Annotated in this window: 51 protein-coding genes and 1 tRNA gene; 24 read left to right on the forward strand and 28 right to left on the reverse strand. The window is 48.6% G+C overall.

All coding sequences use genetic code 11. The annotated features are described in order from the left end of the window. Positions 1 to 186 precede the first annotated feature (186 nt). Complete coding sequence (locus tag RNAN_RS11565) at positions 187 to 1,317, reverse strand: peptidase C39 family protein (protein WP_008221955.1); 1,131 nt, start codon at positions 1,315 to 1,317, stop codon at positions 187 to 189. A gap of 115 nt (positions 1,318 to 1,432) precedes the next feature. Here RNAN_RS11565 and RNAN_RS11570 point away from each other — a divergent pair, with 115 nt between their 5' ends. Next, positions 1,433 to 2,899, forward strand: a complete 1,467-nt coding sequence (locus RNAN_RS11570; protein ID WP_008221957.1) for a RimK family alpha-L-glutamate ligase — start codon at positions 1,433 to 1,435, stop codon at positions 2,897 to 2,899. Between the two features lie 112 nt (positions 2,900 to 3,011). Here RNAN_RS11570 and RNAN_RS11575 read toward each other — a convergent pair. The 4 genes from RNAN_RS11575 to udk all read right to left on the reverse strand — a co-directional run bounded on the left by RNAN_RS11575 (position 3,012) and on the right by udk (position 6,048). Beyond that, a tRNA-Leu gene (locus tag RNAN_RS11575) sits at positions 3,012 to 3,097 on the reverse strand. Between the two features lie 123 nt (positions 3,098 to 3,220). Beyond that, entirely contained in the window at positions 3,221 to 4,171 is a 951-nt protein-coding gene (locus RNAN_RS11580; RefSeq protein ID WP_008221959.1) for an isopenicillin N synthase family dioxygenase, read from the reverse strand. A gap of 15 nt (positions 4,172 to 4,186) precedes the next feature. Further along, positions 4,187 to 5,395 carry a NupC/NupG family nucleoside CNT transporter gene (locus RNAN_RS11585; protein WP_008221961.1) on the reverse strand — a complete coding sequence of 403 codons (1,209 nt, stop codon included), beginning with the start codon at positions 5,393 to 5,395 and terminating at the stop codon, positions 4,187 to 4,189. 20 nt (positions 5,396 to 5,415) lie between these two features. Beyond that, complete coding sequence (gene udk / locus RNAN_RS11590; protein WP_008221963.1) at positions 5,416 to 6,048, reverse strand: uridine kinase; 633 nt, start codon at positions 6,046 to 6,048, stop codon at positions 5,416 to 5,418. A 306-nt stretch (positions 6,049 to 6,354) separates the two neighbouring features. Between udk and RNAN_RS11595 the strand changes: the two genes are divergently transcribed. Together RNAN_RS11595 and RNAN_RS11600 are read left to right on the forward strand one after the other, a co-directional pair. Further along, entirely contained in the window at positions 6,355 to 9,543 is a 3,189-nt protein-coding gene (locus tag RNAN_RS11595) for a TonB-dependent receptor (protein WP_040552055.1), read from the forward strand. Between the two features lie 125 nt (positions 9,544 to 9,668). Continuing rightward, positions 9,669 to 10,811: an endonuclease/exonuclease/phosphatase family protein gene (locus RNAN_RS11600; protein WP_237739915.1), complete on the forward strand. Its 1,143-nt coding sequence runs from the start codon at positions 9,669 to 9,671 to the stop codon at positions 10,809 to 10,811. A 29-nt stretch (positions 10,812 to 10,840) separates the two neighbouring features. On the opposite strand, the gene rlmM is transcribed toward RNAN_RS11600, so the two are convergent. The 6 genes from rlmM to mutY form a co-directional block, all read right to left on the reverse strand. Beyond that, complete coding sequence (gene rlmM, locus RNAN_RS11605) at positions 10,841 to 11,923, reverse strand: 23S rRNA (cytidine(2498)-2'-O)-methyltransferase RlmM (RefSeq protein ID WP_008221969.1); 1,083 nt, start codon at positions 11,921 to 11,923, stop codon at positions 10,841 to 10,843. A 1-nt stretch (position 11,924) separates the two neighbouring features. Further along, positions 11,925 to 12,299: a hypothetical protein gene (locus tag RNAN_RS11610; protein WP_008221971.1), complete on the reverse strand. Its 375-nt coding sequence runs from the start codon at positions 12,297 to 12,299 to the stop codon at positions 11,925 to 11,927. Next, a complete protein-coding gene (locus tag RNAN_RS11615; RefSeq protein ID WP_008221973.1) occupies positions 12,274 to 12,900 on the reverse strand; it encodes an alpha/beta family hydrolase in 627 nt (208 codons plus the stop codon). The genes RNAN_RS11610 and RNAN_RS11615 overlap by 26 nt, the downstream gene beginning before the upstream one ends. Beyond that, positions 12,893 to 13,828, reverse strand: coding sequence for a transcriptional regulator GcvA (locus tag RNAN_RS11620; RefSeq protein WP_008221974.1), 936 nt, complete (start codon positions 13,826 to 13,828; stop codon positions 12,893 to 12,895). The genes RNAN_RS11615 and RNAN_RS11620 overlap by 8 nt, the downstream gene beginning before the upstream one ends. Before the next feature lie 92 nt (positions 13,829 to 13,920). Further along, on the reverse strand, positions 13,921 to 14,193 hold the full coding sequence (locus RNAN_RS11625) for an oxidative damage protection protein (RefSeq protein ID WP_008221976.1): 273 nt from the start codon (positions 14,191 to 14,193) through the stop codon (positions 13,921 to 13,923). Further along, complete coding sequence (mutY, locus tag RNAN_RS11630) at positions 14,190 to 15,275, reverse strand: A/G-specific adenine glycosylase (RefSeq protein ID WP_008221978.1); 1,086 nt, start codon at positions 15,273 to 15,275, stop codon at positions 14,190 to 14,192. Before mutY ends, RNAN_RS11625 begins: the two co-directional genes overlap by 4 nt. 127 nt (positions 15,276 to 15,402) lie before the next feature. On the opposite strand from mutY, the gene trmB reads away from it, so the two are divergent. From trmB to RNAN_RS11645, 3 genes are read left to right on the forward strand one after another with little or no spacing between them, the layout of a single operon-like run. Further along, positions 15,403 to 16,122 carry a tRNA (guanosine(46)-N7)-methyltransferase TrmB gene (trmB, locus tag RNAN_RS11635; protein ID WP_008221980.1) on the forward strand — a complete coding sequence of 240 codons (720 nt, stop codon included), beginning with the start codon at positions 15,403 to 15,405 and terminating at the stop codon, positions 16,120 to 16,122. Continuing rightward, entirely contained in the window at positions 16,123 to 17,136 is a 1,014-nt protein-coding gene (locus RNAN_RS11640) for a methyltransferase (RefSeq protein ID WP_008221982.1), read from the forward strand. A gap of 17 nt (positions 17,137 to 17,153) precedes the next feature. Beyond that, on the forward strand, positions 17,154 to 17,465 hold the full coding sequence (locus RNAN_RS11645; RefSeq protein WP_052027287.1) for a hypothetical protein: 312 nt from the start codon (positions 17,154 to 17,156) through the stop codon (positions 17,463 to 17,465). Here the strand turns inward: RNAN_RS11645 and RNAN_RS11650 are convergent. After that, a complete protein-coding gene (locus RNAN_RS11650) occupies positions 17,462 to 17,860 on the reverse strand; it encodes a DUF3293 domain-containing protein (protein WP_040552056.1) in 399 nt (132 codons plus the stop codon). The genes RNAN_RS11645 and RNAN_RS11650 overlap by 4 nt on opposite strands. 196 nt (positions 17,861 to 18,056) lie before the next feature. Between RNAN_RS11650 and RNAN_RS11655 the strand changes: the two genes are divergently transcribed. Beyond that, positions 18,057 to 19,625, forward strand: a complete 1,569-nt coding sequence (locus tag RNAN_RS11655) for a sensor histidine kinase (RefSeq protein ID WP_237739916.1) — start codon at positions 18,057 to 18,059, stop codon at positions 19,623 to 19,625. Positions 19,626 to 19,824: 199 nt separating this feature from the next. Then, positions 19,825 to 20,532, forward strand: coding sequence for a two-component system response regulator ArcA (gene arcA, locus RNAN_RS11660; protein ID WP_008221990.1), 708 nt, complete (start codon positions 19,825 to 19,827; stop codon positions 20,530 to 20,532). Positions 20,533 to 20,535: 3 nt separating this feature from the next. Here the strand turns inward: arcA and RNAN_RS11665 are convergent, their stop codons facing one another. Both RNAN_RS11665 and RNAN_RS11670 read right to left on the reverse strand, forming a co-directional pair. Beyond that, positions 20,536 to 22,824, reverse strand: coding sequence for an ATP-binding protein (locus RNAN_RS11665; protein ID WP_008221992.1), 2,289 nt, complete (start codon positions 22,822 to 22,824; stop codon positions 20,536 to 20,538). Positions 22,825 to 22,849: 25 nt separating this feature from the next. Beyond that, entirely contained in the window at positions 22,850 to 24,694 is a 1,845-nt protein-coding gene (locus RNAN_RS11670; RefSeq protein WP_040552057.1) for a cyanophycinase, read from the reverse strand. A gap of 365 nt (positions 24,695 to 25,059) precedes the next feature. On the opposite strand from RNAN_RS11670, the gene RNAN_RS11675 reads away from it, so the two are divergent. From RNAN_RS11675 to RNAN_RS11715, 9 genes are all read left to right on the forward strand, one after another. Further along, positions 25,060 to 27,993, forward strand: coding sequence for a TonB-dependent receptor domain-containing protein (locus RNAN_RS11675; protein ID WP_008221995.1), 2,934 nt, complete (start codon positions 25,060 to 25,062; stop codon positions 27,991 to 27,993). 73 nt (positions 27,994 to 28,066) lie between these two features. Continuing rightward, a complete protein-coding gene (gene yfcC, locus RNAN_RS11680; protein WP_008221997.1) occupies positions 28,067 to 29,551 on the forward strand; it encodes a putative basic amino acid antiporter YfcC in 1,485 nt (494 codons plus the stop codon). A gap of 27 nt (positions 29,552 to 29,578) precedes the next feature. Continuing rightward, positions 29,579 to 30,760, forward strand: coding sequence for a beta-aspartyl-peptidase (iadA, locus tag RNAN_RS11685; protein WP_008221999.1), 1,182 nt, complete (start codon positions 29,579 to 29,581; stop codon positions 30,758 to 30,760). Positions 30,761 to 31,188: 428 nt separating this feature from the next. After that, a complete protein-coding gene (gene gltB, locus RNAN_RS11690; RefSeq protein ID WP_008222000.1) occupies positions 31,189 to 35,649 on the forward strand; it encodes a glutamate synthase large subunit in 4,461 nt (1,486 codons plus the stop codon). A gap of 9 nt (positions 35,650 to 35,658) precedes the next feature. Beyond that, positions 35,659 to 37,071: an FAD-dependent oxidoreductase gene (locus RNAN_RS11695; RefSeq protein WP_008222001.1), complete on the forward strand. Its 1,413-nt coding sequence runs from the start codon at positions 35,659 to 35,661 to the stop codon at positions 37,069 to 37,071. Positions 37,072 to 37,255: 184 nt separating this feature from the next. Further along, a complete protein-coding gene (gene rraA, locus RNAN_RS11700) occupies positions 37,256 to 37,741 on the forward strand; it encodes a ribonuclease E activity regulator RraA (protein ID WP_008222002.1) in 486 nt (161 codons plus the stop codon). A gap of 77 nt (positions 37,742 to 37,818) precedes the next feature. Next, positions 37,819 to 39,552, forward strand: coding sequence for a hypothetical protein (locus RNAN_RS11705; protein ID WP_008222003.1), 1,734 nt, complete (start codon positions 37,819 to 37,821; stop codon positions 39,550 to 39,552). Positions 39,553 to 39,794: 242 nt separating this feature from the next. Next, a complete protein-coding gene (locus RNAN_RS11710) occupies positions 39,795 to 40,796 on the forward strand; it encodes a tetratricopeptide repeat protein (protein ID WP_008222004.1) in 1,002 nt (333 codons plus the stop codon). Between the two features lie 178 nt (positions 40,797 to 40,974). Beyond that, positions 40,975 to 41,865, forward strand: a complete 891-nt coding sequence (locus tag RNAN_RS11715; RefSeq protein WP_008222005.1) for a sugar phosphate isomerase/epimerase family protein — start codon at positions 40,975 to 40,977, stop codon at positions 41,863 to 41,865. Between the two features lie 78 nt (positions 41,866 to 41,943). Here the strand turns inward: RNAN_RS11715 and RNAN_RS11720 are convergent, their stop codons facing one another. Then, positions 41,944 to 42,318, reverse strand: coding sequence for a nuclear transport factor 2 family protein (locus tag RNAN_RS11720; protein ID WP_008222006.1), 375 nt, complete (start codon positions 42,316 to 42,318; stop codon positions 41,944 to 41,946). A 184-nt stretch (positions 42,319 to 42,502) separates the two neighbouring features. Here RNAN_RS11720 and RNAN_RS11725 point away from each other — a divergent pair, with 184 nt between their 5' ends. Next, positions 42,503 to 42,724 carry an addiction module protein gene (locus tag RNAN_RS11725; RefSeq protein ID WP_008222007.1) on the forward strand — a complete coding sequence of 74 codons (222 nt, stop codon included), beginning with the start codon at positions 42,503 to 42,505 and terminating at the stop codon, positions 42,722 to 42,724. A 128-nt stretch (positions 42,725 to 42,852) separates the two neighbouring features. Here the strand turns inward: RNAN_RS11725 and RNAN_RS11730 are convergent, their stop codons facing one another. The 6 genes from RNAN_RS11730 to RNAN_RS11755 form a co-directional block, all read right to left on the reverse strand. Next, on the reverse strand, positions 42,853 to 43,272 hold the full coding sequence (locus RNAN_RS11730) for a hypothetical protein (RefSeq protein WP_040552058.1): 420 nt from the start codon (positions 43,270 to 43,272) through the stop codon (positions 42,853 to 42,855). After that, on the reverse strand, positions 43,265 to 44,146 hold the full coding sequence (locus RNAN_RS11735) for a hypothetical protein (protein WP_008222008.1): 882 nt from the start codon (positions 44,144 to 44,146) through the stop codon (positions 43,265 to 43,267). The genes RNAN_RS11730 and RNAN_RS11735 overlap by 8 nt, the downstream gene beginning before the upstream one ends. Positions 44,147 to 44,217: 71 nt before the next feature. Next, positions 44,218 to 45,105, reverse strand: a complete 888-nt coding sequence (locus RNAN_RS11740; protein WP_008222010.1) for a Kiwa anti-phage protein KwaB-like domain-containing protein — start codon at positions 45,103 to 45,105, stop codon at positions 44,218 to 44,220. 1 nt (position 45,106) lies between these two features. Continuing rightward, positions 45,107 to 45,625: a KwaA family protein gene (locus tag RNAN_RS11745; protein WP_040552059.1), complete on the reverse strand. Its 519-nt coding sequence runs from the start codon at positions 45,623 to 45,625 to the stop codon at positions 45,107 to 45,109. A gap of 110 nt (positions 45,626 to 45,735) precedes the next feature. Continuing rightward, on the reverse strand, positions 45,736 to 46,290 hold the full coding sequence (locus RNAN_RS11750) for a hypothetical protein (protein WP_040552060.1): 555 nt from the start codon (positions 46,288 to 46,290) through the stop codon (positions 45,736 to 45,738). Further along, the gene (locus tag RNAN_RS11755) at positions 46,290 to 46,871 is read right to left on the reverse strand and encodes a ComF family protein (RefSeq protein ID WP_040552061.1); all 582 of its coding nucleotides are present in this window, start codon (positions 46,869 to 46,871) and stop codon (positions 46,290 to 46,292) included. Before RNAN_RS11755 ends, RNAN_RS11750 begins: the two co-directional genes overlap by 1 nt. Before the next feature lie 421 nt (positions 46,872 to 47,292). Here RNAN_RS11755 and RNAN_RS19140 point away from each other — a divergent pair, with 421 nt between their 5' ends. Together RNAN_RS19140 and RNAN_RS11760 are read left to right on the forward strand one after the other, a co-directional pair. After that, on the forward strand, positions 47,293 to 47,823 hold the full coding sequence (locus RNAN_RS19140) for a hypothetical protein (protein WP_148275722.1): 531 nt from the start codon (positions 47,293 to 47,295) through the stop codon (positions 47,821 to 47,823). After that, positions 47,820 to 48,071 (forward strand): hypothetical protein, encoded by a 252-nt coding sequence (locus RNAN_RS11760; RefSeq protein WP_008222018.1) that lies wholly within the window; start codon positions 47,820 to 47,822, stop codon positions 48,069 to 48,071. The genes RNAN_RS19140 and RNAN_RS11760 overlap by 4 nt, the downstream gene beginning before the upstream one ends. A gap of 113 nt (positions 48,072 to 48,184) precedes the next feature. Here RNAN_RS11760 and RNAN_RS11765 read toward each other — a convergent pair whose 3' ends face one another. After that, entirely contained in the window at positions 48,185 to 48,499 is a 315-nt protein-coding gene (locus RNAN_RS11765; protein ID WP_008222020.1) for a helix-turn-helix transcriptional regulator, read from the reverse strand. 209 nt (positions 48,500 to 48,708) lie between these two features. Here RNAN_RS11765 and RNAN_RS11770 point away from each other — a divergent pair, with 209 nt between their 5' ends. Next, a complete protein-coding gene (locus RNAN_RS11770) occupies positions 48,709 to 49,467 on the forward strand; it encodes an alpha/beta hydrolase (RefSeq protein WP_008222022.1) in 759 nt (252 codons plus the stop codon). An 88-nt stretch (positions 49,468 to 49,555) separates the two neighbouring features. Here RNAN_RS11770 and RNAN_RS11775 read toward each other — a convergent pair whose 3' ends face one another. The 6 genes from RNAN_RS11775 to RNAN_RS11800 all read right to left on the reverse strand — a co-directional run bounded on the left by RNAN_RS11775 (position 49,556) and on the right by RNAN_RS11800 (position 55,265). After that, positions 49,556 to 51,004 carry a serine hydrolase domain-containing protein gene (locus RNAN_RS11775; protein WP_008222024.1) on the reverse strand — a complete coding sequence of 483 codons (1,449 nt, stop codon included), beginning with the start codon at positions 51,002 to 51,004 and terminating at the stop codon, positions 49,556 to 49,558. A gap of 92 nt (positions 51,005 to 51,096) precedes the next feature. Then, positions 51,097 to 52,014, reverse strand: coding sequence for a winged helix-turn-helix domain-containing protein (locus RNAN_RS11780; protein ID WP_008222027.1), 918 nt, complete (start codon positions 52,012 to 52,014; stop codon positions 51,097 to 51,099). Positions 52,015 to 52,063: 49 nt separating this feature from the next. Beyond that, the gene (locus tag RNAN_RS11785; RefSeq protein ID WP_008222029.1) at positions 52,064 to 52,636 is read right to left on the reverse strand and encodes a dienelactone hydrolase family protein; all 573 of its coding nucleotides are present in this window, start codon (positions 52,634 to 52,636) and stop codon (positions 52,064 to 52,066) included. 51 nt (positions 52,637 to 52,687) lie between these two features. After that, positions 52,688 to 53,218, reverse strand: coding sequence for a hypothetical protein (locus tag RNAN_RS11790; protein ID WP_008222031.1), 531 nt, complete (start codon positions 53,216 to 53,218; stop codon positions 52,688 to 52,690). 161 nt (positions 53,219 to 53,379) lie between these two features. Beyond that, on the reverse strand, positions 53,380 to 54,219 hold the full coding sequence (locus RNAN_RS18730; protein ID WP_008222033.1) for a substrate-binding periplasmic protein: 840 nt from the start codon (positions 54,217 to 54,219) through the stop codon (positions 53,380 to 53,382). Positions 54,220 to 54,293: 74 nt separating this feature from the next. Beyond that, positions 54,294 to 55,265 carry a LysR family transcriptional regulator gene (locus RNAN_RS11800; protein WP_008222035.1) on the reverse strand — a complete coding sequence of 324 codons (972 nt, stop codon included), beginning with the start codon at positions 55,263 to 55,265 and terminating at the stop codon, positions 54,294 to 54,296. A gap of 157 nt (positions 55,266 to 55,422) precedes the next feature. On the opposite strand from RNAN_RS11800, the gene RNAN_RS11805 reads away from it, so the two are divergent. From RNAN_RS11805 to RNAN_RS11815, 3 genes are read left to right on the forward strand one after another with little or no spacing between them, the layout of a single operon-like run. Further along, positions 55,423 to 56,652 (forward strand): MFS transporter, encoded by a 1,230-nt coding sequence (locus tag RNAN_RS11805; RefSeq protein ID WP_008222037.1) that lies wholly within the window; start codon positions 55,423 to 55,425, stop codon positions 56,650 to 56,652. A gap of 5 nt (positions 56,653 to 56,657) precedes the next feature. Next, on the forward strand, positions 56,658 to 57,206 hold the full coding sequence (locus RNAN_RS11810) for a hypothetical protein (protein WP_008222039.1): 549 nt from the start codon (positions 56,658 to 56,660) through the stop codon (positions 57,204 to 57,206). A gap of 1 nt (position 57,207) precedes the next feature. Next, positions 57,208 to 57,633 carry a hypothetical protein gene (locus RNAN_RS11815; RefSeq protein WP_008222042.1) on the forward strand — a complete coding sequence of 142 codons (426 nt, stop codon included), beginning with the start codon at positions 57,208 to 57,210 and terminating at the stop codon, positions 57,631 to 57,633. Positions 57,634 to 57,671: the final 38 nt, after the last annotated feature.

Below are 57,671 nucleotides of genomic sequence, written 5' to 3' on the forward strand. Positions count from 1 at the left end.
GTCTTTTTAAAAGATTTTTGCAACCTAACTTAACTCACCCGAAGCCTGCTAAGTGCAGCACCCCGTGGCATGGCGCGCATTATAGGGCGTTTTAAAACACGTGCAAGCGGTTAAGTGAGAAAACCTGTGTTTTTGTGATCGTTCGCAGAAAAATTGCACAAAATGGCTTAAAAGCCTACAAATACATTAGGGTTTTACGTTTCTAATCGCTATTGCTGCCTTTAAACGATTTTTGCCGTAGCTGAAAGCTTTGTTAAATACTGAGTGCTCTACCGGTATATATTGTCGTTCAGCAGGAGATAACCAAGGAATATCCTCGGTATCGGGATCATTTAAATACACGAAATGCTCGTCAACTGCACACACCACCACCCAATGCGGTGCTTTGCTTTTATCAAACTGCCAGGTACTGATTAATGCCAACAGCAAAGCACCTTGGTGTAATAGCTGCTTTATATCATCGATGGTTAACTCTTTAAGCTGAACCGGAATCGCCTTTTGCTGCACTTTTTGCCGGAACGACTCATGTACCCGCTGCAAAATCTGTTTTTTTACTTCGCTGCGTACCGTATCAGTAAAAAGGGGGCCATCTTTGTTGAGATAGATTTCCGCTGCAAAGCCACGCTTAACCGCAGCGAGAGCTAAGCCTCGCGGGCCACAGCCACCGTGACCAGATGTCATAAATATAGTTGTGGCCTCGCGCCAGATGTCTATTTCAAGCGCATAGGGGACAAACTGACCAGGCTTGAAGTAGTTAAACACCATCAATAAACAAGCTGGGCCACAGGTAAAAGGAGTAGTCTGCTGAATATAAGGCACCTGTCGTCTGACCGAACTGCTGTCAAACTGAATGATCTGTTTTTGCATGCAGATGGCATCGGAGTGATCTTCGTAGAAGTCATGTTTAACAGCGAACTCGTGATAGTGCAATTTTTGATATAAGCGGATAGCAGCAACATTATCCTGCCGAACTTCCAACCTAAGTAACACACAATTACGTGTTGCAGCGGTTTGTTCTGCCTGTTGCAATAAAAATTCGGCGATGCCCTGTTTACGATAATCCGGTGATACCGCCAGTGAATAAAGCCGTGCTAGGCTGGTGCCTCTTCTGTAAAGCAGTAAAAAGTACCCAACCAGCACGCCGCCAAGCTCTGCCACATATAAGTCGCTGCGTTTTTCGCGTAAAAAGCGCTTGAAACTGCGTACACTAAGACGGTCTGAATTAAAACAAGCCAACTCCAATGCCACCAAAGCAGACACATCACTGGCTGTCGCTAATCTGCTGACTAATGACGCCTCACTTTTATTTACTGCCATTACTGCACTCTTGGTTGCCTTAAGCTAAATTTTTACTAAGTTTAGGATAAAGCGCGCTAAGCAAATGAAAATTCGATAAGAAATTTCATTGTTTGCCAACATTACAGGAGCAGAGATGGCCAAACTGATCATTGTCGTCGATAAAACACAAGATTGGGCACCCTATTATCAGTATGACGGCGTGATGACTTTACCTGCCTATTTAAAGTGGTCAGCCAAGAATAAGCAACGTACCCGGGTGATTAACCTATGCCGCCAGGCACAGTATTTAGGTACCGGCTATTACTGCTCTTTACTGGCTGAAGCGCGTGGCCACAACGTTATGCCCTCGGTGCGAGCATTTAATAAGTTTAACCGCCACGAAATAGCCGATATTGCCGAGGAGATCCCTGGCAGTATTCTAAGCCAGCTGAATAAAGCGCTGGCGGGTGAGACAGAAACACCGCTGGTTTTTAATATTTACTTCGGTGAAACCGCAATTAAAGCCTTAAAGAAGGTGGCAGCCTATTTATTTGAAGCTTTCCCGGTACCTATTCTGCGTGTAGAGCTGCAAAAAAAGACCAGCTGGCAAGTAAAAACCCTGAAGATTGGCAGCGTTAACAAGCTGGACGAACAAGAGCAAAACTTTTTTGGTAATACGCTGGAAAAATACAGCCACAAGATCTGGCGTTTAGAACCAACGAATAAAAAGTACAAATATGATTTAGCCGTACTGGTAGATGCAAAAGAAAAATTTCCGCCCTGCACGCCAAAATCGCTGGAGCTGTTTACCAAAGCCGCGCGCAAAGCAGCGATGGATACCGAACAAATCGGAGCTAAGGATATTCATCGCCTGGCAGAGTTTGATGGCTTGTTTATTCGTGAGACCACATCAGTAAACCATCACACCTTTCATATGGCATTAAAAGCAGAACGCGAAGGCCTGGCGGTTATTGATGACCCTAATTCAATACTGCGATGCGGTAATAAGGTGTACCTGCAAACACTGTTTGAACAACATAAGGTGCCGATGCCAGATGGCGTTTTGCTGTTTAAACAGGATGAAGATAATCTGGAACGCGCGGCAGACACCTTAGGCTTACCGCTGGTGCTGAAAATTCCTGATGGCAGTTTTTCCCGCGGCGTGGTTAAAGTAAAAACCCTGACTGAACTTAGAGCACAACTTACAGCCTTGTTTGAGCAAAGCGCTATCATTTTAGCACAGCGTTACACCTTTACCGAGTACGACTGGCGTATCGGCGTATTAAATGGCATGGCCCTTTTTGCCTGTAAATACTTTATGGCGCGCAACCACTGGCAAATTTACAAGCATGGCAGCGCCAAGACACAAAGCGGCGGTTTTACCACTTGCGCCATCAGTGAAGTACCAAGCCATGTTATCGATGCGGCGCTTAAAGCCTGCGCCCCAATAGGTGATAGCTTATACGGTGTAGACATTAAGCAAGACGGTGAAAAGGTTTATGTGATTGAAGTGAACGACAACCCTAACATCGACGATGGCGTAGAGGATTTGTACCTGGGCAATAAACTGTACGATCTACTGGTAGAAGACTTTATTCGTCGTATCGAACTAAAACGGTAAATTGCAGGTACATAAAACTGACAGGATCAGTTTTAGACAGCTTAGCTGGCCTGCGCAGCAGGTTTTTACCAAGGATGGTAAAAACAAAAAAACCGGCAATAGCCGGTTAATTTGGTGCAGATGGAGAGACTCGAACTCTCACGCCTTGTGGGCACAAACACCTGAAGCTTGCGTGTCTACCAATTCCACCACATCTGCATTATGTTTTGCGCTCAGCGCTTAACATGGCGTGCAGTATAGCTACTTTAAAACAGCAGTCAACTGTGAAACTGCACATTTTCTGCTGTTTTACACTGTTCGGACAAATACTAGGCAAAGCGCCTAGTATTTCGCCTTTTTCAGCAAACCAATCTCCTCTAAACGCTGCATTAAGTAGTCGTTTGAATTAATTGGTTCAGGGTAACGATTAGGATTATCGGCACTGATACAAGTTGATAGTGTTTCAATGACATAATCCGGGTTTGGGTGCATAAAAAACGGTATTGAGTAACGCGGCTCACCCGCTGCAGCACCTGCAGGGTTAACAACCCGGTGCGTAGTAGATGGCAACACATGATTGGTCAGCCTCTGCAGCATATCACCAATATTTACCACTATGGTGCCTTCGATTGTGGTTACCGGCAGCCAGCTACCATCACGACGCAATATCTCAAGACCCGCTTCGTTAGAACCCACTAACAAGGTAATAAGGTTAATATCTTCATGCTGACCGGCGCGGATAGACTGCGTGCTGGTATCTTTAATCGGCGGATAATGAATCGGCCGCAAAATGGAATTACCATAGTTTACCTTGTCGGCAAAGTAAGTTTGCTCCTGTCCGAGGAACAGCGCTAAGGCCTCCAATATCCGGTTACCTAACTTTTCCAGCTCAGTGTACAAGGTGTAAGTGGCCTGTTTAAACTCTGCTACCTCAGTTGGCCACACATTCGGATATAAACTTGGATGCGGCGCAGGGCCTTGCAGCTCACGGCCAACGTGCCAGAACTCTTTTAAATCCGGGTGGTTTGAGTCTTTCGCTTTTTCGACACCAAAGCCGGTGTAACCACGCGCTCCACCCTGCCTTGGTTTATGGTATTTTGCTTTCACCTCAGTCGGTAAAGCAAAAAATTGCTTAATTGCTTTATATGTATTCTCTACCACTTCGTCTGGAATACCGTGGCCACTAATGCCGCAGAACCCAAACTCCGTGTAGGCCTTGCCAATTTCGGCAACAAAGTTATCTTTGTCGGTGGCAAACCGTCTTATATCTAACGTTGGAACTTGCTGTGTCATATAAAAGACCTGTTTTTAGCCTAAAGTAAAAAAGAACCCTGCAATAGCAGCGCTCATCAAGTTAGCCAATGTTGCTGCCAACAGAGCTTTTAAACCCAGCTCAGCAATATCAGCCCGGCGACCTGGCGCCATACCACCCAAGCCACCTAATAAAATAGCAATTGACGAAAAGTTAGCAAAACCACACAAAGCAATAGTCACTATCACCTGTGTATGGGCACTTAACTGCTCTTTCACCTGCACAAAGTCGAGGTATGCGACAAACTCATTTATTACCAGCTTCTGACCAATAAAGCTGCCAGCCATACGCGCCTCATCCCAGGACACGCCTAAAATAAATGCCAGTGGCTGAAACACATAACCGAAAATCAGCTGTAGTGTTAAATCGTCTTTACCAAACCAGCCACCCACGCCGCCAACAATACCATTAACCAGCGCAATTAAACCGACAAACGCCAACAGCATAGCGCCGACATTCAGCGCCAGTTGCATACCACTGGACGCACCGGCAGCAGCGGCATCTATTACGTTGGTATGCGGCTTCTCGGTATTTATTTCCGTCAGTTCGTTTTTGGGTTGCTCAGTTTCCGGCAAAATCATTTTTGCCATTAAAAAACCACCGGGCGCGGCCATAAAGCTGGCGGCTATCAGGTACTTTAACTCCACGCCCAAGCCAGCGTAACCGGCCAGTACTGAACCTGCAACAGACGCTAAACCACCTACCATTACAGCAAACAACTCTGATCGGGTCATAGTGGGAATAAAAGGCCGCACAATTAACGGCGCTTCGGTTTGACCGACGAAAATATTAGCGGCGGCCGACATCGACTCTGGCCGGCTGGTACCCAGCACTTTTTGCAAACCACCACCGATAATGCGGATCACCCAAGTCATAATGCCTATGTGATACAACACTGCTATTAATGATGAGAAAAAGATAATAATCGTCAGCACATGAATGGCAAAAATAAACCCCTGGGAAAACTTACCCAAATCACCAAACAGAAACTGAATACCGGCATTGGCATACCCAATTACGTTAGCCACCACCTGAGAGATGTTATACAACATGTCCTGGCCAAAGGGCACGTAAAGCACAAAAGCGCCAATTGCCAGTTGAATAGCAAAGGCGCCGCCTACTGTGCGCCAGTTAATACGGCTGCGATTGGCTGAGGCCAGATACGCTACAAGTAACAGGGCAACAATGCCCACTAATCCCATCATCGGTTATTCCCTGATTATTGTTATTCTGCCAGTAACTGGCGGATTTTTGCTTTTATGATGTCAATGGCAATTTGGTTTTTACCACCACGGGTAACCACTAAATCGGCATATTGTTTGGAGGGGGCGATAAACTCAAAAAATGCCGGCCGCACTGAGTTCTCATACTGCTCGGTGACCGAGCTTAAACTACGACCACGCTCTTCTAAATCACGCTTTATCCGGCGCAGTAAACAAATATCCAGTGGCGTATCCATAAATACGGTGATATCAAACTGCTCACGTAACTGCTCATCTGTTAGCAGTAAAATGCCTTCTACCAGAATCACTTTAGCCGGTTGTACAGTAATGGTTTCTTCAGTGCGGGTATGTGTTTTATAGCTGTATTGCGGCATCTGTATTGCTTTACCAGCGCGCAGTGCGCGTAAATGCGCCGCCAGTAATTCATGCTCAAACGCGGCTGGGTGGTCGTAATTGGTCAGCGTGCGCTGCTCGAACGACAAATGGCTCTGGTCACGGTAGTAAGCATCTTCGGACAAAATGGCAATACGCTCGCCACCCAACTCAGCCACCAGCTCCTGATAGACTGTTGATGCAAAAAGACTTTTGCCAGATGCCGAAGCGCCGGCAATGGCGATGATGGTGTTTTTTCCCACAATTGAGCTCTGCTACAAACATAAAACCAACGGATTATCCTCAATCTTGACTCAATAATCATCTTTTTCGTGCATTATTTGCTTCTACATAAACATTTAGACGTTCAGAAGTCTAAATAACGAAAGTTGGTCAACTACAAACACGAAAAACCGTACAAGTTCGCTGAACGTCCAGGGAAACAAAAAAAGTTCCCCGATTATTTAGTCATTTAAATGTAATATTTTGTCATTAGAGTATAATACCAAGTTGTGGGGGACCTACCCGCTTTGTGGCCAAAATAACAACGGAAATCAGGACACTTTCGAATGAAAAATAGAACTCAACTGAAAAGGCTGTCTGTCGCGATTGCATTATCGTTAGGCATCGCTGGACCAGCCCTGGCGCAGGAAACAACTTCAAGTTTACGCGGCGTTGTCGCTACTGTAGACGGTAAGGTCATTTCTGGTGCTCAAATTACTCTTACAGACACGCGTACAGGTTCAGTCAGATCCTTCAGTTCAAATGACACTGGTACCTTTTCTGTGCGTGGCTTACCTGTCGGCGGCCCCTACATTGTTACTGTGCAAGATAGCGTAAACGGCTCGAAAACAGTAAATGATGTTTATCTGAAACTGGGTGAAACCTTAAATCTGCCTTTAATGCTGGAACAAGCGCAGATTGAAAAGATTGCCGTAACAGGTAGCCGCATTCTGAATCCTAACTATGGTGGTAAGGGGCCAGCGTCAAATTTTAATCTGGCTGATTTACAAGACGCACCGGCTATTAACCGTGACATCAAAGACGTTATTAAAATTGACCCACGCATTTATCTGGATGCTGGCAACAATGACGGCATTCAGTGTGCTGGTGCCAACCCGCGTTTTAACAGCCTGACCGTTGATGGTGTTCGTATGAACGACAACTTCGGTTTGAACAGTAATGGTTACCCCACCGAACGTATTCCATTTTCGTTTGACGCCATTTCTCAGGTAGCCGTTGAATTAGCACCGTTCGACGTAAAATATGGTGGCTTTACTGCTTGTAATATCAATGCGGTAACAAAATCAGGTTCCAATGAATTTAGCGGTTCAGTCTTCTTCGATTACACCAACGATTCGTTACAAGGTGACAAAATTGAAGGCCAAAGCATCAATATCGGTGACTTTTCAGAGAAACGTTACGGTATCAACATGGGTGGTGCGTTAGTTAAAGACAAACTGTTCTTCTTCGCTGCCTATGAAAAGCTTGAAGGAGCAGATACCTTTGAACGTGGTGCTGAAGATTCAAATGCAGCGGTAAGAGTGCGTGGCGTTACACAAGCACAATTAGATGAAATCGCTCGCATTGCCCGCGATGTGTATGGCTTTGAGCCCGGCAGCTTCCCAGCTTCTATTCCAGTAGAAGACGAAAAATTGCTGTTAAAGCTAGATTGGCAAATCAACGACACTCACCGTGCTGCCCTAACTTATAACTATAATGATGGTTATTCAATTGCTGAGTCAGACTCTGGCTCTACCCGTATCGAATTCTCTAACCACTACTATGAACGCGGTGCAGAGTTTACTTCTTTCGTTGGTCAGTTATTTTCTGACTGGAGTGATAACTTCTCAACCGAAGTGCGTTTAGGCTGGTCTGAGTTAGACGCACGCGTAAATCCACTGGGCGGCACTGAAGTTGGTGAAATCCAGATCACCATACCAAACGACGGCTCATTCACTGCTCCAGTGGTATTCTTAGGTGCCGATGACTCTCGCCATGCGAACAAACTGAAGTACGATACAACCTTTATGCGTATCGCTGGTACTTATGTACTGGGAGACCACATTATTACTGCTGGCTTCGAGCGCGAGCAGTATGATGTCTATAACTTGTTTATTCAGGAAGCTGAAGGTGAGTTTTACTTCGGCTCAATCAGTGACTTCGAACAGGGCCTGGCAAACCGTATTATTTATGAAAATGCGGGCATCACCAATAACCCGCAAGATGCCGCGGCAACGTTCAAATACGCCGTTAATACTCTGTACCTGCAAGACGAATATTTCTTCTATGATTACGACCTGACACTGACCTATGGTCTGCGTTATGACTGGTACACCAGTAATGACCAACCTGTGCTGAACCCCGGTTTTGAAGGTTTGTATGGTTTCAGTAACCAACAGAACCTTGATGGGGAAGGCCTGTTACAACCACGGTTTGGTTTTAACTGGGGTGCAAGTGATCAACTGGAAGTTCGTGGTGGTATAGGTTATTACTCAGGTGGTAACCCTAACGTTTGGCTGTCTAACAACTACGCCAACAACGGTGTAACACAGATTGAGTCTCAGTTAGGTGCAACCAACCTGTTTGAAATTCCGCACACAGGCTCTGGCCGTCCACTAATTGATATCCCGCAAAGCTTGTTTGACGATGTCGCGTCTGGCGTAGGCCGGGTGGGTGGTCTGAACGTATTAGATCCCAACTTCAAACTTCCGTCTGAGTGGAAATATGCGCTGGGTGCTACTTACACATTCGATAGTGAGTATGTATTACTTGCCGACTTGCTATACACCAAGAAAAAGGATGCCGCAACTATCGTTGACCTGAGTCGCGTACAAACAGGTACGGCTGTAGATGGTCGTCCAATTTATGGTTCAAGTAATGGCCGTCGTCAGGACTTTATGCTAACTAACGTTGATGGTGATTCGGGTAAAACTGTGTCATTCTCAACATCGGTACTGAAGTCGTACGATTTCGGTCTTGATTGGGCATTAGCTTATGCTTATAACAAAGCAGAAGATGTAAACCCAATGACCAGCTCAGTTGCGTTTTCTAACTACGCCAACGTGGCAGTAAGCAGCACTGAAGCGCCTGATGTAGCACGCTCTAACTACGACATTCCACATCGGTTTACGTTAAAAGTGGGTTACAAACATGAGTTTATTGACGGTTACGCTACTAAGTTTATGTTATTTGGCACGCACAACAAGGGCCGTCCTTTCAGTTATGTATTTGACAATACAGACGACTCGCGCAGACCAGATCAGAACTTCCTAAACAGCGCCTTTGGTGACACGGTTAATACTGACCGCCATCTGGTGTATGTACCAACCGGCGTAAATGATCCTAATGTCACCTTTGACGGGGCGTTGGCTGACCCAGCAAGACAGGCAGCGTTTTTTGCTATGTTAGACGAAACAGGTCTGAGCAAATATGCAGGTCAAATTGCACCACGTAACGAGTTTGACAGTGATTGGTTCACCAAATTCGACTTACGCATTGAGCAGGAAGTACCGGGTTTCTATGATAATCACAAAGGTAGTGTCTACTTTATGATTGAAAACCTGGGTAACCTGTTAAATGATGATTGGGGTGTAATGAAAGAAGCGTCATTCCCACGTATGCAGGCAGTTGTTGATGCAACACTGAATAACGATGGCACTTACACCTACAGAAACTTCCGAACTCCAGCTGGTCAATCACTGGTTGCTGATGCATCATTATGGACTATGCGTCTGGGTGTGAAGTACAAGTTCTGATAACTTGTGCTGTGAGATAACTAATTCATAAAACCCCGCCTGGCGGGGTTTTATTTTTTGTCCGAGGTTGTTAAAAATAGCCAATGAAAACCCATTTATTAAACTTTTTACTATGTGGCAGTCTTATGATGAGCAATAGCAGCATCAACGCCAAAGAAATTACCTTCGCCACCTTTAATGTCAGTATGGAAGCACAAAACTATCTGCCGCGCGGTGAGCCGGGCGATGGTGAGGTATTAGCTAAGCTGCTGCAAACTGGCGACCAACCGCAGATCCGCAATATTGCACAGATTATTCAGCACGTGAGACCTGATGTGCTGCTACTAAACGAATTTGATTATATCGCCGCCCCCGAGCGTGGTGTAAAAGCCTTTATCCGTAATTACTTAAATAAGCCGCAGGGTAACGCCAAAGCGATAGACTACCCCTATTTTTACTACAGCACGGTCAACACCGGCCAGCCTAGTCCGTTTGACTTAGACAACGATGGTAAAGCTACCGGCGTTGGCGCCGATGCCTGGGCCTTTGGCTTTTACCCGGGCCAGTATGGCATGCTGCTGTTATCAAAATATCCAATAGATACCAGCAAAGTGCGCACTTTCCAGCACTTTAAATGGAAGGATATGCCGGGTTTTATGCCTACCAAAAAAGCAGATGGCAGCCCCTGGTACAGTACCGAAGCCTGGCAGCAATTTCCTCTGTCATCAAAAAGCCACTGGGATATTCCAGTACACATCGACGGCCAGACGGTGCATATACTGGCCAGTCACCCGACACCACCGGTATTTGATGGCCCGGAAAACCGCAACGGCATTCGTAACCATGATGAACTGCGCTTCTGGGTGGATTATTTAACACCGGGGCAAAACCAATATATTTATGATGATAACGGCAACAAAGGCGGTTTTAGCCATGGCGGGCGTTTTGTGTTGCTGGGCGATTTAAACGCCTCTGCCGAAGGTGAAGGCGATGCCATTAACAGCGCCATCCGTACGCTATATCAGCACCCGGCCATTAACAACAGCCAGCCACCACTAAGCCTGGGCGGTAAAGAGCACAGCCCTGATAACCCTCATGGTGCTGTGCACACTGCCGGCTGGCGTATGCGGGCCGATTATGTGCTACCGTCAAAGCAAGGCTTTACGCTGATAGATAGCGGGGTGTTCTGGCCAGAAAAAGCCGACCCACTGTATCCGCTGGTCGGCTCACGCGGCGCCAGCTCTGATCACCGCCTGGTCTGGGTAAAGTTAACATTAAGCGCTGACTGAATCAGCGCTTAGCAAGACAGGGCTTGTACTTAAAAGCGCCGCACCAGGTTTTGCACATGCACTGTCACTTCCTCACGGTCATGATATAAGTGCTTTGCCTGCAACCGGTATTTAATGCTGGCTGCAGTAAGGCGCTGCTCAAACTGTTGCAGAATATCGCACAGCGTTTCATAGCGCTTTTTCATCGGCAGCTTCAGGTTAAAGATAGTTTCCTGGCACCAGCCGTTAATCAGCCAATCGGCAATGCGCTCGGCCACCCGCTGCGGCTGCTCTATCATATCGCACACCAGCCAGTAGTTATTTTTGCGCTGTGGCTCAAACTTAAAGCCATCGACCATTAAATGCTGCACCTGGCCGGTCTGCATTAAAGACTCCGCCATAGGGCCGTTATCAATGGCGGTAACCATCATACTGCGCTTCACCAGCTGATAGGTCCAGCCACCGGGGCAAGCGCCCAAATCTACTGCATGCAAGCCACCCGACAGCCGCGTATCCCACTCACGTTTAGGGATAAACTGTAAAAACGCTTCTTCCAGTTTTAATGTACTGCGACTTGGCGCCTCAGCGGGAAACTTAAGCCGCATAATGCCGTTTTCCAGCGGGCTATTATTCTCCGGGTACGACACCCCCACATAGCCCTGCTGGCCGCTTAATAAAAACAGATGCAGCACCGCCGCCCGTTTTTGCTCTTTTTGCGTCAGCACGCCGGCCTGTCGCAGCGCCTGACGCAGCGGCACAGTAAGCTTGCGCGCCAGCGTAGATAAGGTTTTGCCATCATTGGTATCCGGGTACTCTACCCGCAGCTCGCCACAACCGGTAAGCTCTGCTGAAAGCAGTGCCTCCAGCACCGGCGCAATACGATCCGCTGGTGGTAAATCAAGCAAACCGGCTTGCAGCAAGCTCCACTGGCGGATAAAGATAAACTGTTCAAACGGATAGTCGCGGTAAAACGCTGCCAGACTGTCGCTGTCATAGGCTTCAAAGATAACAAAGCCGCTGTTGTTTTGCAGCTTGCAAAAACCGCCGGTGTTATTAAGCGCAGCTTTATGCTGAATTTCTGCCGCACACTCTTTTTCAAAACCAGCCCGGCAATACAGTAATAGTTGTCTCATATCAGCTCCGCCGCCACGCCGTTATTGCCAGCAATAACCAGGCAGCAATTAGTAACTGCCCGCCTACCGGGGCCAGTTGTGAATAATACCATGGCAGTGCAAACACACCCGCCAATAAGGTCCAGACAAAACAGCCAAGGCCCAGATGCCACAGCAGCGCCACCAGCCGTGTTAACCGGCCGCTACTGTGTGCCAAACCCAGCGCCAGCAGAGCCAGAGTATGAAAGGCTAAAATGCCAAGCGCACTTAACACCCTGGACAGCTGCTCAGCCGTTAGATCGCCCTGCCACAGGTGCATTAATAAGGCGCTCAGTGCCACCACCGCAGCGCCGTAAAAGGCGCTAATACTGTTACTTAGCTGCCAGAAGTACTTCATCAATTTTCCTGCTACAAAAAGCCGCTGCTGCGCTAATTAGCTGCAGCTGGGTAAAGCCACTTTTAACCCGGGGCACAAAATCATGGTTCGCATCAGTCAGCCAGTAAAGCTCAACTTTTGGCCAATGTTTAGCACTCAGCTCGTCTTTGCTGCCAAAAGCATCGCGCTCGCCCTGGGCGATATACAAAGGTGCAGTTAAATCTGCAAAATGCTCAGTACGCCATTGTGGCTTGTTCGGCGCATGAAACGGATAACCAAAGGCGAATACCGCTTGCACTGCGCTTTGGCCGCTTAGCAGTGACGCGACCCGCCCGCCCATAGACTTACCGCCTATAAACAACGGCAAGTCCGACGGGCACTGCGCTATTTGCTGGTTAAACTCAGCGGCCAACAACGGCATTTTCGCCGGCAAGCGCCGCCTGCCCTCATCAAGGGCCTGCTGCATATAACCAAAATTAAAACGCCACACCTCTATGCCACAGCTGGCCAGCGCTAACGCCAACTGCTGCATCACATCGCTGTTGGCGCCGGCACCGGCGCCATGCGCCAGCAACAAGCGCGCTTTGGCATTATCTGCGTTGTTAATCAGTATCTTAGTCAATTGCCACCGCGTTGGTAAATTGCTGCTCAGCAAAGTCGGCTTGCTCGGCCTCGACCATTTGTGTCATCCACTGGCGAAAGGCGGTAATTTTCCCCAGCTCGGTCTGGCTTTCACGGCACACCAGATAGTAAGCATCTTTTGAGATCAACACATGGTTAAACGGTACTATTAACCGGCCAGAGTTAATATCGGGCCGCGCCAGCACATTATGCGCCAGCGCCACACCTTGACCATGAATAGCCGCCTGTAGCACCATCGACGAGTGGCTGAATATTGGCCCCTGGTTAACATTAAAGTGCTTAAAGCCCTGAGTGGTAAACCAGGCTTTCCAGGCGCGGCGCGAGCCGTCATGTAACAGGTTATGGTATTGCAGATCGGTAGGCTCCTGCAGGGGTTTGCTACTGTTTAACAGCAGCGGCGAACATACCGGCAGTAAATATTCAGTATGCAGCTTATCGGCATGTAAGTTACGCCAGGTGCCACGGCCATAATAAATGGCCACATCAACATCATCGGTCAGCGAGCCCTCGTCCAGGTCAACCGCTTTAATACGCACATCGATATCAGGGTGCTGCTCGCTAAATTGGTTTAGTCTGGGTACCAGCCACTGGATAGCAAAACTGGGCTGCAGGCTTACCGTTAACGAGCCCTTAGCGCCGCGCGCCAGCAGTTTTTCTGTCGACTCGTGCAGCTGCAAAAAAATTTCTTTAATATCCAGAAAATAGCTTTGCCCTTCTTCAGTCAGCAGCAAAGAGCGGTTTTTGCGCATAAACAACTTCAGGCCAAGATGGTCTTCCAGCGCCTTTATCTGATGGCTAATGGCGGCCTGCGTAACGTACATCTCTTCCGCCGCCTTGGTAAAACTTAAATGACGTGCTGCCGTTTCAAAGGCTTTCAGTGCATTAAGAGGGGGTAAACGCCGCGCCATAAGCTCTCGCAAAAGTAAGTTAATGATAAAAATTTCTAATGCGAATTATAGCGCTGCCACTGCCGCTGCGCCAGCGGCAGTGTGAGATGTGCTTATTTATCGACTGGCTTGTAACCTTCAATTTCAACATCTTCGCCTTTAAATAAGAAGGCTTCCATCTGTGCTTCCAGCAGCTTTCTGTGCTCCGGATTCATCATATTCAGCTTTTTCTCATTAATCAGCATTATTTGCTTGGCCTGCCACAGCGCAAAAGCTTCTTTACTGATCGAGTTAAAGATTTTTTTGCCCAAATCGCCCGGATACAACTGAAAATCCAGCCCCGGCGCTTCTTTTTTCAGATATTCACAAAATACGGTACGGCTCATGCCTGTGTTTCCTTCTTCTCTGACGCTGCAGCGACGACCTGCGCAAACAGCTGCTTGGCCGGTGCCGACAGCCCCACCGGCGGAATGGCGTCTATTGTAAACCAAGTTGCCGCAGATTGCTCCTGCACCTGCAGTGGCGCTTGCGCGAGCACAGCTAACTGCGGCTGCACCCATAAGTGAAAATGGCTAAAGGTATGCCGAAAACCCGCCAACTCAGTTTGCGCGCTGAGCTTTAGCGCATTAAGGGCAATAAATTGCGCACGCTCCGCTGCCGAGGCAAACTCAAAAAAACCATACAAGCCGCCCCACAGCCCCGACGCCGGCCGCTGGGTTAACAACAGTTGCTTATTGTACTGCAGCAGCAACCAGAAACTTTGCCGCTCGGGCAGGGCTTTCTTCGGCTTTTTGCCGGGATAACGCGCCTGCTCAGCGCTAAGCGCTGCTTTACATTTTAGCTTCAGCGGACAATCAGCACAGCGCGGCTTGCTGCGGCTACATAAACTGGCGCCTAAATCCATCATGGCCTGGTTAAACTCTGCTACTGTCTCAGCGGGCGTAACTTGCTCTGCCAGTTGCCACAGCTGCTGCTCTACCGCTTTCTCGCCCGGCCAGCCGTCCACCGCGGCAAAGCGTGCCAACACCCGCTTACAGTTACCGTCTAAAATCGGATAATGCTGCCCAAGTGCCAGCGACAATACAGCGCCGGCGGTCGAGCGGCCAACGCCGGGCAGGGCCAGCACCTGGTCAAATTGCTGCGGAAACTGGCCATCATACTGTGCGGCTATCTGCTGCGCTGCTTTGTGTAAATTGCGCGCCCGGGCGTAATAACCCAGTCCGGTCCATAAATGCAATACATCATCTAATGGCGCTTCAGCTAACGCTTTTACATCGGGAAAACGGCTGATAAAGCGCTGAAAATAAGGTATCACGGTGGCAACCTGCGTTTGCTGCAACATCACTTCACTAAGCCAGGTGTTATAAGGGCTTTTAGTTAACTGCCACGGCAGGCTTTTACGGCCATGCTGGCGATACCAGTTAACCAGCTGATTTGAAAACCAAATTGCGTCTTGTTGTTGCAGCATTTTTACCTCAGGTTTAGCCCCCGCGCAGTATAAGCAGCAAGGCTTTGCTTGCCAACCTGAATCGGCGGTTGAGCAATAGCACCAATACAAGGATAATACGCGCCAATTACGCATTATGGAGCAGACAATGACAGACACTCACGACCAGCCAGCACCACAACAGGGCGAAACCTATATGCGCAGGATCCGCTCTTTTGTGCTGCGTGAAGGCCGCTTAACCAAAGGGCAGCAGCACGCACTGGACACTTACTGGACCGACTATGGTGTCGACTACCAACCACAGCTTATTGATTTACCGGCGCTGTTTGGTCGTGACAACCACAAGGTGCTGGAAATTGGCTTTGGTATGGGTAAATCACTGGTGCAAATGGCCAAGGCAGCACCAGAGCAAGACTTTATTGGGATTGAAGTGCACAAGCCCGGTGTCGGTGCCTGTTTAGCCGATGCGGTGGCCCAGCAGGTTAACAACCTGAAAGTGTTTGAACATGATGCCGTTGAAGTCTTAGAGCAGATGATCGCCGACAACAGCCTGGATACGGTGCAGCTGTTTTTCCCCGATCCCTGGCATAAAAAGCGCCATCATAAACGCCGCATCGTGCAAGCGGAATTTGTACAACTGCTGCGTCGTAAACTTAAGCCCGGCGGCGTGTTTCATATGGCGACCGACTGGGAAAACTATGCCGAGCATATGCTGGAGGTAATGTCGCAGGCCGAGGGCTTTGTTAATCTGGCCCCTGATAGCCGTTATGTCGAGCGCCCCGAGCACAGGCCCCTGACCAAATTTGAACAACGCGGTCAGCGTCTGGGCCACGGTGTCTGGGATCTGATGTTTAAAAAGGAAAGCTAAATGCTCGCCACCACCAGTCAACTGGTTTTACGTAACATTGCAGATTTAACCGGTCGTGTACTGTTAGTTGAGCCTCAAGCCGACAACTTAGCAAACGAGCTGTTGCATTTTGCGCCACAGCTTAACTTAAGCTGCTACACCACAGATGCCGCAGTAGCAGCCTGCTGGGCGCACAACTCGGTAACACTTTATACCGGCGTAAAAGCGCAGTTTACTCAGGCATTCGATACGCTGGTGCTGTTTTACCCCAAGAGTAAAGAGCAGCTTGGTTTTACCCTGGCTCAGCTAACAAACGCGATAGGCCCGGCTACACAGGTATTTGTCGTGGGGGATAACAAAGGCGGTATTAAAAGCCTGCCCAGCCATGCGCAAAAACTGGGGCTTAATGCCAATAAATTAGATAACGCTAAGCATTGCCTGTGGTTTTCGCTGTTTGGCGACTTTACTGCTTTACCCCAAATATCAGCCAGCCAGTTCAGTATTGAAAACGACGGCAAAATACTAAAGCTATGCTCATTACCCGGTGTGTTTAACCATGGCAAGCTGGATATCGGTACCGCGTTGTTGCTAGACAACTTACCGCCGATAAGTGGCGGTAAAGTGCTTGATTTCGCCTGTGGCTGCGGTGTAATTGGTGCCGTATTAAAACGCCGCTACCCAGCGATTGAGCTGTACAGCTCGGATATTAGCGCTTTGGCTGTGGCGTCAACGGAACTTACATTAGCAGCTAATCAGCTAAAAGGCTCAGTTCTATTGGCAGATGGCTTACCTGCTCAACCCAAGCAATTTGACTATATTGTTACTAACCCGCCGTTTCACACTGGCATTAAAACCGACTACAGTATTGTGGAAAGCTTTATTCAGGGCAGTGCCAAACGTTTAAACCCGCAAGGCAACCTGACGCTGGTGGCAAACAGCCATCTGGCTTATCTGGATCTGTTACAGCAGGCCTTTAAACGGGTTGAAATTATTGCCAAAGCAAATGGTTTTGTCGTATACCGCGCCTTTCCGTAAGGCGATCACGGAGACACATGATGCGAATACACCTGGTGCTAGTCCTGCTTATTAGTGCGCTTTCAGTGCCGGTACAGGCTAGCACTGGCTGCATACAGGATCCGAAGCGGCAAAACGCCTGTCCGCACCTGCTATACCGGGCAGTGCAGCTGCCGGGCGCCACCAGCAACAGCGTGCTGTGTGTTTGTGTTACAGACTTTGCCCCGCTATTAACGCCGGCAAAGAATGAGGCTGAGCAAATTAGTCAGAATATGACAAAGCGCCAGCTTGAAGCACAGCATGGCGATAAACTTCAAACCGTATTAGACATGCTGCAACAACGGCGTTAGTCGCTAAGCAGCACCAGACGCTCAGCAAAACTGCCCAAATACTCCTCCTTTGCCGTGAGTAACACCGGGACCAAAAACAACTGCCCCTGCTCTACCCAATAAATAGCATTTTGCTCAAACTGCTGTGCCAGAGCCACTGCCTGTGGTTTATCACACAACACTATCCAGCTTTTTTCCTGAAAACTCCTGTCAGGTGCGCTCCCTATCACTGAGCGATAAGGTAAACGCTGCTTGTTCAGGCAGGCTTGAAATTCGTTATCGCGGCGCAGGTTAAGGTAAGGATGCTCAGTGTGCCCGGCAGGATTCTGCGCACTGATAATGGCAAAATCGACATCACAATTAAGTGCCTGATGGCACAGGAAGATACTCGTTTTATAACTTTCCCACAGGTTCATAACCAAACCCAAAAGTAACAAGTGCCTCTACTATAAACGGCTTTGCTAAATTTGCCAGTGCGGTTTGCTAAATTGCGCTAATGTGCATAACATCAATGCAGACGTACACTGCTAAATCCTGCATCGGCATAGAGATAACTGAATGATTGCCATAGATAAAACAACATCGATTAAGAGTGCATTAATTTGGGTAATCATGCTTATTTGCAGTCTGACACTGTGCCTGGCAATGGTGGTATCGGCCACGCAAGATGTGAAGCTACAGCGAAAAAAGCTCGTTGCACAGCTCGAAGGCTATGTCAGCATTATCGCTTTTAACGCCAAAAGTAGTATTTTGCAGGACGATGCCGACATCGAAGACAACCGGCTTAACTCTTTTAATGCCGTTGATATGCTGCATAACATTCATATCTACAAGAAGCTGACGCCCGGCGATGAACTCAGCTTTTTTGCCAGCTATAACCGCGATGGTGTTGGCCCCTACCCGGTGCAATTTGAACGGGTGCAGCAGCTGCTAAAGCCTTATATCAGCGCCAATTATATTGAACTGACCAAAGCCATTACCCACGACAAAGAGGTTCTGGGTTATGTCTATCTGAGGGCCAGTCAGGAAGAACTCAGTGCGTATATTCAAACCCGTATTTTGCTGGATATTATTATCGCGCTGGTCGCACTTGGCAGTGCGTTTTTTATAAGTGTCCGCTTGCAGCAGCGTTTTACCAGCCCGATCGACACCCTGCTTAATGTCGTGCAAAAAGTGGCCAAGGAGAAAAACTATCAGGTCCGTGCGCCGATAGCGCCAATAAAAGAATACAACATGCTAAGCCGTGCCTTTAATACCATGCTGGATCGCATCGAACAGCAAATTAGTAAACTACAGCAGGCCGAGCAGGAAAACCGCCAGCTAACGCTAAGTCTGGAGCAAAAAATTGAGCAGCGCACCGAAGCGTTAAAAGCCTCGAATCAGGAGCTGTTAAACACCCTGTCGACACTGCATCAATACCAAAACCAAATTGTTGAAACCGAAAAAATGGCCAGCCTGGGCCAGATGGTCGCAGGTGTGGCTCATGAGGTTAATACGCCGATTGGCTTGGGTGTTACCGCTTCAACCTTACTGCAGGATAAGCTGGCTGATATTCAAAAAGCCTTTGATGAAAAAAAACTCACCTCGTCACAACTGGCGAAATTTTTGTCAGAAAGCAAAGAAAACCTGGGCATTATCTATCGCAATATGGAACGGGCCGCCAGCCTGATCTCCAGTTTTAAACGGGTGGCAGTAGATCAGTCTAACGAGAATCGCCGTCAATTTAATATGCTGCAGCTTATCAATGAGGTGCTGTTATCACTTAGACCGAATTTAAAGAAAACTCAACATCAGGTGCTCATTAACTGTCCGGCAGAACTGGAGCTGGACAGTAAACCCGGCCCGATTAACCAAATCCTGATTAATCTAATCATGAACAGCCTGATCCATGCCTTTGAACATATCGAGCAAGGTGAAATTACGATTGACGTTAGCGTTAGCGATAACCACTGCCAGCTGGTGTACCGGGATAACGGCGCCGGCGTACCAGAAACGATTAAAAAGCGTATCTTCGACCCCTTTGTTACCACCAAAAGAGGTGAAGGCGGCAGTGGTCTGGGTTTACATCTGGTCTATAACCTGGTGACTCAGGCTTTAAATGGCAAAATAGTCCTCGATAGCACGCTGGGCCAGGGCGTGCGTTTTCAGATCGATTTTCCGGTTATCGTGATTAAAAATTAATTCAATTTAATCAATAGCATAGACGGATATTGCCGACTGAGAGAGCAGATTCAAATATTAGTAAAGACTAATTGTTAACAAAAAACTTGTTAACATTTGGGCGGATGGTTATAATTGCGTATTATTTGACAATTGCATGTCATCTATAAAACGTTAAAATCTCACAACATTAACAAAATTCACATAAGGTTTAACTCCAATGCAAACACCTGTGATTCTGATCGTTGAAGACGAAGAAGTAACCCGCCTTAATCTGGTCAGCCTGTTTCAGGGCGAAGGCTATGATGTAATTGAAGCGGTAAATGGCGAGGAAATGAATCAGAAGCTGACCGAGAATAAAGTTAGCCTGGTTGTCATGGATATTAATCTGCCGGGTAAAAACGGCCTGATTTTGGCGAGGGAGTTACGTCAGAAAGAGAATATCGGTTTAATCTTTTTAACCGGCCGCGACAGTGAAGTAGACCGTATTTTAGGTCTGGAAATTGGTGCTGACGATTACCTAACCAAACCGTTTAACCCGCGTGAACTGACAATCCGTGCCCGTAACCTGTTAAACCGCACTGTAGCGCAACCTGTGGTTGAAGAGCACAAAAGTGTTGTGAAGTTTAATGGCTGGACACTGGATGAAAACAGCCGCAATTTAACCTCACCAAAAGGTGTGGCGCGTCGTCTGCCAAAAGGCGAATACCGCGCTTTGCGGTTAATGTTAGATACACCCGGTAAAATTTTTACCCGCGAGCAGTTGATCCGTCATATGACCGGCCGTGATTTACGCCCGAATGACCGCACTGTAGATGTGACTATTCGCCGCATCCGTAAACACTTTGAATCGGATATCGACAGCCCGGAGTTAATCAGCACTATTCACGGTGAAGGTTACCGTTTTGTCGGCAAGCTGGAAAAGTAAGTTTTACGCTTGATCAATAAACTCAGACAGAGCAGCCAGGTGCTGCTCTGTTTTTAAGTGAAAGTCGACCAGTTGCCGCTCTAACCCCTGCCAGTTTACCGGCTCTTGCTCAAACCGCTTAGCCTGCTGCTGCACCCATAGCAAGCCTACCGATGCCGCTGCGCCTTTAAGTTTATGCGCCGCCTCCTGAAACTCCTTTGCCTGTTTCTGTAGCGCTGTTTCCATCATCCGATTGATATAACCTGGCAATAACTGAGCAAATAATTGTGCACTGCGCTTCATTGCATCTTTACCAAGCGACTGCAGATAATCATTCAGGGTGGCACTATCTAACACCTCGGTGTCACTCTGGTTGCTGCTGGGCATCTGGTGTTGCACTTTTACCGCACTGGGTGAGAACAACTGCGCCAGCAGTTGGTCAAGCCTAGTAGTGTTAATGGGTTTAGCCAGAGCGCCCTCTATCTGTATGCCCTCTAATTGCTGCTCCGCTTTACGCACATTAGCGCTAAGTACCACTATAGGTAAGGTTGCCAGGTGCGGCTCCTGACGGATATACTGCGCAATTTGCTCGCCGCCCATATCGGGTAGCTGCATATCCAGCAGCACTAAATCAATATCATCTTCGGTTTCCAGCAGCGCTATTGCATCTTCACCGGTTTCTGCCAGCACGACGGTATGGCCACGCTGTTCCAGCAAGCCGGTGGCGATTTCAGCGTTCAGCGGCACATCTTCTACCAGCAAAATGGTCAATTCCGGACAACTAATCGCGGGCTGCAGCTCTTGCTGTGCTGCTGCTGTTGGCAGCACCACATTAAAACGGCTGCCCTCGCCACTAATGCTGTTTACGCTAATTTGGCCCTGCATAGCCTCAACCAGGGCACGTGACACCGACAAGCCAATGCCCGAGCCCATAATGCTTAAGCGGCGCCCGTCGTTAGACTTGTAATACATATCAAAAATGCGCTCTTGCTCTTGCGCCGCTATACCTATACCGGTATCACTGACTTCAAAGCTAAGCTGATCGCACTGCGCACTTAGCTGACAGCTTAAACTGACGCTGCCCCTGCTGGTGAACTTAACGGCGTTATTTAGCAGGTTCCACAACACCTGGCGCAAACGGGTTGGGTCAAGCCGCAGATAGACATCATCTGAAGCATCTACCTGCAAGTTAAATTGCAGGCCCTTTTGCTGACACAACAGCTCGGCAAAGTTAGCAATGTCATTAATAAAGGGTTTAAAGGCGACGCTTTGATAAACAATATCCAGATCCTGCCGATCGATTTTATCCAGATCGATAATGTCATTAAAAATATTACCCAGGGTTTCTGCACTGCTAAAAATAGTATTCGCCCAACTGTGCTGCTGCTTGGTGAGCTTGCTTTCCAGCAAGCGCCGGCTTAACCCCACTATACCGTTTAGCGGTGTGCGTAGCTCATGGCTTAACGTTGCAATAAACTTGCCTTTGTCCTGATAGGCTTTTTCCAACGCCTGCTCGGCCAGCTTACGCGAAGTAATATCACGACCAAAGCCAAGCAAACCAATGTAACGGCCGTGGCGATCGTAAAATGGTACCTTGCGCATCTCAAACCACAATACCTGGCCATCCTCTTTAACAAACTCGACATCCAGTGTCAGCTCAGAGGGCTGCATGTGCAGCTCATGCTCGGTCAGGATAGCGGCCTGTGCACTATCATCAGTGTAAATATCGGCAGGCAAACGGCCAATCAGCTCACTGGCAGGCTTGCCCATAATCGCTTCAAACATTTTATTGCAACTGGCAAAGCGGCCAGTTTCATCACGGTAGTAAAACAAGTCGGGGGAGCTGTCGACAATAGATCGGATCAGTAAGCTTTGCTCTTCTAACTCTATCTGGGCTTTTTTACGCTCGGCAATTTCCTTACGCAGCTCATCTACAGCACGACGCTTGGCCTGAAAGGCTTTTTTTCGCTCTTCAATTTCAAAGTTAAGCTGGCGGATATTGTCTTGCATCCCTTCATTTAGCAAACGCTCCTGGTGCGCAGAGTCTTCTAAGTAAGACAAGGCTGCATCCAGATGCAGTACTAAATAAAACACAATGGCAATAACGGCAGGGCCAAGTAGCAGGGTAATACCCAGTACCGCTTGTACCTGTGGCCAGGCAATACTGTTGTATAGCACCAGATTTAGCGCAACGCAGGCAAGACCGCTCAGCAGCAATAACAAAAGCTGGCACAACAGTGCCAGCTTTAGCTTGCCCCAGGTGCGAATGCCGTTAGCAAAGCTCCTGACCTGGGGGTGAACCGGACCTTGCATCAGGTTGACACCTCGCAGAGTGCTGTTAGTTTGCCGGGGCCATATCCAGCAAAACGTTGCGGTATGAACAATACTGCACTTCAGTACCAGCCTGACGGTACAGGCCCTGACGCGCATAAGTGGTCATATCTTTGCTCAGGGTAAGTTGATGCCCTTGCCCCACCCGCACCGCGCGCCCCTGCGCCTGTCGGCTTTGTGTCAGGCAAAGCAGCTGTGCCAGCTGGCGATAATTATCACGTTCGAACAACTCGCCAGAGCTTAATAGCGGCGACTGGTTATTATTAGGTGCAAACTTCCAGTCGGCAAAGCGGGTACGCATTACACCGTCTTTAATTTCCAGCATGTCATCACGGGTTAAATAATGCGTACTGACTTTTTCAATCTGGCTGGCACTGCCCTCACCGCTGCTTTGCGCTTGTTGTATATCAGCAACAAAGACACCGGCTTCACCCAGTACCGCCATTTTGACTTCAGGAGCATTTTCGGCCCGGTCAAAACCGACTAATAAGGCCGTATTTTCGTCAATACCAAAACCAAAACGGGTTTGCGTATCATGTTGCAACCGGACTAACCGCGCCTGGCGGCCGCGTTCAGAGAAATGCGTATCCAGTACACCCCAGTTGAACAAGCCAAGGCCACCCGCACCGCTGTAGGTTAGATGGTTTTCGCCCAGGCCGTTAGCACAGCTCTGGTCTTTATCACAGCCACTTTGTGGTGCGGGCAAATCAAAAGCACCAAATTGCATAGCGCTGTAGCTGTCACCATTTGTAATCATCGGCGTCTTGCGTCCCTGATAGCTCCCACCTGCCATCACAGCACTACCGGCACTGGTGCCGGCTACAATGATCTGGCCGGCTGCCAGCATCGACTCCAGCTGCTTCAGCTCCGCCGTTGCCGTGCCATCGTCCTGACGAAATGCTTGTAATGTCAGGCTTTGGTCTCCACCATTAATGAAAACCGCGTCCGAACGACGAATAAGCTCTACCGCAGCTGTTGTACCCTGTTGGCAAAACCGTTCAAACTGCTGCATTAAATCTGGGTATACCCGCGCTCGCTGATAAGTACCATGATAAGCCGCCAGGTATTGTGGCAACTGCTCACATGATGGCGAATTATTGGCTTTGTTTTGCTGCGCTGCCTGATAGGCTGCATTGATCGGTAACCAGGTTACCTCGGCGCCTGCTTCGCTAAACAGATTGGTGTACATATCCACCGCAGCGAAGGGGTCGCGCCCTGAAGCAGTGACTACCAGCAGTCGCGGCTTACGCTGCGGGCCACTAACCTGCTGCGCTAAATCGACAATTTTACGCACAATCTCTACGGTAAAGGCATCGCTGGTTTGTGCCAAATTAGCAAATTCTCGTTGCCGCGTAGTCGCGCGGCGGCTGCCAGTGTTTGCACTTGCCATAATTTGCAGCTGGTCGAGCACAAAATTACGCTCACGATCGGTCAAAGCGGCATAATTAGTCCGGCCCGACACCCAAATACCGTCTATTTCTATCTCGGCGCCACGCCACTGCCGCAGCAACTCGCGTTCTGTCGTAGGTTCACCGGCCTGGCGGCTGCGGATAAACTCAAGCAGCGCAAGCGTTTGTTGCTGCTCAATCACCCGCTCTTCGCCCCAGAAACTGCTATCAGCAATATTGGCCAGGTGCTGCTCCGACAACAAATACTGCTCGCCAGACTTCGCAGCCGCAGTGAAGGTATCAGCCGCAGAGCAATAGCGATTGCTCACCGAAGAGCATATTTGCATACCACCGCCCACCAATACCATAGAGTATTCGGGCAGCTTTCTTTCGCCGTGAACATTGGCAGCCGAGGCTGAACTGGCCAGTAGAGCCGCAGAAAGGTAAAAACTTAGTGATCTCATTATTCTCTTTCTTATCGTAAGCGCAGATAGTTGCCTGGGCCTGCTGCCCGGCGCGGAATAAAATTTAATTGGCATAGATTATCCTGTATTGACTTCTTTGCCAATTAGCAGTACTTCTAATAGTGCTGTTAAATTCATTTAACGTTCATTTTCCGGTAACGATATGCTGAAAAAAGCCTTCGCGCTAAGTTCGTATCATTACTCGTCTTACTACCTGTCGGAGTGGTTTAACGAGTAGACACATGTCAGGCACTAAATCGTGTCTGGCAGGGCTATTCCTGCAAACCAATAACTCAAATTAATAATGATAAGTCAGGCCTGGCATATGTTGCCGTGCGCCTGGCCAAGTAAAGACAGGTATTTTTATGCACAAGTTATCTCCTTTAGCGCTGGCTGTTGCCGGCAGCTTTTTCGCTATGCCATTGGCTTTTGCCGCCGAAGAAGTGGCCAAAGAAGAACAAAAGATTGAAAAAATCGAAGTGACCGGCTCACGCATTAAAGGCGTCGATCTGGAAGGCACCCAGCCGCTGGTTGTTATCTCGGCTGATGATATTAAAAACTCTGGTGCAAACTCAGTATATGAGTTGCTGCAAGATTTAGGGCAGGTGCGTGGTGGTACAGGCACTTTTTCTACCTCAGAAAGCGGTGCAACTTCAACATCTACCCCAGCTGGCCAGGCAGCTGCGTCACTGCGCGGGCTTGGCCCGTCTTCAACGTTAACCCTGATTAACGGCCGTCGCGTTGCAGCATCATCGTTTGCAGCAGGCACACAAAATTTTGTTGATATTAATAGTATCCCCCTTGCCGCCATTGAACGGGTAGAAGTGCTGGCTACAGGCGCATCAGCCATTTATGGTGCCGATGCCGTGGCCGGTGTTATCAACTACATCCTGAAAAAAGATTATGAGGGGGCCGAGGTTACACTGTCTTATGCCAACAGCACGGCGTCGTCCAATGATGCCACTGTTAACGCCAACCTGCTATTTGGAACCAATATTGCCGGCGGCAACTTAACGCTGTTCGCCGACCTTTTTGATCGTGAAGGCTATATGGCGTCAGATCGCGACTTTACCAAACAGCCGGCCTTACAAAGTAATTACTCGTATTTGCCCAAGCTGCGTGATGGTGTCAACATCAACTACTACTCTGCACGCAGCGGCAATGAAATTGGCAACCCGAATTGTACCAGCCCGCTGGTAACAACCGAGTTTGGCGAGGAAATATGTGCTTATTATGCCAATCAGGATGATCAGCTGGAAAGCCCATTTGAAAGCCAATCAGCCGGCTTTATTTACACTAAAGATATTAATGGCTTAGTGTGGAATACTGACTTTTTCTTCAGCACAACCAAGTCAACTGCCATATCGTCACCAGCGCCGATAGAACAGGTCGAGCAAATTAACCCTGATCACGGTGCCTGGGTGCCAGAAACGGCATTAGACATCTACCCGGCAGACTACGTAGACTTCTTGTATGATGAGCTGTGGATAGACCCGTTTGACACCTTAGCCGGCCAGGAATTGTGGGGCTTTCAATACAGTGCCCGCTTCAATGATCCACGTACTATTGAAAATAAAACCGACTCTTTCCGCCTAACCAGCTCACTGGGCGGTGATATTGCTAATTGGCAATGGGAATCGGCCATTCTGCTGTCGCAATCCAAATCTAAACAGAAAGCCATTGCAGGTATCTACAATCGTTATAAATACAGTGCTTTGGTACATGGCGAACTTTGCAGCGACGGCAGTATCGCCAATTTTGACGAGGATATGGGCTTAAGCTGCTCTTCAGGCCAGTTACTGGCGGCATTTAACCCTCTGCTACAGAATGACGCAGCCAATAATGCCTTACTGTCAAACGCACAAGAAGTGCCGACACGGGATGGTAAGAGCACGGTTTATGGCTGGGACTTACGCTTTAGCGGCGACCTGATGGAGTTTAATGATGACTTTATCCGTGCTGCCTTTGGTATCGAAGCCCGCAAAGAAGAAATTACCGATACACCGTCGTTAAATGCCAGAGCACGACCAGAAAATCGTTATTTGGTTGACGTATTTGGTTTTGGCTCCAGCTTGTCAGAAGCAGACCGTACGCAAGCAGCGGCTTTTGCCGAAATTTATGCCCCGCTAAGCGATACTGTTGAATTACAACTTGCTGGCCGTTACGACTACTATGACGACTTTGGCAGTACGTTTAACCCTAAAGTAGGCCTGACCTGGCGCCCGCATGACAGCTTAGCCATTCGCGGCTCTTGGGCAACCTCGTTCCGCGCGCCCTCTTTAACTCAGGCAGGGGTAAAATTAAGAACAACCACAGCGACCTATGATTGTAGTGCTAATCAAACCGTTGCTGATTTGTACTGTGAGGGCTTTGGTGATGTGCGCCGGCCGAATGTGCTGGAGCTGGGCAACCCGGATTTACAAGCTGAGACCTCAGAATCAGTCAGTTTTGGTTTTGCCTGGAGCCCAACCGACAATACTACCCTAACCGTAGACTACTGGCAGTTTAGCCACGAGAAGCTGGTCGACACAGATCTGACGGCTATGCTCGCCAGAACTGCAACAGATGCCTCTGTGCGCCATTGTGGTTTAGTGCCTGAAGGTGAAACTGGTATCGCTTATAACCCGGATCTGTGCCTGGTAACTGATGAAGCTGGCCTGACGGTGGAAGATGAAGGCGCCAATATGGCACAGATCCTGGATGCCTGGGTAGCCTTTGACGAGCCACGTTTTGCCGAGCTGCCGCTTCTGCGCGATCATGTTATTCAGTTAGAGAACGTCGGCCAGCAAGATGTGAAAGGTGTCGATCTGCGTTTTTCACATACACTTGACTTTGCAGGTGGCCGCTTAGGCCTCGATGCTGACTGGACACACTATGTCAGCTTTGAGCGTAATAAAGCCGGCTCTGATGAAATTGAATCACTTATTGGCACCTTCCGCTACCCGGAAAACATTGCCAGTGCACGTATTTCCTGGAGCGGTGAAGCGGTTTATTTAGGGCTGACAGCACTTTATACCTCGTCATATCAAGATGACATTAGCAGACTAAGAGGCCGTAACATTGACGAGCTGACTGATCTTGGTTTGCTGGATGAGAATGGCGAGCGTGAGGTTTCAGCCTGGACAACACTGCGTGCCAATATTGGTTATGACTTTGAAAATGCTTCATTAAACTTCACTGTCGATAACCTGCTGGATCGTGACCCACCGGCGGTTTACGGCACAGCACGTGGCTTTGATTCTATTAACCACGACGCTTTTGGCCGTAACTATCGTGTATCCTTTAGCTACTTCTTTTAATTAGTACCGAGCGGGCGTAAGTAGATAACACTTATGCCCGCTTACCTTTATCGGCTACGACAAGGTTTACACTATGGCTAATCAAGTAAGACAACCGGTATCAATGCCGGATGCCTTTATCATTCTGTTTTTTGTCATGATACTGGCCGCAATCGCATCGCATCTGGTGCCTGCCGGCTCTTTTACTATGCTGGAGCCGGCGCCTGCAGCAGAAGGCGCTGCCAAACTGAAAAGTAAAATCGACCCGAACAGCTTTACGCTGCACCATGACGCTGAGCAAGGTGCGCCGCTATTTGCCGAAGGCGGCGGTATCGGCTTTTTTAACTATGCCTTTGAAGGCCTGGTATCCGGGGATAAATGGGGCTCGGCCGTTGGCGTTATTGCTTTTATTCTGCTAACCGGTGGCGCCTTTGGCATCATTATGAAAACTGGCGCTATTCATAACGGCATTCTGGCCTTGATAGACAAAACCAAACGCATGGAATTTTTGTTTATTCCGCTGATGTTTGGCCTGTTCTCGTTAGGCGGCGCCGTATTCGGTATGGGCGAAGAGGCGATTGCCTTTTGTATCGTGCTACTGCCACTGATGTTAGCACTGGGCTACGATGCCATTACCACGGTATTGGTAACCTATGTGGCCACCCAAATCGGTTTTGCTACCTCCTGGATGAACCCGTTTAATGTTGCTATTGCTCAGGGTATAGCGGAAATTCCGCTGTTGTCTGGCAGTGATCTTCGTATTGCCATGTGGGTGGTCTTTACCCTGTTTGGCATTATTTTTACCATGCGATATGCCGCCAAAATTAAAGCCAACCCTGAGCTGTCACTGAGTTTTGCCAGCGATCAAAAGCTGCGTTCAGAGCAAAGTGACAGTGCAAAAAACCAGTACAATGGCCTGGACTCGATCATCCTGCTGGCATTTTTTGCCGGCCTGGTGTGGATTATCTGGGGCGTAACAGTACGCCAGTACTACATACCGGAAATTGCCAGCCAGTTTTTTACTATCGGCGTGGTGATAGCCATTATCGCGGTAATTGGTAAGCGTTTTAGCATGAATGACGCCGCAGACGGCTTTAAGCATGGTGCTGCTGAGCTGTTGCCGGCTGCGCTGATTGTCGGTATGGCCAAAGGCATAGTGCTATTGCTTGGTGGCGACAGCCCTGAATCGCCGTCGGTATTAAACACGCTGCTGTATTACAGTGGCCAGGCGCTGGATGGCTTGCCGGCGTATTTATCGGCCTGGCTGATGCTGGTAATCCAATCGGTGATTAACTTCTTTGTCGCCTCAGGCTCAGGCCAGGCAGCGCTGACAATGCCACTTATTGCCCCACTGGCCGATTTAGTCGGACTTTCGCGACAAATTGCGGTATTAGCTTTTCAGCTTGGTGATGGTTTAACTAACTGCATTATACCTACCTCAGCGGCGTTGATCGGCTGTTTGGGTGTGGTGCGGGTAGATTGGACAGTCTGGCTGCGTTTTGTCTGGAAATTACAGCTGTGTCTGTTTGCGCTGGCCAGCGCCTTTATGTTTATCGCCGTTGCTATTGCATATCAATAACAGCGCGAGCTGTTTAAGGTAACTATTTTGAACAACATTATTTTAATAAAAAATGCCGAACTGCTGGCCCCGCACAGTATTGGTAAAAAAGACGTAGTACTGGCAGGCAATACTATTGCCGCTATTGGTGAAGACTTTAATCTGGCAGGCTCCAACCTGCCGGTAACGGTAATAGACGGCAGCGGCTGTTATCTGACGCCGGGTTTTGTCGATTCGCTGGTGCATTTCATCGGCGGTGGCGGTGAAGGCGGTTTTGCTACCCGCACGCCGGAAATGCAATTAACCGATGCCACCTTAGGCGGCGTTACTACCGCTATTGGCGTACTGGGCACTGATGCCACCACCCGCACCCTCACTAACCTTTTAGCCAAAGCGCATGCGCTGGAAACCGAAGGTATTAGTACTTACTGCCATACCGGCTCTTATGAGATCCCCTGTCGCACCCTGACCGGCAATATCACTGATGATTTGATCCTGATTGATAAGTTTATCGGTGTCGGTGAAATTGCCATCAGTGATCACCGCTCTTCACAGCCCACCACAGATGAAATTCGCAAAGTGGCGGCAGCAGCACGGGTTGGCGGTATTCTATCGGGTAAAAGCGGCGTGGTTAGTGTGCATATGGGCGCCGGCGAGCGTATTTTGCAGCCGATATATCAGGCGGTGGCCGGTACCGAGCTAAAACTCAAGCAGTTCTACCCTACCCATATGAACCGCAACCGCCGGGTGTTTGAAGCCGGTTTAGAGTTTGCCACTAAAGGCGGCGTGATTGACTTTACCACCAGCACTACCGACTTTGACTTAAAACATGGCGAAGTGGCTGCTGCGGCGGCACTGGCTGAAGCGCTGGCCTTTGGTATCAAAGCCATGCAGCTGACACTTAGCTCAGATGGGAATGCCAGCCTGCCGATTTATAACGACGAAGGCGAGCTGTTAGGCTTGCAGGTAGGCAGTGTGCAAAGCTTATATCAGGCAGCTCGTGAAGCAGTATTAACGCACAAGGTGGCCCTAGCCGATGCCATTTGCAGTATTACCGCAGCCCCTGCTGCAGTGCTGGGCTTAAAGCAAAAAGGCCGTTTAGCGCCACAGTTGGATGCCGATCTGGTGCTGCTGCGCCGCGATGACTTAGCTATTGATAGCGTGATAGCCAAAGGCAAGTTACTGGTGCAACAGGGTAAAGCCCTGGTAAAAGGCACCTTTGAGCGTTAAAGCCAAATAACACCTGACCAATAGCCCGCTGTTAAATAGCAATAATTCGCATAAATATGGCGCCTTTCGCCATAACATCCTTGCTAAAAAAGCTGCCTTGGCAGCTTTTTTTATTGTGCCAACTGCTATCAATGGCAAAAATATCGCCAATTCATGTAATTAATTTTCAATTTCAAAACTGCGCTTTCTGCGTTATTTCACCGGCCCGACACTACAAAGTCAGCTTGCTTTTTTCTGCAAGTCACGGTATACCTGTACGCTCTTGAACGTTTAGATGGCTAAACATTTTAAGAGCAAATACTCTACAACGCATTGACCTCTGAAAGAGTAACCGTTATTTTCTTTCAGCAGCAGCAAAAACCAACAATAAGAATAATAATTCAAAAATAATACATATTTATTTATCAGGACAAGTTTGGAGGTGAGTCATGGCGTTGTACCAACACAGTCAGGCAAGAGAAAACTGTGGCTTTGGTCTGATTGCCCATCTGGAGGGCGCAGCCAGCCACCGCATCGTCAGAACCGCCATTAATGGCTTAGACCGTATGCAGCATCGCGGCGGCATTTCTGCCGACGGTAAAACCGGCGACGGCTGCGGCTTATTGATGCAAAAGCCCGACAGTTTTTTTCGTGCTATCGCCGAAGAAAACGGCTGGAACCTAGCGAAAAAGTACGGTGTCGGTATGATTTTCCTAAGCCAGGATCCGGTAAAAGCGGCACTGGCAAAAAAAATTATCGCCCAGGAAATTGCCCGCGAGACACTTACCTTGGTTGCCTGGCGCACGGTGCCGGTAGATAGCAGTGTATTGGGCCCCTTGGCGCTTAGCTCAATGCCGCAGATTGAACAGGTAATTGTCAACGCGCCGCATGGCTGGGGCGATCATGACCTGGAGCGCCGTTTATATATGGTGCGCCGCCGCATTGAAAAACAGCTTAGCGATGATGCCGACTTTTATATTCCCAGCTTCTCATCGTTAGTTACCGTATTTAAAGGCCTGATGATGCCGGCCGATTTGCCGCGCTATTATCTGGACTTAGCCGATATCCGCATGGAAACCGCCATTTGCGTGTTTCACCAGCGTTTTTCTACCAATACCATGCCGCGCTGGCAGCTGGCGCAGCCGTTTCGCTTTTTAGCGCATAACGGTGAAATTAATACCATTACCGGTAACCGCCAGTGGGCCCGCGCCCGCCAGTATAAATTTGCTTCGCCGTTATTACCCGATCTGCAGGACGCTGCGCCTTTTGTCGGTCAAAGCGGCTCGGATTCCAGCTCGCTGGATAATATGCTCGAATTGCTGTTAGCCGGCGGCATGGACTTATTCCGCGCTATGCGTTTATTAGTGCCGCCGGCCTGGCAGGGCAACCGGGTAATGGACGACAACCTAAAAGCCTTTTATGAATTTAACTCCATGCATATGGAGCCGTGGGACGGCCCGGCCGGTATCGTAATGACTAACGGTCAGCATGTGGCCTGTAATTTAGACCGTAACGGCCTGCGCCCGGCGCGCTTTGTGATCACGCGCGATAAACTGATTACGCTGGCGTCAGAAGTGGGCATTTGGGATTACACCCCGGATGAAGTAGTAGAAAAAGGCCGCGTTGGCCCCGGTGAAATGCTGGCGGTGGATACCACCAGTGGTGAGATTTGGCGCTCAGATAAAATTGATGCCGATTTAATGGCGCGTCACCCGTACCGCGACTGGCTGAACAGCAATGTGCAGCGCTTGGTGCCGTATGAGAAATACGAAACGGATTTGATCGGTAAACGCGTGTTTACCGATGATGAAATGCTGGTGCTGCATAAGCTGTTTAACTACAGCTATGAAGAAATTGATCAGGTGATGACGGTACTGGCCAAAGATGGTCAGGAAGCGGTTGGCTCTATGGGTGATGACACGCCGATGGCGGTGCTGTCACGTAAACCTCGCACGCTGTACGATTATTTCCGCCAGCAGTTTGCTCAGGTGACTAACCCGCCGATAGACCCTTTGCGTGAAGCGCACGTGATGTCGCTGGCCACCAGTATCGGCCGCGAGCATAACGTATTTAAAGAAACCGCCGGCTATGCGCGGCGCATTCAGTTTGAATCGCCGGTGATGATGTACTCGGACTTAAAGCAGCTGAAACAGGCCGACGAGCAGTACTACAAACATCAGATCTTCTCATTAAACTTTGACCCTGCGCAGCTTAGCCTGCAGCAAGCGGTTACCACGCTATGCCAGGATGTGATCTCTGCCGTGCGCGATAACCAGGTGGTATTGGTAATATTAACCGACCGGCGTATTGAGCAAGGCAAACTGCCAATACCGGCAGCGATGGCGGTCGGTGCGGTGCAACATGCGTTGGTGAATGCCCAGCTGCGCTGCGATTCCAACATTATTGTTGAAACCGCCACCGCGCGTGACCCACATCATTTCGCCGTGTTAATTGGCCTTGGCGCTACCGGTATTTACCCGTTTTTAGCCTATGAAACGGTAGAGCAGCTGGTGGAAAAAGGCGTGATTAACTTAACCGCGCGGCAGGCGGTGCTGAATTACCGTAAAGGCATTAACAAAGGCCTGTACAAAATCATGTCGAAAATGGGCATTTCCACGGTGGCCAGCTATCGCTGCTCTAACCTGTTTGAAGCCGTCGGCATTGATAAAGCCGTGATGCAGCAATGCTTTGCCGATATCCCGTCGCGTTTGGGCGGCGCCGGTTTTGCTGATTTTCAGCAGGATATTCAGCAGCTGGCCAATGTCGCCTGGCTTAAACGCAAGCCGCTGAACCACGGTGGTTTATTAAAATACGTGCACGATGGCGAGTACCACGCCTATAACCCGGATGTAGTACAAACGCTGCAAAAAGCGGTGCGCTCTGGCAAGTACGAGGATTATCAGCAGTACAGCCGCATCGTCAACGAGCGCCCGGTAGCGCATTTACGTGACTTATTTAAACTAAATGCCGCCGCCGCGGTGCCGCTGGAGCAGGTAGAAAGCGAGGACAAGCTGTACCCACGCTTTGACAGTGCCGCTATGTCGATAGGCGCGCTTAGCCCGGAAGCACACGAAGCCCTGGCGATAGCGATGAACCGTTTGGGCGGGCGCTCTAACTCGGGTGAAGGTGGCGAAGATCCGCGCCGCTTTGGCACCGAGAAAAACTCGAAAATTAAGCAGGTCGCCTCCGGCCGCTTTGGCGTGACACCGCATTATCTGGTGAATGCGGAAGTTATCCAGATTAAAGTGGCGCAAGGTGCCAAGCCCGGCGAAGGTGGCCAGCTGCCGGGTGAAAAAGTGACCGCCGAAATTGCCCGCCTGCGTTATTCAGTGCCGGGTGTAACCTTAATTTCACCGCCGCCGCACCACGATATTTACTCGATTGAAGATTTAGCCCAGCTGATCTTCGATTTAAAACAGGTCAATCCACAGGCGCTGATCTCCGTCAAACTGGTATCCGAGCCGGGTATCGGCACCATCGCCACCGGTGTGGCTAAAGCCTATGCCGATCTCATTACCGTATCCGGTTACGACGGCGGCACCGGCGCCAGCCCGCTAACCTCAGTAAAATATGCCGGCAGCCCGTGGGAGTTAGGTCTTGCCGAGGTGCATCAGGCGCTGGTCGAGAACGGCCTGCGTGACCGGGTGCGCTTACAGGTAGATGGTGGCTTAAAAACCGGCCTTGATGTGATTAAAGCCGCTATTTTAGGCGCCGAAAGCTTCGGCTTTGGTACCGGCCCTATGGTGGCACTGGGTTGTAAGTTCCTGCGCATTTGCCATTTAAATAACTGCGCCACCGGCGTGGCGACGCAAGACGCCACCCTGAGGCGCGATCACTTTACCGGCCTGCCCGAAATGGTGATGAACTACTTTAAGTTCTTAGCCTATGAAGTGCGCGAATTAATGGCGCAGCTGGGGGTAACACAACTTACCGAGCTGATTGGCCGCACTGATTTATTAAGCGTCAAAGACAGCGAAACGCAAAAGCAGGCCAAACTGGAGTTAACACCAATATTGCAAGCCAGCGGCGTTGCTTCAGACAAAGCGCTGTACTGTGTGCAAAACAATACGCCGTTTGACGAAGGTAAGCTGAATCAGGAGCTGTTAGCGCGCTGCAAGCAGATGGTACTGCATAAAAGCGGTGGCCAGCTAAGTGTAAGTATCCGCAATACCGACCGCTCGGTGGGCGCGGCGCTGTCGGGCTTTATTGCCCGCCAGCACGGTAACCAGGGTATGGCGACCGATCCTATCCGCATCCGCTTAACCGGCACCGCCGGCCAGAGCTTTGGCGTATGGAACGCCGGCGGCCTGCATATGTCGCTACAGGGCGATGCCAACGACTATGTCGGCAAAGGCATGACCGGCGGTATGCTGGCGATTTACCCGGCCAAGGGCGCCGCCTTTGCCAAAAACGGCTTTACCATTGCCGGTAATACCTGCTTATACGGCGCTACAGGCGGCCGTTTATACGCGGCCGGTCAGGTCGGCGAGCGTTTTGCCGTGCGTAACTCCGGCGCGTTGGCGGTGGTAGAAGGCACCGGCGATAACTGCTGCGAATATATGACCGGCGGCGTGGTGGTGGTGCTGGGCTGCACCGGGGTGAACTTTGGTGCCGGTATGACCGGTGGCTTTGCCTATCTTTTAGATGAGCAGGACGATTTAGCGCTTAGGTTAAACCCGGAGCTGGTCGAGGCGCTGGACGTGACTACGCCAATACTGCAGGAGCACCTGCGTAGCTTGTTACACCAGCACGTCGAGGAAACCGGCAGCGACAAAGCGCAGAAGATCTTAAATGACTTTGGCAGCTACTTAAGTAAATTCAAGCTGGTTAAACCGAAAACCAGCGATGTAAACACCTTGCTGGGACACCGCGCACGCTCGTCAGCCGAGCTGCGGGTACAGGCGATGTAGGGAGGCGTTATGGCACAGAATGTATACCAGTTTATCGACGTAAAACGGATTGATCCGCCAAAACGCTCACACCAGGAACGCACTATCGAGTTTGTGGAAATTTACCAGCCAATGACCCACACCCAGGTCGAAGGTCAGGCTGATCGCTGCCTGGATTGCGGCAACCCTTACTGCGAATGGAAGTGCCCGGTGCACAACTATATTCCGCAGTGGTTAAAGCTGGCCAACGAAGGCAAAATTATTGAAGCGGCTGAACTTGCCCACAAAACCAACAGCCTGCCCGAAGTGTGCGGCCGGGTCTGCCCGCAGGATCGCTTATGCGAAGGCGCCTGTACGCTAAACGAAGGTTTTGGCGCGGTCACCATCGGCAGTATTGAAAAGTACATTACCGACAAAGCCTTTGAAATGGGCTGGCGGCCAGACCTTTCTGCCGTGGTAAAAACCGAGCGCCGCGTCGCCGTAATTGGTGCCGGCCCGGCGGGCCTGGCCTGTGCTGATGTGCTGGTGCGCAATGGCGTAACCCCAGTGGTATTCGACCGCTACCCGGAAATCGGAGGCCTGCTTACCTTTGGTATACCGCCGTTTAAGCTGGAGAAAGACGTATTAAAACTGCGCCGGCAAATCTTTAGCGAGATGGGTATCGAGTTTCGTTTAAACACTAACGTCGGTGTCGATGTCAGCTTTGATAGCCTGCTAAACGAATACGACGCAGTGTTTTTAGCGCTTGGCACCTACACGCCAATGAAAGGCGGTTTAGCCAACGAAGATGCGCCGGGCGTATATGAAGCGCTGCCGTTTTTAATTGGCAATATCAATAACCTGATGGGCTGGCAGACGGAGCACCCATACGTTAGCTTAAAAGATAAAACCGTGGTGGTATTAGGCGGTGGCGACACAGCGATGGACTGCGTACGCACCTCTATCCGCCAGGGCGCCACTAAGGTCAGCTGTGCCTACCGGCGCGATGAAGCCAATATGCCAGGCTCACGTAAGGAAGTACAAAACGCGCGCGAAGAAGGCGTCGAGTTTTTGTTTAACCTGCAACCGCTGGGTATCGAGGTTAACGCAGAGGGTAAAGTGATTGGCGTTAAGGTGGTCACCACCCAAATGGGCGCACCGGATGCCAAAGGCCGCAGAAGCCCGGAGCCGGTAGCCGGCTCTGAGCAGGTACTGCCAGCCGATGCGGTAGTGATTGCCTTTGGTTTTCAGCCCAGCCCACCGCAGTGGTTAGTCGATATGGGCGTGGAGCTGGACAGTAAAGGCCGGGTCGTTGCCAGTGAAAAGAGTACCTATGCCATGCAAACCAACCAGCAGAAGATTTTTGCCGGTGGCGATATGGTATTAGGCTCAGATCTGGTCGTTACCGCTATCGCCCAGGGCCGTAAAGCCGCCGAAGGTATATTGGATTATTTACAGGTATAAAGCCTCTACCATCTGTAGCAGCGGACGCGATAAGCGAGATTAGGTTTGCCCTAAGCCAACCGTTGAAGGCATGGATGCCTGAGACGAGCCTATAGGGACATATTCACGGCGTGTTGGCGTGGGCAAACCGGTTCGAGCCATACACTAAACCCGAACCAACACGATACCAAGGGAACCCAACAACATGCCCCACTTCACCCTACCCGACCTCTGTGACGCCCACGCCGACTGCATTCGCGTAGCCGAACCCATCTTTCACAACTACGGTGGCAAAGCTGCCTTTGGCGGGCAAATTGTTACCGTTAAATGCTTTGAAGATAACTCCAAGGTTAAGCAGCTGGTCGCTACACCGGGCCAGGGTAAAGTGTTAGTGGTAGACGGCGGCGGCTCTAAGCGCCATGCGCTACTGGGCGATATGCTGGCCGAACAAGCGGCGCAAAACGGCTGGGAAGGCATTATTATTAACGGCTGTATTCGTGATATCGACGAAATACGCCAAACGCCACTGGGCGTGCAGGCGCTGGGTATACACCCGATGAAAACCGACAAGCGGGATTTAGGCGATATCAATGTCACGGTGACTTTTGCCGGGGTAGATTTTATCCCCGGCCAGTTTGTGTATGCCGATAATAATGGCGTGTTGGTGGCGACTAAGCCGTTAGTGGTTTAAATAGTCGTAGGCTTTAAGCGTATTTTCCTTAATAATCAGGTGTAAACATGTATTTATGCTTAAAAGGATTTTACTAAATGCGCTGTAAAACTATCATTCTCGCTATGCTGGTTGGCATCTTACTGCAACTCGCGTTGAGCCAGGCCAATGCACAGGAAAACGACTATTCACTGCACATTCACGTGCGTTATCAGCAAGAAGCAGATTTATGGCAGGTGCGTTATGACTTGCCGATAGCGGTAGACCATGTTGCTTTTAGTCGCAATAGCAATTTTGACCGGCGCAAACTATACAAATTTGACCCGGCAAAATTTGTTTGGGATAAAGCCGGTGATGTGTTGCTGATAAGAAGCACAGACGGCAGCAAGTTTCAGACGCTCGAACTCAGCTTTAACTCTTTTTATGACTTTATTCAGAAAGACTATACCCACAATATAAAATTCACTGATGGCAGTATGCTGCTATACACCAACCATTTGACGCTGGGTGCCAATATTATTGAAGACAAAACAATCAGCCCGATTGGCACGTCTTTTAGCGGCACACAGTTCCACTTTTATGCCCCCGGTCAGAACATTATTTTTCTCGGTAAAACATATCGGGAGCAGGCGCAGTGGACCTTGGAAAATGAAGGTACCTACATCTACTTTGGCACTATAGCGCCAATAGAAACGGACACTATGCTGGCGATAGTTGATCCCAAACTACCGAAATGGGTGTGGGCACACACCCAGCAATATTTTCCAAAACTATTTGATTACTACAAAAAGAAAACCGGCCAGGCGTTAAATTTTAAACCTATAGTGTTTTTTAATTACGATCAGCTGGCGGGTGACTACGCTAACTACAGCGGCGGCACCTTAGATGGTCTGGTGCAACTGACTATTAACGGTAAACGTTGGAACGAAGAAAATAACAAGCAATTTAATACCTTATTTCATTTTTTAGCGCATGAAGCAGCCCATTTTTGGAATGGCCAAATGTTTTCATTTACCGATCAAACTGAGGCCTGGATGCACGAAGGTGGCGCTGATGCCTTTGCCAATTTTGCCATGCTGGAATTTGGCCTGATTGATAACGCTCAAATGCTGCAGCAATTTGAAGACGCAGCCAACAGCTGTGTGTTAAACAAAGGCGCAGAATCGCTGCAGCAGTCTGCCAAGCTGTGGCGCTATCGCAATTACTACAGTTGTGGAGCAGTCATGGCACTGGCCAGCCATGTTGCCATTCAGGCAAAAGCAGCAGACAAATCAGTATTTGATCTATGGCAAGGCATGTTTAACGCCAATACAGCAAGCAAAACCTATAGCCAGCACGACTATTTTAATCAGTTAAGCCTGTTAACCGGCTCGGAACAGTTGGCGCAAGCCCTAGAGCGATTTAGCCGCGATACAAAGCTTGATAATCAATCAGAAGTAGCAAGCTGGTTTGAGCAAACCGGTATAACGGTTTCATTATCGCAAAATTACCCGGCTGCGGTGACACAACATTGGGGCAAGCAAATTATTTCTAATCTTATGAGCATGCACTGCAAGGCCATCAGCTTTAGCAGTTATGACGACTATGTAAAAACCTACCCGATAGAATCGTGTAAAGCCTTCGAAAAAAGCTTAGAAATCCAATACGTTGATGATTTAGACGTATACAAAGAAGGTATTGCGGCATACCGGTTATTCCGCGAAAAATGCGAAAATAATCACAATATTGTGCTGAAGAACAAAGCTAAACAACCAGAGGCCGAAATCAGCTGTTTAACTGTGCCGAAAGAGATCAGTTCTTACCTGAGGCTAACCGCTAAAACAGCAGGTTAGTACACAAGCCGGTAACCCTCGCCGGGGTAGATTTTATCCCCGGCCAGTTTGTTTATGCCGATAATAATGGTGTTTGGGTAGCAACAAAGTCGTTGCTATAAAGCATATTATTTAACGCTGCTTTTAACACGGCCCGGCTGTAGCAGGCTGTTATTGCTAGAATTTTGTTACATTTTCATAGTGTGATTTAGTGTCAGCTTCCTCTAAACTGCCCAGCATTAATTCTGCGAGAATTGCACAAGATGAAAACGTTGTTAGGTCTACTGACTTTAGCAGTCAGTTTTTCAAGCTATGCCACAACCGTCCGACAGCAAGTCGATACATACTGGCAAGACAAGCAGCTTACTGAAGCAGTAAGTTACTTAACACCGTTAGCCAAACAAAAGCCGGCCGATGCCGAGGCACTCGCCCTGTTGGGTTATACCCAGGCAAAACAGGCTTTGCAAACTAAAGATATGAGTTTACTCAAGCCAGCAGTAAAGAACTTGTCCAAAGCAGTCAGCTTAGATCACGATAATGCAGAGTTCCAAAAATGGCATGCAAAAACCGTGTGCTTACAAATCGCTGAGTCTGGCATTTTTAGTGTCAGAGGGGCGCTGAAAAACTGCATGGCAAAATTGGAGCGGGTGCTCGAGCTTGCCCCCGAAGATACCGAAGTTATCGAACGCCTGGCGATGCTTCATGTAACCTTGCCCTCTTTTATGGGTGGCCAGCTGGAGCGGGCGTTAGAACTAACCGAAGTATTAAAAGCATTTAACCCGCTGCAGGCGGATATTTTGCTGTTTGATATTCTTGCCGCGCAAAATAAGCCGGCAGAGTTTAACCAGTTGCTGGCACAATCTGAAGCGTTAACCAGCAGGCCTGAACCTTACTTAACCCGGGCAAAATTTCATCTTGGACAGCAAAAGTTTGGCGAGGCTTTGGCTGATTTTCGTTTAGCCATTCAGTACGCTGCAGCAGATGATGAACAAACTAAAGCTATTCGGCTAAAGGCGTTACTGGGCTTTGCCAGCGCGGCGATTGACAATAAATCGCAGCTGGCAGATGGCGCTGAGTTTTTACGTCAGTTTCAGCAACTCAACACTGATTTACACGAGGCTGAGCAAGCTATGTTATTGCAAAGCCGGTTGCAGATTTTGCAGGGTGACACCGCTGAGGCCAAGTTGACGCTGACCACGTTGAGTAAGCAAAGTACCTTCAAACATATCCGGCAACAAAGCCAGAAACTGTTAAAACAAATCTAGAAGCTGAAGCATGTGCTTTTTGGCAAAAGGTAAGAGGCAAAATTTGCCCCATTAGTCATTGTCCAGGCGCTACATGGGTAAGCCCCCCCCCTAAAAACAACTGCCATGCCGGCTTGGCTATTGCGCCTTTAGCCTGGCGGTGCAACTATGCTTATTTAACTTACCTGCAGGGGATAAGGTGAAAAAGCACATACAACAAGCTGGCGCTGATTCGCTGTCGGGCGCTGGTGTTGATTACCGGCGCCGTCATGTTCTGAAGTTGCTGGCGGGCAGCAGCCTGGTGTTAAGTCCGCTGTTTGGCAGCAAACTGGCATTTGCCGCTGGCGGCATTAAACCGGGTATACAGCTTTATACGGTGCGGCAGTTAATGCAGCAGAACGTAGCCGCCACTTTACGGCTATTGGCCGGTTTAGGTTATCAGGAAGTGGAATTTGCCGGCTTGTTTGAACATTCCGCCACAGCGGTTGCAAGCTGGCTGGCTGAATATGGCTTGTCTGCTCCGGCAGGGCATGTGATGTTACAGCCGATGCTGACAGATACCAACCGGGTGCTCGATGAGGCTTTAGCCTTGGGGCATCGTTATCTGGTGATGCCGTATTTATTCGAGCATGAGCGTAATGATGGCTTGCGCAGTTACCAGCAACTGGCAGAGCAACTAAACCGTGTGGGCGAGCGCTGTCAGGCGGTAGGGTTGCAACTGGCTTACCATAACCATGATTTTGAATTTGCCGTTATTGATAACACTACGCCTTATCAGATATTGCTAACGCAAACCGATGCAACCTTAGTAAAAATGGAACTAGATTTGTATTGGGCCGCCAAAATGCAGGTGGAAGTACCGGCGCTGTTTCGCCGCTATCCGGGGCGTTTTCCGCTGTGGCATCTCAAAGATATGAGCGCTGATGGCAATTTTGCCGACCTTGGTACCGGCAGCATAAATTTTACCGCAGTGGTTAAAGCAGCGAAGATAGCCGGCTTACAACATGCCTTTGTTGAACGCGACAGTACCGATAATGTAGAGCGCACGCTGCAGCAGGGGATCCGCGGCTTTAAACAACTCTTCGCTTAACAAAAGTATTCGGGGCAAGGTTGTGCCTGAAGTTTATAACCACACCGCTTATGAGCTCAGAGTCATTGAAATTTTGCTTCAGAACGCTTTGCACGCTGTGCCCTGGTGAAAAATCATCTGCCAGTTTTTACCATCAAAGCGGCAGAGTGAGCTGCGCACCGAGTATGCGATAGCATCATTCTCTGCACGTTGTATCGTTGCGCGGTAAGTCAGCTGCGCCAGCCCGTCGGCTAACACACGACAGTCAAAATCTTGCTGGCTAATAACCGGCGGCGTTTCAGTGGGTAAACGCTGCAGCACATCCGCTTTACCAAAACAGCGGCCACTGGCACCAATTTCATAGAAATCATCGGCTAAATAGCGGTTAAGTAGTTCGGCAGATAAACGCGTAGCGGGCTGTACCAGTAATTGTTCCAGTTTTATTAATTGCTGTTTAATGGTGTTGCTATGCACTTTTATACGCCTCGGGCTGAGCCAATTTAACCTGCTAGGTTTACCGCAGTATATTCTACCCCTGCCCCGTATTGCCATGCGGACAACAACGGCACAATGCTGATAACAACCAAGCCATTGCTGGTTTGAGTTATCCAACTGCTGTTGCTATGCTCCTGTCAGGTTATTTACAACGGCCAGTTTTATGATTACCGCTGAACAAATCAAACAGCTTTCCACCGCCGAGAAATTACAGGTGATGGAAACCTTGTGGCAAGAGCTTACCGCTGAAGGTGCCAACCAGCTGGCCTCCCCAGCCTGGCACCAGCAGGCGTTGCAGCATACAGGACACGCCGTTAGGGAAGGTGATGAAGTCACTCACGACTGGGAGCTGGCGAAGAACAGTTTACGTAATAAGTTCCGATGAAAATTTTGGTTTATTTGCGCATTTTCTGACCTGTCACAGCTATTGATACACTTCGAGGGACACTTAGACGCATATCGCTCTATGACAAAGCTGACACAGAATATCGAACACGCTCTCAATGTCGAAACTTAATGTTTGTGACTGCTCATCATTGACTGCGCCGCACTCCCAACCCCAAAAAATGAAATGGAAGAAAGAATAAAAAGTACAATTTGAGTATTAACGGCAAATGCTGACCCTCCATTGCTTACGAGAATCAATGTCAAAGTTGTAAGAGATGGAATCAATCCACATACTAATATAATTGCTATTATGAATGATACCCTTTGCCACTTCACTTTCTGCCGTATTAGAGAACCTGACACCATTTTCACGAGAAGTTGCCCAAACAAAATTGATGAAGCAAAGCTCCAGTCTGGAGCCTTCAAGAAACCATGCAAATCACTCGAATAAATCTTGACAATCGCTATGACAATGAATGGCAAGATAATGAACAAATACTCAGTCAAGAGAATTACCCAAGCATCAGAATAACTATTATCACTCATGATCGATTTCCAACTGGTTGAAGTTAAAATCTACTTTTCTATGAACCTTTAAAACTTCATATTTCATATCCACTACAACACCTTTTTTGTCATAATAAATTAAAGTCAATAGGTCACAGTGCAATCCATCTCCCGGAGCAATAATTTCTAGGCGTTGGTGAAATTTATTGAGCCAATCTTCATCCCTAAGTTTGACCGGAATTGTCACCTTGTTCCGTATAAAATCCCACATAGAGCGACCAAGAAGATCGGGTTTTTTGATTATCAATGTTTCTTTTGATCGTGAACTATCAACCTTTTCAATGACAAGTGCCTGTAGATCTTCATCTGAAAGATAAAAACCTTTATTTATCTTACTATTAGATCTCAAAGTCTTAAAATACGCCTCATCAACATCATTTAGGTACTTAGTTGCCTTACCAATCTCAGAATACCCTTTGAGAAGTCGATATTTATCCAAAGAAAACACATTAGGGAATTCCTCCACCTTCATTTCCCCTGCCACTGCAGATATTTTCCTCTCTAAAAGGTCTAACTCATCAATATTTTTGATAGTGTCTTTTTCAGATATAAAATCCAATACTATCTCAGTGCATTTATTAAGAAAATCAACCAGCTTACCTTTCGTTCCAGTTGATTTCTCACCTGTGACTGTAGGTGAGAGCCAAGACTCTATAGATCCCTCTTTTACATCAGCTAAAAGAAATTTTGTCTTTGTTTCAGATGAAACGGAGCTTAGAAGACAAGCATGGAAGAACTCAATAGATGTAATTAAGTGACTCATAGATTCAAAAACTCTTTGAGGATTTTCTGAACCACGCTCAAAGTCTATTTTGATACAAATGTCCTTTTTTTCTGCCAAGCCTTCTTTCATATCACGCCACCATTACACTAAGAAATTTATTATATTTTTAATTTTGGTGTTAATTTAGCATTATTAGCATACTACCGCGCACGCTTGGAATTTGTAAGATAATCACTGCCGGATAGAGGGCCTTTGTAAATATCTTCCAGTAAGAAGTGCAAAATGTCCTTTAAATCTTTCTTATCGGTAGGCAGCCTGATTTTTCCATTACTCACTTCGATAGGTAAATTTGGGAAATTTGCGGCAGCATTAGAAATGTCGTTGACTGAATAACTATCAAGTATACCGGCACTTTTTATCGTATGAACCATTTTCCTTACTTGAGAATCCGCCATGGATGTAAAATTGGATAAATCAGGAACTTCTATTGAACCATGCCGTGCCATTTCTGATAAATCTTCATCCGTAGCTTCTCTATAGTATTCAGTTAAGTCAAAGACCATACGGGCATTATGAAAGCTCTTAAACTTAGTTTTATTGCCCTCTATGATCGCCAACAATTTATTGTCGATGGTGAAAATATCATCCGTTGACTTTACGAATACATTGCCAGTTTGCATTTTTATAATTGGTAACTGATTTAAAGAAAGCGCCTGCCTTGAAGAAAATTTCTGTACAAGCACTTTAGTTACACCACCAGCAGTAGTTCCTGTAAATAATGCTTTTATGGGTTCATTTAAGAAATTGGATACAACTAGGCTGGGAAACGAAGTGGCGTTTACATTAATAGCATTAATCATCATTTGAGATTCAGGGATGTCATCGAGAGTTAGAACCTCGTTTGAATCAGGTTTCCAATCTCCATTGAAATCGACTTCTGTATCAATTCCGCGCTCAAATATAGTTCTTTGTGCTTCAAAAATTTGAGTCAGTTCAGTTTGTAATGGATGATTTACTCCAATTCTCTTAATTTGACAAATGCCGTTATCATCTTTGATGAATGCGAAAAAGTTTTGCTGCGCTGTCATTTTAATCCTCGACGTCGATGACTATATACTCAGTTAATTGAGCGACTGTTAACGCTTGGCTAGCGTGTCGCAGTTCCTTCTTGGTAATTAAAACGTAAGTTACACCCTCCGGCGTACCCACTTTGTAAAAGTGCCACTTCATAACGCCTAAGAGCGGGTTGAAATGATAGCTGTATCCCGTGCTAGTAATAACTGCAAAAATTACTAATGTTGGAACCCATACCATCCAATTCAGCGCACTGAAACTCGAAGTAAATAATGGCAACAAGTAAAGAAGTAAAAAGCCCATATTTTCACGATCAGCAGCCTCAACACTTGCTACGGAGAAATTAAAGCGCTCCATATTTTTTTTTGCATATCTAAGCATCCAGATACAGATTAAAACCAAGAATAGTGAGGTAACAATTGCCAATGCTGAGAATATTTTATCTCCGTTAAACCATGCTACCCATGCATAAGTAAAACCTACAGGAGCAATAGCAGTGCTAGTAAGTAGTATTTTTGCTATCGTACTTAACATATTACCCCTTCACAAAGTCTTACATTGAGCTCGACATAATGAAACGCTTAACATACATACAATAATACCGTGCTATCGGAGGCAAGAGCTGTGTTCTGCCATCTTTAAAATCAAAACAGATCTGATTGAACGTTTTTTAACTTAATAATTTGCGAACTCAATTTTAGATTTTCTTCAGCTTTTTTAAATGCAGCCTCACTCATATTTTTTAATATACCTTCAAAATCATCAATACTTTTTACTGTGCTGAACTCTTTATTTTTATTAATGTAAACAAGAGAAGATTTTTTCCTTTTTAAGAGCTCAATAATGTTTTTCAGAGTGCCGGAGCTTTTAGTGTCCCAAATCATGAAACCATAATCACAAACTTCCGCCATTTCCAAGTCCTTTGCTGTGAAAAACGCACGAGTTCCTGGTTTTGCAGAAGTTTCAATTCTTTTAGTGGACCAATTGCCGAAGTTATTTCTAGGTTGATCACCAGCGCAATAGACTATTACGTTGCTGGCATGTTCTGAGGTTAAGTATTTTTGAACTGCACTGTCGACACCATCGGCATCGCCAACTAGTACTTGATAATCTAGGTTGATTACATTTAATAGACGCTCAACAACGCCTGGATCAAGATTTTTAATACTTATAGAGCCTGATATGAATACCTTATGCACTATCGTTTCCTCGTTACTGTCGCCACATATACATTCCCAATTTTAGCGCTTGATTTTAACACCTGAGTGGCAGCTTCTAAAGATGAGCCTGTATCAAAGAGATCATCAATTAAGAGTACGTTAAATTTTCCACCGGGTAAAAAATCATTGATTTTAAAAGCATTTACCAAGGCATGAATTTTATCTTCTCTTAAAGCTATGTCTTTCATCGCGGAGGTAACAACAGTTTTTATTAAAAAGTTATCATAGTAGGTTAAACCTGCTATGCGTGCGTACTCCTTTACAATCTCTACAACTGGTTGTCTTTGTCGTTGCTTGGATGGCGGCATAGGGATGACAAACGAAATGTCCGTGAACCGCCCAGTAAGCGATCTTGCCATTTGATTGGCAATTAAAGATACTTGCGAATAATCTGAACGATATTTTAACTGAAAGAGCGCCTCACCAACGGGGGACCGAACAGTATTAAATTGCATATGACCATACTCATTCTCTCCAATAGGAGTACTGCTCAACGCATGCTTATCAAGAGAATAACCTAATGTCCAGTTTCCACGAACTTGTTGAACATTTACATCCATTTTAGTACCTCGTCCTCGTCAAAGCATAATGCTCATTATCTAGAATTTTTAAAACTCTTAGAGTCAAGTCTGACTTTTGCCACAATCTTAAACCGCATTTTCACCCAACATTTTTCCGACAACCTCGCCAACCTTAACACTCAATACTCTCAAGCATTTGAGACGATACTGCTACTTTGACACCGAATAAAACTAACGAACTTCTGATTTAATGCTGATATTGTCGTTTGCTGATTATTTTTTGTTCTAAAATTTTATTCTGGTGTTAACTAAAACCTGCTTCAATAAGGAAAGAATTTTCTGTTCCGTGTAATCTCACCTGTTTCACCAACTGCCCTCCCAACCAGAAAACTATTTTCCTGCTTGCTCACCACAGTCAAAATAGTTACTATTTTTTAACTTTAATTTACAAGGATGAAGCATGAAACAACCAAGCCACCAACGTGCAGACCGCACATATGCCCAGTTAAGAGAACAAAGCCGGATGCTGATTACTGAGGAATTACCGGTACGGTATCGCGACTCGGTTACTTTTGATGATATTAACGGCCGAGCTATGGCGCAATTATCACGTTGGGAGGTGCATCCTGATCGCCGGGTGATGTGGTCGTGGTCCGAATGGGCAAGCCGTTACGCCGCGATCTACCCAAAGCGGTTTGAACTGACAATTTGGTTTCATAGTAAGTTGTGTAGCGTATCTTTAGGGCGACCAACCTGGAGTGCAGGCAAATTACGACTAGATTTTATTGAATCATCGCCGGAGAGAACCCCTCTAAGCGGAAATACCGTAAACTTAACGGTCGCGGCAGCACGAGCCTATGCTCGTATGATTGGTGCAAGCCAAATCAGAATTATGAACCCGATTAACAGCAAAGTGCGTTCACATTACGAGTCACTGGGATTTACTTATGTTGGTGGCAAAAGTGATTATTGCACTATGGATTTAGCATGAAAAAACATACCGACAGACCAAAGCCGGGAACGCCAGAATTTGATCTATGGCTGCGTGAAAAAATTCGCGAAGACTTCAAAAAAATGGAAAATGTACCCGAGTTAGAAGACGAATTCGGCGTATTATCCGGCAGCTTAGAAAGCATGACTAATACCGATGCTGAAGCCTTTCCTGATGAGCCGGAAGAGTATATGCCACATGAGCGGGTTAAAATTGTGGTCGACAACACCGGTAAAAAGAAGTCTTAACAGACATTGTTAAAAAACTATAACTTTCAAAACTTTAAAAGTTAGCCTTACGCTCACAGCTAAGATGAGAAAAAGGGGTTTACCGCCCCTTTCGAGTACTTAATAGCCGTAATTTAAGCCACTGATTTGGCAATATTCTGCGCCACAACATAGGCTTTATACTGGGCGTCAATTTTAAAAAAAACTTCTACAGGCGCGTTATAAACCCGCTTTATCTTGGTTGCCAGGTCAATGCTTAACTCACTTTCGCCGTTGATAAAACGGGTAATGGTCGATTTGGCAACATTAAGATCACGGGCAGCATCGGCTGCAGTCAGGTTTTTACGCTGCAGGTAGCGTTTAAAATGTGCGCCAGCGGCTTTGGGCGGGCCTATCAGCCCCATTTCACGCAGGTTTTCACTGCTTAGCAATTCAGTATTGTTTGTCATTTCATCTATTACCTTAATGTTGAATCGCGCGTTGAAATTACGCAGCAAACCTTATGTCAATAAAGCTTAGCCCTTGAGCCAACTGTTGAAAAGCGTTGACGCCAGCGCATTGCCAGAGAGCTAACCTCTGGCCTCAAACAATACCGTTTGCTTTGCCCCCACTATCCGCTAAGCTGCTTTATACCCTTTCACCTGCAGCCGGATAAACCATGCGTATGCTGCTTACGCTGACAGGCTATGTACTGGCGGGCTATTGCCTGCTGTGCTTATTGCTGTATTTGCTACAACGGCAGTTAATTTATTTCCCCGTGCCGGCCCAACTACCGCCAACCGAGCCGCTGATTTTGCAGCAAGCTGATGCCACTGTGCTGGTAAGCCAGCAGCCGCGCGATAGTAGCCAGGCGCTGTTGTATTTTGGCGGCAATGCTGAGGATGTTAGTGTGTCTTTACCGCAGTTTGCTGCGGCCTTTGCGGGCCACGCGGTTTATGTAATGCATTATCGTGGTTATGGCGGCAGTAGCGGCAGCCCGTCTGAGCAGGCACTGGTTGCCGATGCACTGGCGTTATACGACCTGCTACAGAGCAAACATAGTGATATTACCGTAATAGGCCGCAGCTTAGGTTCAGGTGTTGCGGTGCAGCTGGCGGCGCAGCGTAAGGTAGCGCAACTGCTGCTGATAACGCCGTTTGATAGCCTGCGCGCGCTGGCCCAGCGGCAGTTTCCACTGTTTCCGGTTAAATGGTTGCTAAAAGATACCTACAACTCGGTGGCCTATGCACCAGCTATTACTAACCCCACGCTGATTTTACTGGCCGAGCAGGATGAAATTATCGGCCGCGCCCACACTGAGGCGCTGTACCGGGCTTTTGCCCCCGGCATCGCCAGATTGAAAAGCTACAGCGGCAGCCATAACAGCGAATTGGCGGCCAGCCAACTTGCGGCCTGGCTTGATGCTGCGCCCCGCTGATCTAACAGCCGACAAGCGCAAAAAAAGGGGACTTATTGCTGTGCGGGCTGCACCAGGTGCCTGACGGCGCCAGTGCAGCCCTTACAAACTATTGATTAATACTGTTGTCACCAGCAAACAACGTCAGCGAGTAGGTTTGGTGTTTGCCGGTATCCAACGTGTAGTGTGACTGCGCGCCGTTAAGGGTGGCGATACCAATATTGTTTAGCAGCAGCAGGCGTTCGCCTTGGGTGGTGCTGTACGCAAACACCGGCCAGTGGATGCCGGCACGTTTGCCGGCATTAAAGCTGTTTACCCACTGTGCATAGTCGGTTTCGTTATCACTTAGCTGGCAAAAGCTGCTGTTACAGCTAAGCGCGCCACTTAGCGTTGTGTGTTTATTATCAATACGATAGCTAAGCTTGGTCAGCGGCAACGGCTCGGCGTTATCTAAATACAGGCTTGCTAAGGCGAAGGCTAACTTATCCATCGACACCACCCAGCTGCTGTTGGATAAAATGGCGATGCTGAGATCTTGCTCTGGGTAAACAGCCAGTATAGAACGGGCGCCGGGCGTTGAACCGGCATGATGATACACCGTTCTTTGCTGCTCATCTTTGGCGATACGCCAACCAAAACCCACCTGAAAGCGACTGTCGCTAACAATACTGCCATCTTGCAAAGTGGTGGCGCTAAACAGCAGTTGCTGCAGCGCCGGTTGTTGCCTGGCTTTTTGCAGCACCGCCGCGCCAAAATAGGCTAAATCGGTTGCAGTGGCACTGAGCCCGGCGCCAAAGGCACTGTAGGACATCTCACCAAAGGCAAGCTCACGCGCACCGCCAGGCTCCAGCTCATACAACTTACTGCTGTTTTTGTGTAGCTGATGGATGTTTTCCACCAACGGCGTGGCTTTGCCGCTCCAGCGCGCAACAAACTGCGGCACCGCGCCGGTTAACGGCTGTTGCGTGATCTTTTCGTATACCGCGCCAGCCAGGGTATAACCGTGGGTTGAATAGCGATATTCGCTGCCGGGACGCGACATTAAATCACGCGCTTTTAGCGTAGCCACTGCGGCGATTGCCGAGCTGTAATGGCTGTCGTAAATATCGCCATCTTGTTGCTGGTAATGCGGCATGCCCGAGATGTGCGCCAGCAACTGCCGTATGGTAATGGCGTGATATTTTTGCGCCAACTCAGGGTAATAGCGGCCAATTGCCGCATCCGGGTCCAGCTGCTTATTTATCACCAGTTCAGCCAGCATAGTGGCACCTACTAGCTTCGATACACTGGCCAGGCGAAATACCGTGTCGGTATTTACCGGCTGCTGTGCGGCGACATCGGCATAGCCACTGGTTGCTGTCGCTAACAATTTACCCTGGCGCACCACAGCCACTGAAAAGCCGGGCACGGCCGTCGTCTGCTGCAATGCATTAACCAGTTTACCCAGCTGTTGCTGGTATACCGCTGCCCTGCTATCCACAGCGGGCTTAACTGTGGTGGCGCTGGCCACCGTCAGTGGCATAGCCGCTGCCAAAAGAGTAACTAACAAAGCTTTCATATCATGCTCCTTTTTTTCAATCATTGGGCATGATGCCTGGCGACAGCGCCAGTTAATAACGGTTAGGCTTAGTTATGTTTAGTTATGCTGAGCTAGGTGGGATTAGCCAAAGCACGCAGCGCCGGCCAAATAGGGTGCAGCGGCTGTTCACGCTGTTCTTTACTCAGGTACAGCTTACCCGATGCAGTTAGCTGTTTAATGCCCTGCAGGTGCGATGCCAGCGATAGCGCTAGTGCTTCAGCAGATGCGGGATCAATACTATCCGAGCGTAGCACCGTTGCCGTAGTCGGCTCGATGATACTCAGCCTTAGCATAGTGCTGTTATTGACTGCCACTATGTCTACATAACTGATAAGTGCAATACGATCTTTTCTTGCCTGCAGTGGCAGCGCCATCTCCGGGCGCTGGCGGGACAATATTAGTTGGATATCGCCGGCAGCAGCGGCCTGGTTAAGCTGGTGATGCCAGGCTTGATAAACGGACAGCGCGCTATCCGGCATCTGCTCTGGCGGTATGTTCGACCACAGCGCAATGCGATTGCTGCTTATTACCTCAGGTTTATGTGGCCACAGCAGCATAGCCGTCGTCAGCAATACTATGGCCATGCTCACCGCGGCCGCGAACAGCAGCAGTTGCTGCCGCCCCTTATCACGCCTGTCGGGTGCTGTTGCTGCGGTATCGGCTGCCACACCCGTATCAGTTACAGGGCCAGACGGGGCAATCAGTAAACGATAGCCCTCGCCCCGTACCGCCTGTATGGTTAAGCCGGTGATTGACGATTGCTGCAACGCTTTTCTAAGCACAAACACCCGTTGTTTTAATGTCTCCGGGCTGACATGTTGTTTTGGCCATACCGCAGCGGTTAGCTCACTAACTGACACCAGCTGCTCCGGCTGTTGTGCCAGAGTGTGCAGTAATTTAAAACTAAGCGGATTTAAACTCAGTGTTTGTTGCTCTTTACTGACACTAAATTCCCGTTCATCAAATATCAGCGCGTCAACTGCGTGCATAGCCTTTCCATATTGTTACTAACAAAACCGGCATTATTAAATATCAATTTCAACCGGCGGTTACAATGGCGTTAAGCCTGGCCAGATACTGCAGATAAGCCGCTTCATTAAATGCCTTTGATGCCGGGTTGATAAAGCCATGCGCATAAGGCGTACTGATAGCCGTGACGCCTTGCTGTTGTAACTGCCGGCAGATATCGTCTACAGCAAAATGTGGCTCGCTGTGGCCAAAAATCACCTGCGTTGGCACTTGCGGCTGAAGCGTCAGATGCTGGTGAATTTGCCCCGGATAATACAATACTGCCTGCTTCAGCCTGCTGCTGTCAGTAGCTGCCAGGGCACGCCACAGCGCAGTAGCGCCAGCGCTAAAGCCGATGGCCAGCTCAATCGGCTGTGAATGGCTTTGCAGCGCCTGAGCGGCGATGGCGGCATAGGCATTATGGCCGCACTCGGCACTATAAGCAGCGTAAGCTTGCTGTTCATCAGCAAACTGCTGCGGTTTGCCCTGATAAGGGTCAACAAGGTGCAGCGTGACGCCGCTTTGGCGCAAATCGGTCAGCAGACGGTTAAGGCCAGTACATTGGCCAAAAATATCGGTAATCAGTAAAACAGTTTGGCTCATGGTGTTAATACAATAGCTGCGTAATCTTTGGCTAAATATTGGGTAGTAGCGTTAGCGGTTGCTATACCTCTTATTGGCGGCATAGGCTTCCTGCTCCAGCGGTGAATTGTCATAGCCGTACTTGAGTAAATCAGCAAAGTGTTGGGTAACGACCTGCTTTAAACTGGCGCGTTCTATTTGCAGCACATGCACCAACTCGTGCGCCAGTTTCGGTGTATCCAGTTGATAATCTTTTCTGACATAAATCGAGTAACCAAACACCTGAGCATTGTTAATAATGCCCTCGCCAACAAAGCCGGTAGCCTCACCGACCAACTTCAGCATAGGGTTGTGATACGGAAAGGGCACCGTATCAACATACACCAAGCGCACCTTTTCTGGCTGCTTAATACCAATTTCGGCTGCCAGAGCTAACTGTGCAGCACTGAGCGGCTCGCCCAGCTGTAACCCGGCGACTTCAGTGTCACTGGCCCAGTCGATGTACTGCGGCAAAATAAACGCCGAGATAAGACGTTGATGAAAAACAATAATACTGCCAAACAGCAGCACCAACAGCAGCAGACTCAGTGTTAATTTGCGCATAGAGGTAACATCCAAACTGTTAGTAGATGAGAGTTGATAAAACGCCGAACTGACACCGGGCCAGGCATTAATGTGCTGTGGCTGACATTACAAGTTTTTTAGCTTTTATACAATAAGTTAGCGCTCTTAGTGCTTAACAAGACAGTACCCGTCAGACCGCCTTAATCAGGGCACTGCAGCTGTTGCTGCGACAGCGCAGCCCGGCTTTCAATTGCCGTAATCATTACCTCGGGATATTCATCCTGATACAGCAGACGGTACTGGCCTTGCAGCACCAGTTTGTTCAGCGCACACTGCCAGTTATGTATTACCGCATCGTCTACCGCTTTGGAAAAGGCCAGATACATTTCAATATTTTGCAGCGGATACACCGGTTGTAAATCCAGCCCGGCGGCTAACAGTTCAGCCTGGCGTTTGGCAGTAATATCACTGTGCATAGCAATAAGATCGGCGCGGCCTAATTTGAGCATAGTGTAACAGTCACCGGATTTAAGGCTTAAGATCAGGTTTTTGTCTATCTCAAAGCCCAGCGCCAACAGCTCGCTAACAATACTGGTGTTGCGTGTTTCACAGACCACATGGTTTTTCAGCAAGTCGGCCAGGCTGGCATTAGCCGTTACCACGCCCCGCCGGGCGTACAAATTCACCGAATACAGCTTAATAGGCCCAACCCATTTAAATTTATCTTCTCTGTCAGCGGTTCTGATCGTGTCATACACCGCCACATTGTCGCTGCTCACGGCAATGGCATAAGCGCGTGCCCAGGGCAAAATTTCTATTTTGCTGTTGTCGCCAACCTGCTGCTGTAGCGCTTTAATCAATTCGGTTGACATACCATACAGTTGACCATGTTTGTCATACAAGCGGCCACGGCCAGCCGGCTCGGTAATAATGCGCAGTGGCGTTGTAGCACTGGTCGTTTCTGTTGCACCGGGCACTGCCGGCGCTAACAGCAGCAAGGGTATAACGCAACAGCTGAAACAATTTAGTATGGCTTTCACGCGAGACTCCAAACACACAACGACAGATTTTACCGGGCAGTGCATCAAGTGTAGAAGAGGGAGTAAATAGTTGCTTAACCTGAAGCACGGCTGGCGTTATTCAGCGCTGGCCACTGCTCAGCCCAAGTATAATTGCTGCCCTCGCCCAAGGTGTCTAAATGTGCACAGAGAAAATCAATAAACACCCTAACCCGGGCCGGCAAATAATCACGCTTGGGGTAAATAGCAAAGACACCATTGTCCGGCTGCGGTGGCCGGTAATACGGAAATAACGACACTAAGGCACCAGTTTGCAGCCCCTGACGCGCGAGAAAATGTGGCAGTTGCGCTATACCTAAGCCGTCGGCGCACATGGCCGCCATAGTTTCGCCGTCATCTGTAATATGCTGGCGTTGCAAGTGATGCAACTGATAGTGGCCATGCCGGTCAGGTAAAAAAATGGGTTGTAGCTGCTGGCTTTGCTTGATACGAAAGCCTATCCAGCTGTGCCGTGAAAAGTCTTCAGCAATCTGCGGCGTACCGTGGGCCGCCAGATAGTGTGGTGAGGCACAAATAAGAAAGTCCATCGGGCTTAGGCGGCGCGCCACTAAACGGCTGTCTTTGATATAGCCGGTGCGCAGCGCCACATCAATATCATTATCGATAAGATCCTGATGTAAGTCATTGACGTCCAGCTGCAGCTGAATAGCCGGATAACGCTGACAAAATGCCTGCAGCAGAGGCTGCAGGTACAGATGGGCATAGCACACGGCACTGGTAATCCGTAGTGTCCCCTCGGGCGCATCATTCAGATGCTGTAAGGCATGCTCACACGCATTAAGTTGTTGTAGTAAGGGGCGCACCGTCGCAGCATAGCGCTGGCCGGCAGGCGTGATACATAGTTGCCGGGTAGAACGCTGAAACAAACTGCAGCCAAGCTGACTCTCCAACCGGCTTACTGCTTTGCTTACGGTAGAAGGATCACTGTGGCAGCGCCTTGCGGCAGCGGCAAAGCTACCTTCATCGCAGGTAGCAACAAACAGCTCAATTAAACGCAGTTTATCCATAAGCAATCCATCGTCCTTGTGCACATAGCCGTGACCTTAGCATAAAGACTCGTGAAAGATCTTCACAACTGTTTGGCAACAACAGCGGTTTTTCTGCTGTTTTTGCCTGTTTATGCTGTGGCCCGACGATAATTATGGCCGGTTAGCCGGAGGAACTATGCGCCACAGTGGATCTTTACCCGTAAACACGCAGCAACCGTTTTTTGCTTATGTATTTCTCGCTTTTATTGCCATGGCCACATTGGCTTACCTGAACTATTTACCAGCCCTGGTCAGCAGCCTGGCAAGCGTACTTGGTTTTACCCAGACCCAAGCCGGCGAAATTGTTGCGGCCAATGGCTATGGCGCTCTGGCTGGCAGCGCTATCGCTATATATCTGGTAAACAAACTGCGCTGGCAAAGCACACTGTTAAGCTGTCTGGCACTGCTGTGCCTGCTTGAGTTAACCAGTGCCCTGGCCAATAGCTACGCTTTGATGCTCGGCTGGCGCTTTGTTGCCGGCATTGCCGGCGGCATCGGCTTAGGCATGGCGGTTTCTGTCCTGGCCCGGCTGGCTAACCCTGACCGCGCTTTTGGTATGCTGCTGTTTATCCAGTTTAGCAGCGGCTCCCTGGTGATTTACCTGTTACCTCAGCTGACACTGTGGCTGGGCGCTAATGCCGTGTTTTATGTCAGTACTGCAATTGCCGCGTTGGCCCTGATGTTACTGCATTGCGTGAAGGCAATAACATTAACGCCTGGCGCACTGGCCAACGTCGATAGCGCCGTCAGCAAGCCTGCACGCCGGCTTAGCTATGTCACCTTGTTGCTGTTGGCCATTGCCTTATATCAGGCGGCGGCCAGTGCTATCTGGGCCTATGCCGGCCTGATTGGCCAAAGTGTAGCCATCAGTGCTGACAAGGTTAGCAGTGCTATCGCCGTCAGCGGTTTAGCCGGCCTGGCCGGGGCTATGCTGCCGGTACTCAGTGGCCGTCGCGTGAGCCGTTTAACTCTGCTGCTGCCGGCGACAGCCTTATCAGCGCTTAGCGCATTATTACTGACATTTAACCTGTTCCCGATAGATGCAATCTTGTATGGCAGCGCTCTGGCACTGCTGTTCTTTTGCTGGCCGGCGGTGGTGAGCTTGTTACTGGCGGTAAGTGCAGAGCTCGATAGCTGCGGCCGTCTGGCTACTATCGCCACCCTTGTCTCGTCGCTAGGCCTGGCCACAGGCCCTTTGCTGGGTGCGGCACTGGCGGATAACAACAATTTTTCCGCTCTGTTGTTCAGCTGTGCGGCGCTGTTTTTACTTAGTTATCTGTTGCTGTTTATCCCGGTGCGGGTTCTGGATAGGCTACCAACAACTGCTAACTCTGCCATTGACGTTAAACCTGAGTATCAGAGGTAACCACTATGCTGCGCTTTATATTAAACCGGATGCTGCTTAACCTACAAAAACGCTACCAGTATGATGTGCGCTATCAGCAGCACATTCTGCACACTGATCTTAGTGCTTATATTAAGTTTTGCGGCTTTCAAAGCATGGCAGCCCACCAGGCTGATGTGCCGCCGGCCGCGTTATATGCCGCCAGAATTCGCGCTATTCTGGCGGAAGATTGTGGCCCCTGCAGCCAGTTGGTGGTGGATATGGCACTGGAGTCTGGTGTGCCAGCAAGCTTAGTGCAAGCCATTGTTGAGCGGCAGCTGCAACTGTTACCTGCGCAGATTGCTTTGGTAATGCAATTTACCGAGCAGGTGCTAACCCATCAGCAGCAAGCTGATGCGTTACGACAGCAAATTTGCCGCTTATGGGGTGATAAAGGGCTGATAAGCCTGGCTTTTGCAATCAGTAGTTACCGGGTGTATCCAACGCTGAAATATGCGCTGGGCTATGGCAAATCTTGTAGTCGCATCAGATTAAATGATCAATCAATAGCCCCTAAGCACGCGGGAGGCGAATAGCATGCTTAATCATTTTGTTACAACAAGCGCTGCATTACTCGGTTTAGCGGCACTGATAAACGGCAGTATTATGTTAGTTGCGCCTGAATTCTGGTATTGGCAGGTAAAGGGCGTGGCAGAAAGAGGAGCCTATAACCAGCATTTTCTGCGTGATATTGGCCTGATTTATCTGCTTAGCGGCATAGCTTTTGTCTATGGCGCTATTAAGCCGAAACATCGTCCAGCGCTTTGGCTGGTCCCCAGCGGCTGGCTACTGGGGCACGCACTTTTCCATCTCTGGGAGGTGCTAATAGGCATTTGCGACAGCGCATCGATATGGGATGACTTTTATGGTGTTACGATACCGGCCTTGCTTGCCACAGTGTTACTTTATACAAGTTACCGGCAACAGAAAATCAGCTCCCTGGCTGAGACAAACCCCGACTAACACCGTAGTATCTGCATGTTATTGTGTTATCAAAGGTT

This window comes from Rheinheimera nanhaiensis E407-8, from assembly GCF_000296695.1.
GTDB lineage: Bacteria > Pseudomonadota > Gammaproteobacteria > Enterobacterales > Alteromonadaceae > Alishewanella > Alishewanella nanhaiensis.

Bases quoted from the DNA above. Each gene is read 5' to 3' on its own strand.
- RNAN_RS11620 (WP_008221974.1), bottom strand. From the start codon at position 13,828: ATGGCGCGGCGTTTACCCCCTCTTAATGCACTGAAAGCCTTTGAAACG.
- rraA (WP_008222002.1), top strand. From the start codon at position 37,256: ATGCCCCACTTCACCCTACCCGACCTCTGTGACGCCCACGCCGACTGC.
- RNAN_RS11775 (WP_008222024.1), bottom strand. From the start codon at position 51,004: ATGAAAGCTTTGTTAGTTACTCTTTTGGCAGCGGCTATGCCACTGACG.
- RNAN_RS11725 (WP_008222007.1), top strand. From the start codon at position 42,503: ATGATTACCGCTGAACAAATCAAACAGCTTTCCACCGCCGAGAAATTA.
- RNAN_RS11695 (WP_008222001.1), top strand. From the start codon at position 35,659: ATGGCACAGAATGTATACCAGTTTATCGACGTAAAACGGATTGATCCG.
- RNAN_RS11625 (WP_008221976.1), bottom strand. From the start codon at position 14,193: ATGAGCCGTACCGTATTTTGTGAATATCTGAAAAAAGAAGCGCCGGGG.
- RNAN_RS11670 (WP_040552057.1), bottom strand. From the start codon at position 24,694: ATGAGATCACTAAGTTTTTACCTTTCTGCGGCTCTACTGGCCAGTTCA.
- RNAN_RS11770 (WP_008222022.1), top strand. From the start codon at position 48,709: ATGCGTATGCTGCTTACGCTGACAGGCTATGTACTGGCGGGCTATTGC.
- RNAN_RS11710 (WP_008222004.1), top strand. From the start codon at position 39,795: ATGAAAACGTTGTTAGGTCTACTGACTTTAGCAGTCAGTTTTTCAAGC.
- RNAN_RS11565 (WP_008221955.1), bottom strand. From the start codon at position 1,317: ATGGCAGTAAATAAAAGTGAGGCGTCATTAGTCAGCAGATTAGCGACA.
- RNAN_RS11745 (WP_040552059.1), bottom strand. From the start codon at position 45,625: ATGTTAAGTACGATAGCAAAAATACTACTTACTAGCACTGCTATTGCT.
- RNAN_RS11765 (WP_008222020.1), bottom strand. From the start codon at position 48,499: ATGACAAACAATACTGAATTGCTAAGCAGTGAAAACCTGCGTGAAATG.
- RNAN_RS11760 (WP_008222018.1), top strand. From the start codon at position 47,820: ATGAAAAAACATACCGACAGACCAAAGCCGGGAACGCCAGAATTTGAT.
- RNAN_RS11645 (WP_052027287.1), top strand. From the start codon at position 17,154: ATGATGCGAATACACCTGGTGCTAGTCCTGCTTATTAGTGCGCTTTCA.
- RNAN_RS11585 (WP_008221961.1), bottom strand. From the start codon at position 5,395: ATGATGGGATTAGTGGGCATTGTTGCCCTGTTACTTGTAGCGTATCTG.
- arcA (WP_008221990.1), top strand. From the start codon at position 19,825: ATGCAAACACCTGTGATTCTGATCGTTGAAGACGAAGAAGTAACCCGC.
- RNAN_RS11730 (WP_040552058.1), bottom strand. From the start codon at position 43,272: ATGAGTGATAATAGTTATTCTGATGCTTGGGTAATTCTCTTGACTGAG.
- RNAN_RS11785 (WP_008222029.1), bottom strand. From the start codon at position 52,636: ATGAGCCAAACTGTTTTACTGATTACCGATATTTTTGGCCAATGTACT.
- RNAN_RS11640 (WP_008221982.1), top strand. From the start codon at position 16,123: ATGCTCGCCACCACCAGTCAACTGGTTTTACGTAACATTGCAGATTTA.
- RNAN_RS11665 (WP_008221992.1), bottom strand. From the start codon at position 22,824: ATGCAAGGTCCGGTTCACCCCCAGGTCAGGAGCTTTGCTAACGGCATT.
- RNAN_RS11810 (WP_008222039.1), top strand. From the start codon at position 56,658: ATGCTGCGCTTTATATTAAACCGGATGCTGCTTAACCTACAAAAACGC.
- RNAN_RS11805 (WP_008222037.1), top strand. From the start codon at position 55,423: ATGCGCCACAGTGGATCTTTACCCGTAAACACGCAGCAACCGTTTTTT.
- trmB (WP_008221980.1), top strand. From the start codon at position 15,403: ATGACAGACACTCACGACCAGCCAGCACCACAACAGGGCGAAACCTAT.
- RNAN_RS11595 (WP_040552055.1), top strand. From the start codon at position 6,355: ATGAAAAATAGAACTCAACTGAAAAGGCTGTCTGTCGCGATTGCATTA.
- gltB (WP_008222000.1), top strand. From the start codon at position 31,189: ATGGCGTTGTACCAACACAGTCAGGCAAGAGAAAACTGTGGCTTTGGT.
- RNAN_RS19140 (WP_148275722.1), top strand. From the start codon at position 47,293: ATGAAACAACCAAGCCACCAACGTGCAGACCGCACATATGCCCAGTTA.
- rlmM (WP_008221969.1), bottom strand. From the start codon at position 11,923: ATGAGACAACTATTACTGTATTGCCGGGCTGGTTTTGAAAAAGAGTGT.
- RNAN_RS11610 (WP_008221971.1), bottom strand. From the start codon at position 12,299: ATGAAGTACTTCTGGCAGCTAAGTAACAGTATTAGCGCCTTTTACGGC.
- RNAN_RS11655 (WP_237739916.1), top strand. From the start codon at position 18,057: ATGCTTATTTGCAGTCTGACACTGTGCCTGGCAATGGTGGTATCGGCC.
- RNAN_RS11600 (WP_237739915.1), top strand. From the start codon at position 9,669: ATGATGAGCAATAGCAGCATCAACGCCAAAGAAATTACCTTCGCCACC.
- RNAN_RS11755 (WP_040552061.1), bottom strand. From the start codon at position 46,871: ATGGATGTAAATGTTCAACAAGTTCGTGGAAACTGGACATTAGGTTAT.
- yfcC (WP_008221997.1), top strand. From the start codon at position 28,067: ATGGCTAATCAAGTAAGACAACCGGTATCAATGCCGGATGCCTTTATC.
- RNAN_RS11790 (WP_008222031.1), bottom strand. From the start codon at position 53,218: ATGCGCAAATTAACACTGAGTCTGCTGCTGTTGGTGCTGCTGTTTGGC.
- mutY (WP_008221978.1), bottom strand. From the start codon at position 15,275: ATGCTGCAACAACAAGACGCAATTTGGTTTTCAAATCAGCTGGTTAAC.
- RNAN_RS11800 (WP_008222035.1), bottom strand. From the start codon at position 55,265: ATGGATAAACTGCGTTTAATTGAGCTGTTTGTTGCTACCTGCGATGAA.
- RNAN_RS11735 (WP_008222008.1), bottom strand. From the start codon at position 44,146: ATGAAAGAAGGCTTGGCAGAAAAAAAGGACATTTGTATCAAAATAGAC.
- RNAN_RS11580 (WP_008221959.1), bottom strand. From the start codon at position 4,171: ATGACACAGCAAGTTCCAACGTTAGATATAAGACGGTTTGCCACCGAC.
- RNAN_RS11705 (WP_008222003.1), top strand. From the start codon at position 37,819: ATGCGCTGTAAAACTATCATTCTCGCTATGCTGGTTGGCATCTTACTG.
- RNAN_RS11570 (WP_008221957.1), top strand. From the start codon at position 1,433: ATGGCCAAACTGATCATTGTCGTCGATAAAACACAAGATTGGGCACCC.
- RNAN_RS11815 (WP_008222042.1), top strand. From the start codon at position 57,208: ATGCTTAATCATTTTGTTACAACAAGCGCTGCATTACTCGGTTTAGCG.
- RNAN_RS11675 (WP_008221995.1), top strand. From the start codon at position 25,060: ATGCACAAGTTATCTCCTTTAGCGCTGGCTGTTGCCGGCAGCTTTTTC.
- RNAN_RS11740 (WP_008222010.1), bottom strand. From the start codon at position 45,105: ATGACAGCGCAGCAAAACTTTTTCGCATTCATCAAAGATGATAACGGC.
- RNAN_RS11780 (WP_008222027.1), bottom strand. From the start codon at position 52,014: ATGCACGCAGTTGACGCGCTGATATTTGATGAACGGGAATTTAGTGTC.
- RNAN_RS11650 (WP_040552056.1), bottom strand. From the start codon at position 17,860: ATGAACCTGTGGGAAAGTTATAAAACGAGTATCTTCCTGTGCCATCAG.